Here is a 56,614-nt window from a genome sequence, read left to right on the forward strand (position 1 = left end):
GGTTGCTCCTCAGCAGAGCCTACTTCCTCTTAACATCCTGATACAAAGATATAAAACTAAAGTTAATTAATAATGAATTATCCAACTTTGTTTGGATTTTAAATGGAAAGGATATATGAAACATCATTTCTTTATAATAAGCTGCCTGATGCTGCTTTGTATTTGCAGCGCGGGATATGCCTATTCTCCGCGTGAAGTCATCAATCTGAACCGGGAATGGAAGTATATGCGCGGAGACTGCCGGGGAGCGGAGCAGACGGGATATGACGACAGCGGTTGGGAGCGTATCGGACTGCCCCATTCCTTCAGCATTCCGTACTTCATGTCGAGAGATTTCTACACAGGATACGGATGGTATCGCAAGCATGTCGCCTTTACGGAAAAGAATCTCTCGGGAAAAATCTTTATGGAGTTCGACGGCGTGTTTCAGGAGGCGGAGATATTTGTAAACGGAAAGTTCGTCGACCGCCATCGCGGGGGATATACCGGATTTTCAGTCGACATAACGGAGGCGGCGCAGGTGGGAGACAATCTGATTGCGGTGCGGGTAAACAATTTATGGCAGCCGACTCTTGCGCCGCGCGGCGGAGAACATGTATTCAGTGGGGGAATATACCGGAATGTCCGGTTGGTATTGAAGTCGTCCACCTACATCAACTGGTACGGAACGTTTGTCACGACATCCGGACTGGACACGAGCAACGGCGGATATGGGATTGTGAACGTTTCAACCGAGGTCAGGCATTCGGGAAACGATACTGACAACTTCCGTCTGGTATCCAATGTGCTGTCTCCCGACGGCCGGATTATCGCATCAGCCGAGAAAGAGATAGAGATGAAGGGCAATACGGCTCAAACCGTAAAGCAGACGACGGAAAAGATTGAGAATCCCTGCCTGTGGCATCCGTCACATCCGGTATTGTATAAGCTGGAGAGTCTGCTTTTCAAAGGCGACAAACTGATAGACCGGGATGAAACTTCGTTCGGCTTCCGCTGGTTTGAGTGGACAAAAGACCACGGCTTCTTTCTGAACGGGGAACATCTGTATTTTAAAGGAGTAAACGTACATCAAGACCAGGCCGGATGGGGCGATGCCGTAACGGACGCCGCCGCACGCCGCGATGTGGCTCTGGTTAAGGAAGCGGGATTCGACATGATTCGCGGTTCGCATTATCCGCATTCCCCGGCATTCGCGAAGGCGTGCGATGAAGAAGGCGTGCTTTTCTGGTCGGAAGCTCCCTTTTGGGCCACGGCCGGAGAAAAGAAAGACGGGTATTGGACGGCAAGCGCCTATCCCGTCCGGCAGGAAGACTGCGATGCTTTTGAAGAAAATGTCCTGCAACAATTGGAGGAGATGATACGCATCCACCGAAACCATCCTTCCATCATTGCATGGAGCATGTGTAACGAACCTTTTTTCACCACACCGGAAACGATGGACGGAGTAAGGAAACTGCTGAAGCGGATGGTAGACTATACGCATCTGCTTGATCCGACTCGACCGGCCGGCATAGGCGGAGCACAGCGTCCGTTAGGAGAAGAACGGATTGATCTGATAGGCGACATCGTGGGATATAACGGCGACGGAGCCACTATCCTCGATTTCCAGCAGCCTCCCATACCGAGCATGGTGACGGAATACGGGAGCACAAACGCCGACCGCCCGGGCGAATACATCCCGGGATGGGGAGACCTGGAGAAGAATGACGCATGGAAAGGCGTGGAGTGGCGGAGCGGACAGGCCATCTGGTGCGGGTTCGACCACGGAAGCCTCTTTGGGGAAGGAATGGCCAAACTGGGCATAATCGACTATTTCCGCATCCCGAAGCGCTCCTGGTACTGGTACCGCAACGTTTATGCCGGTGTCAACCCTCCGGTATGGAGCGTATCGGGTACCCCGGCCAAGCTGAGACTGGAAGCATCGCGATATACCGATATCAAGGCCGACGGTACAGACGATGTTCATCTGACCGTGACAGTCCTCGACGAGGAAGGCAGGGAACTGAGCAATTCACCGGATGTAAAACTTACTCTGATATCGGGTCCGGGAGAGTTTCCTACCGGCGGCAGCATCCTGTTCGAGGCGGGAAGCGACATCCGCATCATGGACGGAAAGGCGGCGATAGCCTTCCGCTCCTATTATGCAGGCGAGTCCGTCATCGAAGCCACCTCACCGGGACTGGAGCCTGCCCGCATCAAGCTGACTTTTACCGGAGCACCGGCCTACAAAGAAGGGGTCACTCCGAAGGTGGCAGACCGTCCGTATGTTCCTTTCTCCTTGCAGAAAAAGGGGAAGATACAGAGCTTCGGGCTGAACAATCCCGCATTCGCGAGCAGTGCTGCTGACGGACACTCCACAGGATATGCTGCCGACGGCAAGTTTGATACGTGGTGGGAACCCGAAAGTTCTGACCAAAATGTCTATTGGACGCTTGATACGGAACGTTCCCTGATGCTGAGTGAAGTCAGCATACGGTTCGCTTCTACAGACCGATACCAATATAAGGTGGAAGTGTCAGAAGACAACAAGAATTGGATGCTGGTCTCAGACAAGACAGGCAACAAGAATCCGGTCGGATCGGACAAGATAAAACCCGAAAAGACGGTGAAGATGCACTATCTTCGCCTCAGCTTCCCCCAGACCGGGAAATATGTAACGCCGAAGCTTGCCGAGGTGGAAATTCTGGGACAATTGGATTAAGCAGGTTTGGACAGCATCCGCCTGCGCGATGATGCGGTCAGAACAGATTTTTGACCGTAACAAGAATTTTCTCATGTCCGACGGACTGAACGGAAACAGAAAAGAGTCTTGCTCTGGGATGCCCTCAAGAGCAAGACTCTTTCCTGTTTTCAGTCAATCTGCAAGCTGATGTCCTTGCCTTCCGCAACAATCAGCAGTTCTTTCCGTTCCGCATCATACTGCCAGTCGGCCGCATCCTTTACCGAGGACACGGCAGGCATATTCCGCAATATAAAGGCATAGCGGGATGAACGGTCGGATTTCAGTCGGAGCTCACCCTTAGCTTCATCAAAAGAGACCGTGCAATCGTAATATTCCGTACCGTCGCCCTGCGGCAGATTGAAGGGCTGCGTCTGATACCGGACAATGTGGCCTTTACCCGCCAGATAGAGCCGGAAGACCTTATGGTATATGCCGACCCGAACCTGATTCGCCAGGTTCTCATCAATCTGTTCAAGAATGCGATGCAGGCCATCGGCACGGACAGAGGGCGCATCCACATCCGTGCATACAGTGCGGCCGATGAGCATGTGTTCGTTTATGTGAGCAATGACGGGCCGGTCATCCCGGAAGGTGAGGCGGAAGAGATTTTTGTTCCTTTCTTTACGACCAAGAAAGAGGGAAGCGGCATCGGCCTGTCCCTTTCCCGTCAGATTATGAAGCTGTCGGGCGGAAGCATCAGCCTGCTGCGGGCCGGAACGAACGGGTGGAACACGACGTTTGTGATGGAATTTGAGTGAAAGTGCGGCTTGTGTTTCGCGGCGCGACGGGGGATAAGAGATTTTTGGTCTTGTCCGGAAAAGATTCTAATGCCCGGAAGCCATACATTTCGTCAGTATGAAAATCAAGAGCGGCAGGTAATCGCGCAGGTCTTTGCGCAGCTGTTTCAGCGCCTGCTGCATGCGGTAGTCCACTGTCTTGGTGGGGATGTTGAGCTGTTCCGCTATCTCGCGGTAGGTTTTCTCCTTGAAACGGTGCATGATGAATACTTCCCGGTAAGATTCCGGCAGTGCGTCGACGGCCTCTTTGATTCGTCTGGAAAGTTCCTGAAACTGATAAAAGTCGGCATCTTCCATCATCTCCTGCATTTCGTTGAAGAAGCGAGTGTCTGCCATGCCCTTTATTTCGTTGCGTTTGATTTGGTTTAGCGCCCTTCGGTACACGCATTTCAGCAGATAGCTGCTTAAAGAAGAGTTTATCACATGGCTGTCGCGATGTTCCCATAACCATATCATCGTTTCTTCGGCATGGATGCAAATATAATCATTTTTTCGCTTTCGGGGAAATATAAAAACAACGCATGAATAACATCTTTATGAAATTCATGCGTTGTTTTGTCTTTATTCCAGAATGAATAATGTTATATTAAATATAAGACTCCTGCCAAACATCAGTCCGACAGGAGTCTAATATCAATATTTTATGTGATTAAAAGGGGAAGATTACATCATGCCACCCATGCCGCCCATTCCTGGAGCGCCCATTGGCATTTCAGGTTTGTCTTCTTTCTTTTCAACAATTACACATTCAGTAGTCAAGAACATACCTGCTATTGAAGCTGCATTTTCAAGAGCAACACGAGTTACTTTTGCAGGATCTACTACACCGGCAGCATGCAAATGTTCGTAAACGTCAGTACGTGCATTGTAACCGAAGTCACCTTCACCTTCACGTACTTTCTGTACCACTACAGCACCTTCCTTACCTGCGTTAGCTACAATCTGGCGAAGAGGTTCCTCAATAGCACGTTTGATGATTTCGATACCTGTTGTTTCGTCAGCATTGTCACCCTTCATGCCTTCCAATGCATCGATAGCACGGATATAAGTTACACCACCTCCAGGTACTATACCTTCTTCGATAGCGGCACGAGTTGCGCACAATGCGTCGTCAACACGGTCTTTCTTTTCCTTCATTTCCACTTCGCTGGCAGCACCTACATAAAGAACTGCTACACCACCTGACAATTTAGCTAGACGTTCCTGAAGTTTTTCCTTATCGTAGTCAGAAGTAGAGTTCTTGATTTCAGCTTTAATCTGGTTGATACGTTCCTGAATAAGTTCCTTGTTTCCTGCACCGTTTACGATAGTAGTATTTTCCTTAGAAACAGTAACCTTATCGCAAGTACCAAGCATTTCGAGAGTAGCCTGTTCAAGTTTCAAACCTTTTTCTTCGCTGATAACTACACCGCCGGTCAATACTGCGATATCTTCAAGCATAGCCTTACGACGGTCGCCGAAGCCCGGAGCCTTAACAGCACATATCTTCAACTGACCACGCAGACGGTTTACTACAAGTGTAGTCAATGCTTCGCTGTCAACATCTTCTGCTATAACCAACAAAGGACGTCCGCTCTGTACAGCAGGTTCAAGGATAGGCAAGAAATCTTTCAGGTTAGAAATCTTCTTGTCATAGATAAGAATGTATGGGTGTTCCATTACACATTCCATCTTTTCTGTATCTGTTACGAAGTAAGCTGACAAGTAACCACGGTCGAACTGCATACCTTCTACAACACCGATTGTAGTGTCAGTACCTTTAGCTTCCTCGATAGTGATAACACCGTCTTTTGAAACCTTGCGCATAGCATCTGCAATAAGCTTACCGATAACAGGATCGTTGTTTGCAGAGATTGTAGCAACCTGTTCAATCTTATCATAGTTATCACCTACAGTTTCAGCCTGTGACTTGATAGATTCCACTACCTTTGCAACAGCCTTGTCGATACCACGTTTCAAGTCCATCGGGTTTGCGCCTGCAGTAACGTTCTTCAAACCTACACCTACGATAGCCTGAGCCAATACAGTTGCAGTAGTAGTACCGTCACCGGCATCATCACCAGTCTTTGAAGCTACAGATTTCACAAGCTGTGCGCCTGTATTCTGGAATGCGTCAGCCAATTCTATTTCTTTAGCTACCGTCACACCATCTTTAGTGATGTGAGGAGCACCGAATTTCTTTTCAATGATTACATTACGTCCTTTAGGACCAAGTGTTACTTTCACTGCATTAGCAAGTTCGTCCACACCTTTTTTCAACTGATCGCGAGCGTCGATGTTGAAGAGAATATCTTTTGCCATAATTTTATTAGTTTTTTAAGTTTGTGAGATTATGAGTTTGTGAGTTTTTTAGCCTGTTAGTCAATATATTTTCCAAAACCAACTTCGGAACTTAAAAACTCAAGAACTTAAATAAATATTATTCCACTACAGCGAGTACGTCACTCTGACGCATCATCAGGTATTTTACACCTTCGTGTTCAATTTCAGTACCGGAATATTTTCCATATAAAACAGTATCATTAACTTTCAATACCATTTCTTCGTCTTTAGTACCGTTGCCTACCGCAATTACTTTACCTTGTAATGGTTTTTCTTTTGCTGTATCAGGTATGATGATACCGCCGATAGTTTTTTCTTCTGCCGGAGCAGGAAGAATCAGAACTCTGTCTGCTAATGGTTTAATAGTCATAATTGTATATTTTTTATTGTTATTGTCTTTAATATATATTGTCTTTCGACGTTAGTCACAACTACCAAAACCGTGCCAAATTTATAATCTGTCATATTGACATAATATCTCTTCATAAAGCATATATAACACTGACATATAATCAGTCGTGAAACATATTTATATTGCTAAATATCCTGTTGTTCTAAAACGGCAGGATATTTTTCCTAACTCACGATTTTAACAATCTATACCCTTCTTCTGTCTTTATCAATACACCTTCCTCAACCATAGCCGACAACGTGCGCGACAGCGACGGGCGTGCCACTCCCATTATAAAGGCCACATCCTGAATATTGGTTATTACAGCATTACGCTGCAGATAGCTTACAATTCTTGTACTCATATTCTGTAAGGCAAACTCATTCAGTTTACGACTCAGAAAGACACTCCTGTCTGATATCTGACGTAGAAAATTTCTCAGAAGAGCATCGTCAGTTTCCATCATCTTAAGAAAATCATCTTTCGACAGAGACCATATTATGACTTCATCCTCGGCCTGCAGTGTCACCGGAAATCTGTTTTCAGTACCGTAAATAAATGCAGGCGCCAGCATTTCAGGAGCCGAAAGATGTTCAATAACTATTTCCTTTCCATCGGCATTCGTCATTTTGGCAAGCAGTGTACCCTGACACAACAGCGACAATGATTTACACAAGCTATCCTGAAGAACGACAATATCGCCTTTCTTGTACGAAGAAATCTTATTGGAAGCATTCTTCAGAAATTCCGCTATCCCATCTTTGTTTACTCCTTCAAAAAGAGTGAAATCCAATATGTCATAAAATCGTCCCATATACATATATATTAATCATTTTTATCAGTCATTGTAACATCTGTTACGTAATAACTCCCGCGTAAAAATAATAACAATCCTATTAGCCACAAATTCAAATCACATTAATTATAACTGTATGAGGATATATTTTATATTGACAGGAAACGACATTTACCGGTATTAATCATCTTTAACTATAAAAATTAGTTGAGCAACTATATTTTTTAGTTACTTTGTCACAAACGAAAATCTAAAGCAAAGCCTTATGAAAAAACTGACATCAAAAGAAGAGGAAATCATGGAACTTTTCTGGGAAAAAGGTCCATTGTTCGTGAAAGAGCTCCTTTCATTTTATGACGAACCGAAACCGCATATTAACACACTGTCAACAATTGTACGCGGATTGGAAGACAAAGGGTATATAGGCCATAAGGCATACGGAAATACATTCCAGTATTATGCCACTGTGAGCCGAAATGATTTCAGCACCAGCACATTAAAAAATGTAATTAGCAAATATTTCAATAATTCCTACCTTAATGTAGTATCTTCCTTAGTTAAGGAAGAAGACATATCAATTGACGAGCTTAAAGAACTTATAAAGAAAGTTGAAGAAGAGAACAGGAAATAAGCAATGATAGAAAAAGTTTAATAATATGGGAACACTACTTATATATATACTGAAATCGGCTGTTTGTCTGGCAGTATTCTATCTGTTCTACAAACTGCTGATGAGTCGCGAAACTTTTCATCGTTTCAATCGTTTCTCTCTTCTTGGCTTGATGATTATATGTTCCATAATTCCTTTCGCAAAGATAAGTATGGATACCCCGGATGAAACTGTTCAGGTTGAAATATCTATGGACGAGTCACTGATGATGCCTGTCATGGTCGATGAAAATATAGCAACAGAAGCCAGTGATATCTCTACGATGGAATATATCACCACATTTGCAGCCATCATATACATCACCGGAATTCTGTTCTTTGCCGTAAAAGAGATTTTACAGTTCATAAAAGTGCTGAACATAACGCACAAGGGTAAAGAGGAAGATATCAGTCTGTATGTAAAAGATAATACCGGAAACATAAGACTGATAGTGACAGACGAAAAAATATCACCTTTCAGCTGGATGAACCGTATAGTTATATCACGTACCGACCTGAAAGAAAACGGGAAAGAGATATTATGTCACGAAATGGCACACATATCCAACCATCATTCCATCGACCTTATTCTGGCAGATATATGCATACTCCTGCAATGGTTCAACCCGGCATCATGGCTTATAAAATCGGAACTTCAGAACGTACATGAATTTGAAGCCGACGAAACAGTAATAAGAAACGGAATAGACGCAAAGAATTATCAATTATTATTAATAAAAAAAGCTGTCGGCTCAAGGCTCTACTCAATCGCCAACAGCTTTAATCACAGTAAACTTAAAAAACGTATCACTATGATGATGAAAAAGAAATCCAGCCCATGGGCACGCGCGAAGTATCTCTACGTACTTCCACTGGCAGCTGTAGCAGTTGCCGCCTTTGCCCATCCTGAAATCTCAAAATTAAGTGACGAGATTTCAAGTGTCAAAGTTAATGATTTTTCGGCAATTACGAAAAATCATGAGGTAGAAAACACTTATTCCAAACCTAACGGACTTATTCTGGTGAAAGGTACAGTAGTTGACGATGCCACCGGAAAAGCGATAAGGGGAGCCAGCATCCTGGAAAGAGGTACTACAAACGGAACGATCTCAGATGAGAACGGAGATTTCACATTACGAACTACAGAAAACTCCGTAATAATAATTTCATTCATCGGGAAACAGACTTATACTTTCATAGCGTCGGAAATGGAAATAAAAGGATTAAAAAATAACCCCATAAAGCTTAAGGACGATGTGCAGAATATGGACGAGATAGTTGTAGTGGGATATGAACCGGCCGAGCAACCAAAGAAAGAAGAAAAAGTTCAGCAGAAAGCCGGAAATGAGGAGGAAGTATTCATAGTAGTGGAACAGATGCCTGAATTCCCCGGTGGCATGTCCGAATGCTTAAAATATATAGCCCGCAACATCAAATATCCTACACTTGCACAGGAAGCAAAAATTGAAGGACGTGTAATAGTCAGATTCGTTGTAGGTATAGACGGATACACATCAAACTTCGAGATTCTACACAGTGTATGTCCGGCCTTAGATGCGGAAGCCATCAGAGTTTTGGCACAAATGCCTAAATGGAAACCTGGCATGCAAAGGGGTGTTGCTGTTCCTGTGAAATACACCGTTCCTGTAACCTTTAAACTTGAAAAACAAAATACGCCCCAAACGCAAACCATTAAAAGTAATCCGGTTATGCCCGGAAACGTAAGTTTCAACAAGTCATTGGAGAATGTCCTGATTGTTATAGACGAGAAAGTGGCATCACAGCAAGAATTCAGTGCCTTGAAACCTCAAAACATTGAAAGCATACATGTCATAAAAGAAGAGAACAAGGCACAGGAGATATTCCGTAAATACGGTGTATTCGACAAGAAAGAAGGAGTGATAATTATTAAGACGAAAGTATGGAACGAAGAACCCACAGTAACTCTTAGCGTTGACAAAATGGACAATAAAATAGCAAAAATAATAAAAGACAAGCTGATTAACGACTACAAAAAATAGGCTAATAAAAAACGTGCGCACATTCGATTTAAAACGTGCGTTCATTTAATCCAAAACGTGCGCACGTTTTACTTAAAACGCCTTGTCGTTTTTTTAAAAGATATGCTCCCCCTATCAGAGTTCTGAAAGAGGGAGCATTTATACTATTAAAATTCGTGCAAAAACAAATTATCAAGCCTTAACACGACCTACGTATGAACCATCGCGAGTATCAACTTCGATGATTTCATCCTGATTGATGAACAATGGAACACGTACTGTAGCACCTGTTTCTACTGTAGCAGGTTTAGTCGCGTTTGTAGCAGTATCACCCTTCAATCCCGGTTCTGTATAAGTAACCTTCAACTGAACCTTAACAGGCAATTCTGCGAAAAGGATAGTTTCAGTAGAAGCGTCAGAAACAACTTCGATAACCATCTCTTCCTTCAAGAAGTCAACACCTTCGATAAGATCGTGTGCGATAGGCACCTGTTCGTAAGTTTCCTGATTCATGAAGATATAGTCAGCACCTTCCTTATACAAGTACTGGTAAGGACGACGTTCAACACGTACATCTTCAAGTTTTTCACCAATATTGAAACGACGTTCCAAAACGTAACCGTCAACAACATCTTTCAGTTTTGTACGCATGAAAGTGTTTCCTTTACCCGGTTTTACATGAAGGAAGTCAATACAGAAATAAATCTTGCCATCCATACGGATTGCTGTTCCGATTTTAATGTCTTGAGCATTAATCATAAGTAGAAATCTTTATATAAATATGTAATAATTGATATTCAGAGTAATAATTCGGGTGCAAAATTAATCTAAATCACGAAAAAACGCAAAAAGTTTTGTGTAAAAATGACTTATATCTTTGATTATTAAAAAAAAGTCACTAATTTTGCAGCCCGAACGCATAGAATAATAACATAAATAGTATATACGAAAATGAAAAGAACATTCCAACCCTCTAACAGAAAGAGAAAAAACAAACACGGTTTCCGTGAAAGAATGGCTACTGCAAATGGTCGCCGAGTATTGGCTGCACGTCGTGCTAAAGGTCGTAAAAAATTGACTGTATCTGACGAATACAACGGAGTCAAGGCTTAAGCCGTGCTTTGGAATTAAGATTTAAGAAAAGCCGCAAGATATTGGTAACAGTATTTTGCGGCTTTTTCTGTTGTTTATTTTTCTGCCAATAAAACGAATAACCAAAAAAATCGTATCTTTGTCGAAAATATTCAACAAATTATGATAGGATTTAAAGACTTCTTTTCGTTCCGGAAAAACAAATTATTCTGGATTAATATAATTGGCATAATCGTAGTGTTAATAATCATAACATTAGGAACCTTAGTATGGCTCGATTCATATACAAGACACGGAGAAGCACATATAGTGCCTGACGTAAAAAACAAGAACATTGTGGAAGCTGAAATGATTCTAAATGAAAGCACGATGAAATGTGTTGTGGTCGATTCCAATTATGTTAAAGGAGTTCCTGAAGGTATGGTCCTCGAACAAATACCTGTAGCAGGAGCAAAAGTTAAGGAAGGCAGAACTATATATCTTACTATCACAACTACTTCTGTACCACTGGTACAACTGCCGGATATTATCGACAACAGTTCTATAAGACAAGCGGAAGCAAAACTAAAAAGTATGGGATTCAAGCTGACTGAACCTGAACTTGTTCCAGGTGAACAGGACTGGATCTACGGTATCAAATACAGGGGCAGAGACCTGAAATCAGGTGATAAGGTTCCGAACGAAGCTATGCTGACATTATGTGTTGGCGATACCCATTTAAGGGATTCGCTCGCAATGGATTCAACATATATTGATATGAATTCTATACCTCAATCGGACGAAGAGGCAAAAGTTGATGATTCATGGTTCTAACTAATTGAATGAGAATGGCTGAAGATATTTTTCTTGATGATATAGACGATACATTAGACGATATTGAACCGACCGGTAACTCAGGTGAGCTGTATGAACATTTCAAGGTAGTTGTTGACAAAGGGCAATCGCCGGTAAGAATTGACAAATATCTTTTCGAAAGGATAGTAAACGCCTCAAGAAACAGGATACAGAGTGCGGCCGACGCAGGGTTTGTGATGGCAAACGGGAAACCGGTAAAGAGCAGCTATAAGGTGAAACCTATGGATGTCCTGACAGTAATGATGGACCGTCCGAAATACGAAAATGACATTATTCCGGAAGATATTCCGTTAGATATAGTTTACGAAGATAGCGAGCTAATGGTCATAAACAAGCCAGCCGGTCTTGTAGTACACCCGGGATGCGGAAATTATCACGGAACATTGGTTAATGCCATAGCATGGCATCTGAGAGATGTACCTACGTACGATCCCAATGACCCACAAGTAGGATTGGTACACCGCATAGACAAAGATACTTCAGGATTATTGGTTATTGCAAAAACACCTGACGCAAAAACGAGTCTCGGCATGCAATTCTACAACAAGACTACAAAACGTGAATACAATGCGTTGGTATGGGGAATTGTGGAAGAAGACGAAGGTACTATTACAGGCAACATCGGACGTAACCCTAAAGACAGAATGCAGATGGCTGTCCTGTCCGACCCGAATCAGGGTAAACATGCTGTTACACACTATAAAGTCCTGGAGAGATTGGGATATGTCACACTTGTGAAGTGTGTACTCGAAACAGGAAGAACACATCAGATACGTGTACACATGAAACATATCGGACACGTACTCTTCAACGACGAAAGATATGGAGGACATGAAATTCTGAAAGGTACTCATTTCAGTAAATACAGACAGTTCGTAAACAACTGTTTCGATATATGCCCAAGACAAGCTCTGCATGCAAAGACTTTGGGATTTGTACATCCCAAAACAGGAGAAGAGATGTTCTTCACTTCGGAACTGCCTGACGATATGACAGAACTGATTAACAGATGGAGAACTTATATCAGTAATAGAGAATAAATGAGTCTATAAGTTTATAAGTTACAAGTTTGTTTGCAATAACGAATAAAGAACTTAAAAACTTAATGCTCAGGAACTAAAGAACTTAAAAACTCAAAAACTTAAAATGAAACGTACGGTAGCAATTATTGCAGGCGGTGATTCTTCTGAACACGAAGTGTCAATGAACAGCGCAAAAGGAATTTATTCATTTATAGATAAAGAGAAATATAATCTATATATAGTAGAATTAAGCAAAAAGGCTTGGGAAGCTGTCCTTCCTGACGGTACCCGTTCTAAAATAGACAAGAATGATTTCAGTTTTATGGATGGTGAAAACAAAGTGAAACCTGATTTTGCCTACATTACTATACACGGTACTCCCGGCGAAAACGGTATCCTGCAGGGATATTTCGAATTGCTTGATATACCTTACTCTACTTGCGATGTTCTTGTGTCTGCAATGACTTTCAGCAAGTTTACGCTGAACCAGTATCTTAAGGGTTTCGGAATAAGAGTCGCTGAGTCAATGCTGGTAAACAAACGCTTCGGTATTGATAATAAAGACGTTGTAGAGAAGATAGGACTTCCATGCTTTATCAAGCCTAATGCAAGCGGTTCAAGCTTCGGGGTAACCAAAGTAAAGACAGAAGATCAGATTCAACCTGCACTTGAAGCCGCATTTGCCGAATCGGACGATGTGATGATAGAAGCTTTCATGGATGGCATAGAGCTGGCGAACGGATGCTATAAGACCAGAAACAAGTCTGTAGTATTTCCAATAACAGAAGTTGTAAGCGACAATGAGTTTTTCGATTATAACGCCAAATACAAAGGTGAAGTGACAGAAATAACCCCGGCACGTCTGAGTCCCGAACTTACTGAAAGGGTAAAGAAACTTACTTCGGCTATATATGACATCCTGGGATGCAAAGGTATAGTCAGAATAGATTATATCATAACAGAAGGCGAGAAGATTAATATGCTCGAGATAAATACTACTCCGGGTATGACTGCCACAAGCTTTATTCCACAACAGGTAAGAGCTGCAGGAATAGACATAAAAGATGTAATGACAGACATCATCGAAGAAGGACTCGAGAAACATTGCTAATTAACATTCAATAACCATAAATACTGCAAGCCATGAAAATACCTGCTGAATTTGACGAAATCCGCCCATATTCTCCGGAAGAACTACCACAGATTTTCGAAGAATTATTGTCTGACAAAGATTTTCAAGAAGTAATAAAAAAAGTATTACCCGACACTCCTATTGAGGCATTGGCCAATGTACTGAGAAACTGTAAGACAAACTTAGACGTTCAGAAAAATATTTTTTATGGATTGCTGCATGGTTTAATCAACAAATACAGCGACGGATTCAGCCTTGACAGTTCCATGATTAAAGAAAAGAACAAAGGCTATACTTTTATATCAAACCATAGGGATATTGTTTTGGATTCCGGTTTCCTTTCCGTAGGACTACTGGACAACGGTTTTCCGACAACTGTAGAAATAGCTATAGGCGACAATCTTTTAATCTATCCCTGGATTAAAAAGCTTGTACGTGTAAACAAAGCATTCATCGTGCAGAGGGCATTAAGCATGAGACAAATGCTTGAGGCCTCAGCAAGGATGTCAAGATATATACATTTCGCCGTAACTGAAAAACAGGAGAATATCTGGATAGCACAACGGGAAGGAAGAGCTAAGGACTCTAATGACCGTACACAGGACAGTGTGCTGAAAATGTTGGCTATGGGTGGTAAAGGTGATGTAATAGACAGTCTGAAGGAACTAAACATAGTACCTTTGTCATTGTCGTACGAATATGACCCTTGCGACTTCCTAAAAGCACAGGAAATGCAACTTAAAAGAGACATTGCCGGTTTCAAGAAAAGTCAGCAGGACGACCTTATCAACATGCAGACAGGTATATTCGGATATAAGGGAAGAATACATTTCCAGACAGGCCCCTGCATAAACGATGAACTGGAAGAATTGCGTGGACTTCCTAAAGTGGAAATATTTACTAAAGTATCCGAAATAATAGACAGGTATATCCACCTTAACTATAGGATGTATCCGGGCAACTATATTGCCTGCGACATGCTTAACGGAAACCAGGCCATGGCCGGACATTACACAGTTGAGGACAAAGCCAAGTTTGAAGCATATTTGGATAAGAAAATCGCACTGATAAATATACCCGGCAAGGATACGGATTTCCTGAAAAAAAGCATTCTGACGATGTATGCAAATCCTGCCATCAACCATATCCATGCAATAAAGGAATGAAAGCGAGACTTTACATAGCACTCCTGTCATGCATTATCGCAATATCATCGTGTAAGGAAGATGAGTATGTATATCCAAGTGTATTTACTGAGTTCGTAGATATCAAGACTGACGCATCCGGGAAATTGGCATATATCAACATTGATGACGGCAGTACATTCCAGATAAAGGATAGAAGCGGAATTGAAGGTTTTACTCCTGATTCAACCTACCGGTCACTGTCAATATACGAAATCCTGGATGAAAGTAATGGGGCTAATTTAGTCAGGCTTTATTCGTGTCAGTTTGTGATTTCAGTCGTTCCTACCACTGAAGATAAATTCACAAAAGGAATCAAGACTGACCCATTGGATATTGACAGGATATGGCGTTCAGGCAATTATATCAACATGGTTCTGGATATCATGGCTAAAGACAAATCTCATACATTGAATTTTGTTGATAATGGTATGACAGAAAATTCAGATGGAAGCAAGACACTGAATATAACCATATATCACGACCAGCGAAATGACTATGAGGCTTTTACAAAAAAAGCTTACGCTTCAATACCATTATGGCCATATAAAGATATAATGAAGGAAGGTGACAAGGTAACAATAAACATAAACACTTATAAAGAAGGGAATACTACAAGAGAGTTTTACTATTAAACATTTTGACAATTATGATATTAAAGAGTATTTATTTCATGTTCTTTGTATGCGTCTTTCTATTCGGAATGATGGCATGCAGCACTAAGCCAAAAGATAAATTCGCAAATCTTTCTTCAGATGAATTCGAGAAGCTAATATCAGAAGACAGCAATGTCCAGAGACTTGATGTACGCACTGTTGCCGAATACAGCGAAGGACACATACCAGGCAGCATTAATATAAATATTCTCGATGACAGATTTTCAGCACTGGCTGACGAGATTCTTGATAAATCACGACCTGTGGCTGTTTATTGCAAAAGTGGACGCAGAAGCAGAAATGCGGCAAGACTCCTTGTCAAAAAAGGATATACAGTTTTCAATCTCGATAAAGGTATCCTGAACTGGATTGATTTAGGCAAGGATATAGAGAAATAAAAAGAAGGCGGTTCAAGAACATTAAAGTTTCTTTAAACCGCCTTCTTAAATTATATTATAATGACTGTAACATGCGTTTAAGTACTACAGTCGCAGAAATTTCACGATTTGCAGCCTCAGGAATAACCAAAGATGTTGGAGCCTCAATCACATCATCAGTAACAATCATATTTCTACGAACAGGCAAACAATGCATGAAATAAGCATTATTGGTCACAGCCATGTGTTTGGAATCGACAGTCCAGTTCATATCCTTTGACAAGACCTTTCCATAATCTTCAGGATTGGTAACACCCGGACATGCCCAGTTCTTAGCATATATGAAATCCGCGCCTTCGAAAGCTTTAATCTGGTTGTATTCAACTTTTGCCCCACGCACAAACTTAGGGTCAAGTTCATATCCTTCAGGATGTGTAATTACGAAATCCACATTTGCCTCATTCATAAAATCCGCAAATGAATTAGGTACAGCCTGTGGCAAAGCTTTTGGATGAGGAGCCCATGTAAGAACTACTTTCGGCCGGTCCGTTTTCTTGTATTCCTCTATAGTAATAAGGTCCGCAAACGCCTGAAGAGGATGTCCTGTAGCTGCCTCCATAGAAAATACAGGCTTACCCGAATACTGGATAAACTGATTTAGGATTTTCTCCGTATAGTCGTCTGTACGGTTTACAAACTGTGCAAAAGAACGGACACCGATAATATCACAATATGAAGCCATAACAGGAATTGCCTCCAAAAGATGTTCACTTTTATCACCGTCCATAACTACTCCACGCTCTGTTTCAAGTTTCCATGCTCCTTGATTTACATCCAGTACAATAACGTCCATCCCTAAATTTCTGGCTGCTTTTTGTGTACTAAGACGTGTACGGAGACTATTATTAAAAAATATCAGCAAACATGTTTTATGCCTGCCTAATGACTCGTATTTATATCTGTCTTTCTTTATCTCGAATGCCTCAGCCAAAGCTGTTTTCAAGTCACCCAAATCGAATACGTTTGTATATGTTTTCATAAGTTCATGTATATAAATTAGACATCGTCGGCAAAAATACAATAAAAATACAACAAAATAAGCCCTTAACGAATATTATTACACAAATAAGTAAATTTACTTCCTTATTTGTCCATTACCCTCGATTATCCATTTATATGTTGTAATTTCCTTTAATCCCATAGGACCACGTGCATGAAGCTTCTGTGTGCTTATACCAATTTCTGCCCCCAAACCAAACTGGGCACCATCAGTAAAAGAAGTTGGAGCATTCACATAAACGCATGCGGCATCAACAGCTCGCTGGAAATACTGAGCTGCCTTCTTATCCTCAGTAACGATACATTCGCTATGTTTTGAGCTGTATTTGAATATATGTCCTATAGCCTCGTCAACACTATTTACAGTCTTGATAGCCATTTTATAATCAAGAAACTCAGTTCCATAACTCTCAGGCGTGGCATGTAGCAGTAAATCGGCCGGATAAAAGCCGCTTAAGGCTTGATAGGACGGCTTGTCTGCATATATCAAAACATTATTTGAAGAGAGTGGAGAGCAAAGCTGTGGCAAATCAGAGAGTCTGTCTGCATGCACCAGCAGACAGTCAAGAGCATTGCATACACTTACTCGTCTTGTCTTGGCATTATTAATTATCCTGGCTCCTTTATCTATGTCACCGGCCAAATCAAAGTAAGTATGACAAATCCCCGCACCTGTTTCTATTACAGGGACAGTTGACTCAGAACGGACAAAGTTAATAAGATTACTGCTGCCACGAGGTATAATCAAATCAACATAGCCGTTTGCATGAAGCAGTTCGGAAGTTGTTTCTCTGTCAGTAGGCAATAGGCAAACAATATTTGTGTCAAGGCCAAACTTGGAAAGTACACCTTTTATTACATCAACTATTGCCATATTTGAGTGATAAGCATCACTACCACCCTTCAGCACACATGCACTTCCACTCTTAAGACAAAGTGAAAATACATCAAAACTTACATTAGGTCGAGCCTCATATATAACTCCAATCACGCCGAAAGGAACGCTGACCTTCGTTAGCTTTAAACCATTAGGACGGACATCCTCATAAATGATATTACCCAAAGGTGAAGGCAACGAAGCGACATTACGAATATCAGAAGCTATATCCATAATTCTCTCTGCAGTGAGTTTTAATCTGTCATATTTGGGATTCGAAGAATCCATTAACTGTAAATCAAGCTGATTAGCTTTCAATATCACGTCGGTTTTATCTATAGCTGCATCAGCTACAGAGATAAGAACTTCATTAATTTTCTTTGAATCAAGAAGAGCTAACTTACGCGAAGCAAGTTTAACAGCTTCTAAAGTTTCATTTAGCTTCATAAATCAACACTTTTAAATCTTGTATTCGCAAAAATATGATTAAAATTTGAATTATGATAATTTACAGGATAAAAAACGATATTTAAAGGAAGTAATGCTGTTAGCTACTATAAATCGTCAAAAAGCTTGCTTTTAAAAAGAAAAAAACTTAACTTTGGGAATAACAGAGATAGTTAACCATAATTATTAACCATTAAAGAACAATGACTATGGCAGAAATCAATTATGACTCATTAGTAGAAGTTTTCAAAGGTAACCTTTGGGAAGCAGAATTAGTAAAAGGCTTGTTAGAATCCGAAGGAGTTCAAGCTATGGTAAAGGACGAAACCTTATCTGCAGTTACATCACCTTACTCTGGCATGGGAGGCGCTGTATTAGTATTGGTTAATAAGGAAGAAGAAGTTTATGCCAGAAAACTTGTTTCAGAAAGGAATAGCGCTTGATTAAATATTATAATACAAAAGAAGAGAAATGAAATATTACAAAAAAAATAAAAAGCTGCCTCAAGACTTCTTGAGACAGCTTTTTTATATATAGCATTTACAGAATTATTCAGCTTTAGGGGCTTCCTCTGTTGTTGCTTCAGTTGTTTCTGCTGGAGCTTCAGTAGCAGCAGATTTCTTAGAACGACGTGTACGAGTTGTTTTCTTAACAGCAGCTTTAGCCATGTTTTCGTTGTAGTCAACCAACTCGATGAAACACATTTCAGCGTTGTCACCCAAACGGTTTCCAGTCTTGATGATACGAGTGTATCCACCTGGACGATCTGCAACCTTAACAGAGATTTCCTTGAAAAGTTCTGTTACAGCAAACTTGTCCTGCAAGTTACTAAATACTACACGGCGTGAGTTTGTTGTATCTTCCTTAGATTTAGTAATCAAAGGTTCAACGAACTTTTTCAAAGCTTTAGCCTTCGCAACAGTCGTAGTGATTCTTTTGTGCTTAATCAAAGAACAAGCCATGTTTGACAACATTGCGTTTCTATGAGAAGCAGTACGACCTAAATGGTTAAATTTTTTATTATGTCTCATTTTTTATTCTTTATCTAATTTATATTTAGAAATATCTGTTCCAAACGTAAGATTCAGACTCTCGAGCAAATCATCAAGCTCAGTGAGCGATTTCTTTCCAAAGTTTCTGAACTTAAGGAGGTCAGTCTTATTGAACTGCACAAGATCACCGAGTGTTTCAACATCAGCAGCTTTCAGACAGTTAAGTGCACGAACTGAAAGATCCATATCTACTAACTTAGTCTTAAGCAATTGTCTCATGTGCAATACTTCTTCATCGAATTCCTCATTACTGTCAGCATCTGATGCTTCAAGAGTAATCTTTTCATCAGAGAACAACATAAAGTGATGAATCAATATTTTTGCAGCTTCTTTAAGAGCATCCTTTGGATGTATGGAACCATCCGTACTAATCTCAAGTACAAGTTTTTCAAAGTCAGTCTTCTGTTCTACACGGAAGTTTTCAACTGAATACTTGACATTACGTATAGGAGTATAAATAGAATCAATAGGAATTACATTAACATCAGTGCAATATACTCGATTTTCATCGGCTGGTACATATCCACGACCTTTGTTAATTGTAATATCTATTTGCATAGTTGCTTTTGAGTCTAAATGGCAAATAACCAATTCAGGATTTAACACTTCAAATCCGGTCAAATGCTTACCGATGTCACCTGCTTTGAATTCAGTAGAATTCTCAACAGTAATGCTGACACTTTCATTTTCGTATTCGTCAACTATTTGCTTGAACCTTACTTGTTTCAGATTCAAGATAATGTTAGTCACATCTTCTTTTACACCAGGAACAGTTGCAAACTCATGTTCAACACCTTCAATACGAATTGTATTGATTGCATAACCTTCCAAAGAAGAAAGAAGAATACGGCGTAAAGCATTACCTACGGTAATACCGAAACCGGGTTCAAGCGGACGGAATTCAAACTTACCGAATTTGGAATCCGCTTCTAACATTAATACTTTATCTGGTTTTTGAAATGCTAATATCGCCATGAAATTAATTATTATTTAGAGTACAATTCAACGATTAAGTGTTCTTTTATGTTTTCAGGAATGTCAGCTCTCTGAGGCACATGTAACATCTTACCAGTTTTAGAGTTCTGATCCCATTCTAACCAAGGGTATTTGCTGTGGTTGAATCCAGTCAAAGCATTTTCAATAACTTCAAGTGACTTAGATTTTTCACGCACACCTACCAACTGTCCAGGTTTTACAGCATACGATGGAATGTTAACAACTTTACCATCAACTACAATATGCTTGTGACCTACCAACTGACGAGCTGCAGCACGAGTTGGGGCGATACCCAAACGGAACACAACATTGTCAAGACGACATTCAAGTGCCTGCAACAAAAGTTCACCAGTAATACCATTCTGACTTGCTGCTTTTTCAAACATATTACGGAACTGTTTTTCAAGTACTCCGTAAGTATATTTAGCTTTCTGTTTTTCAGCCAACATGACACCGTATTCAGAAGTTTTTCTACGGCGAGTATTTCCATGCTGTCCAGGAGGATAATTTCTTTTTGCTAAAACTTTATCTGCTCCGAAGATAGCTTCACCGAATTTACGTGCAATTCTACTTTTTGGTCCAGTATATCTAGCCATTTTTATTTGAAATTTTAATTGTTATTAATACAGGTGTCTAATATTATACTCTTCTTCTCTTAGGAGGACGACAACCGTTATGAGGCAATGGTGTTACATCAATGATTTCAGTAACTTCGATTCCGGCTCCGTGTACGGTTCTAATAGCAGACTCACGTCCGTTACCTGGACCTTTAACGTATGCTTTAACCTTTCTCAATCCGAGGTCAAATGCTACTTTTGCACAATCCTGTGCAGCCATTTGAGCTGCGTATGGAGTGTTCTTCTTAGAACCTCTAAATCCCATTTTACCTGCAGAAGACCAAGAAATAATCTGACCTTCACTATTTGCTAAAGAAACGATGATGTTATTGAATGATGAATGAACATGCAACTGTCCGTTTGCATCAACCTTCACATTTCTTTTTTTAGCTGCGACTGTTTTTTTTGCCATATTAACAATTATTATTTAGTAGCTTTTTTCTTATTTGCAACAGTTTTCTTTCTTCCCTTACGTGTACGAGCATTATTCTTAGTGCTCTGACCTCTTACAGGAAGTCCCAAACGGTGACGAACACCACGATAGCAACCAATATCCATTAATCTCTTAATGTTTAACTGGATTTCTGAACGAAGATCACCTTCTACTTTGTACTCAGCAGCGATAATTTCACGAATCTTAGCAGCCTGATCATCAGTCCAATCTTTAACTTTAATGTCACGATCAACACCTGCTTTTTCCAAAATTTTTGCTGAACTACTGCGTCCTATACCATATACGTATGTTAACGCAATCTCACCTCTTTTATTCTGAGGCAAATCTACACCAACTATTCTTATAGCCATATACTAATTATTTTTTTTGCAAAAATAATAAATTATCCTTGACGTTGTTTATACTTAGGATTTTTCTTGTTAATAACATACAAACGGCCATTACGTCTAACGATCTTACATTCTGGCGTACGTTTTTTTAATGAAGCTCTTACTTTCATATCTTATTTTTCTATTATTTATATCGGAAAACAATTCTTCCTTTTGATAAATCATACGGAGACATCTCAACTCTGACTTTATCACCTGGAAGTATTTTAATGTAATGCATTCTCATCTTACCAGAGATATGAGCAGTTATCTCATGTCCGTTCTCAAGTTCTACACGAAACATTGCATTTGACAATGCTTCAACTATTACACCATCTTGTTCTATTGCAGATTGCTTTGCCATATTAAATTACTTTTGTGCTAATACTTGTTCAATAAATTCAAATGATGATAAGATATCAGCCTTTCCAAGTCCAACTGCCACCGTATGTTCAAAATGTGCGGCGAAACTGTTGTCTCTTGTTCTGACTGACCAATTATCTTTCTCAAGATAAATCTTTCTATCACCGAGAGTTATCATTGGTTCAATAGCCAGGCACATACCTTTCTTCAAAAGCGTGCCACTGCCTCGTCTTCCATAATTTGGAACGGCTGGATCTTCATGCATATCCTTTCCTATCCCATGTCCGACGAATTCCCTCACTACACCATACTTATAAGATTCACAATGACTTTGGACTGCATATCCGATATCACCCAATCTCTTGCCATGAACGGCATTTTCTATTCCTTTATACAATGCTTCTTTAGTGACTTTCAATAATTGGGCAACTTCAGGACTCACTTCTCCAACACAAAAAGTATAAGCAGAATCTCCACAAAAGCCATTAAGTAAAGTTCCACAATCAACAGAAACTATATCACCATCTCTAAGAGGTTCATCATTAGGAATTCCATGTACAACCTGACTATTGACAGAAGTACAAATGGAAGCAGGAAAGGGAGAACCATAGGGATTAGGAAATCCTTTAAAGGTTGGCAAAGCGCCATTATCACGTATGAACTCTTCAGCTACCTTATCGAGTTGCTTAGTTGTAACTCCAGGCTTGATTAGTTTGGCAACTTCTGCCAGAGTTCTTCCTACAAGAAGATTACTCTGACGAAGTAGCTCTATCTCATCATCTGTTTTAAGAATTATCATAGAGTAATTAGTAAGCAGCAACGTTACCAGAACGTCCTCTAATTCTTCCGGAACTCAACAAGCCATCGTAATGTCTCATTAACAAATGGCTTTCAACCTGTTGAAGAGTATCAAGAACAACTCCAACCAAGATTAACAATGAAGTTCCTCCAAAGAACTGAGCGAATTCAGCCTGAATACCAAAATAACCAGCAAAAGCAGGAAGAACAGCTATTATTGCAAGGAAGATTGAACCGGGCAATGTAATTCTTGTCATTATTGTATCCAGATAATCAGAAGTCTGTTTACCAGGTTTAATGCCAGGAATAAAGCCATTATTTCTCTTCATATCTTCAGCCATTTGGTTAGGATTAATTGTTATTGCTGTATAAAAATAAGTAAAGACAATAATCAAAACTGCAAAGATCAAGTTATATGCAAAACTTGTATGGTCAATCAAAGATCTCATAATACCACTTGCATTTTCTGTATTAGAAAATCCAATAAAAGTTATTGGGATGAACATAATGGCCTGTGCAAAGATGATAGGCATTACGTTTGCTGCATTAACTTTCAAAGGTATATACTGTCTTGCGCCACCATATTGCTTATTACCTACAATACGTTTTGCATACTGAACAGGAACTTTACGAACACCTTGTACCAACATAATAGCAGCAGCAATAACTGCAAGTAAAGCAACAATCTCTATGATAAACATAATAACACCACCTGTTTCAGCCAAAGTAAGACGAGATACTAACTCGGCTCCAAAAGCCTGAGGCAAACGTGCTATAATACCAACCATGATTATCAAAGAAATACCATTACCGATACCTTTGTCTGTAATACGTTCACCCAACCAAAGGACAAACATACTACCAGCTGCCAATATTATTGTGGATGTAATTATAAAGAAAGTCCAATCTAATGAAGCATTAAGAGCTGGTCCAGCTTGGAACTTTAAGTTGATCAAGTATGATGGAGCTTGGAATATAAGAATAATCAAAGTTAATATACGGGTATATTGGTTGATTTTTCTACGTCCACTTTCACCTTCACGCTGCAATTTCTGGAAATATGGAACTGCAATAGCCAACAACTGAATCACGATGGATGCTGAGATGTATGGCATAATACCCAATGCGAAAATAGACGCATTAGAAAAAGCACCACCAGAAAACATATTCAACAAAGCAAGAAGACCTTCACTAGTCTGCTCATGCAATTTAGTCAACATTTGAGGATTTATACCTGGCAAAACCACGTATGAACCTAAACGGTAAATTGCGACAAACAATATGGTAATGAGGATCCGTTTTCTCAGATCCTCAATATTCCATATATTTTTTAATGTTTCAATAGATTTTCTCATTTAATCAGAGTTTTACTGCATTACCACCAACGGCTTCGATTGCAGCTACCGCACTTTTTGAGAAAGCATTTGCTTCAACATCAAGCTTAGTAGTTAAACTACCGTTACCAAGAACTTTCACTAACTGTTTTGAAGAAATATAACCAGCTTCAATAAATTCGTTGATACCTACTTTTGTCAAATTCTTAGCATCAGCTAAAGCCTGTATAGTATCAAGGTTGATAGCTTTGTATTCAACACGGTTAATATTCTTAAAACCAAATTTTGGAACACGACGCTGAAGAGGCATCTGACCACCTTCAAATCCGATCTTCTTTGAATAACCAGATCTTGACTTTGCTCCTTTATGTCCTCTTGTAGAAGTTCCACCCAAACCAGAACCCGGTCCACGACCTATTCTTTTTCTAGTTTTTAAAGAACCTTTAGCAGGACTCAAACTATTTAAATTCATATTGTAAAATCTTTATTATTAACAATATATTACTTAACGATTTGAACTAGGTGCTTAACCTTTTCAATCATACCAAGGATTGATGGAGTTTCTTCGTGTTCAACCACACGATTCATTTTGCGAAGACCAAGAGCATCCAATGTTCTTTTCTGGTCAGCAGGAGCACCAATTCTACTCTTTACTTGTTTAATCTTAATAGTTGACATGTTTTCCTCCTTATCCTCTAAATACTTTATCCAAACTTACACCTCTGTTCTGAGCAACCATTCTTGCATCTCTCATTTCACCCAAAGCCTTGATTGTAGCTTTAACCAAATTATGAGGGTTTGAAGAACCTTTAGATTTTGCCAAAACGTCAGTTACACCTACACTTTCCAATACGGCACGCATTGCACCACCTGCTACAACTCCAGTACCAGTAGAAGCTGGTTTGATGAATACTTCAGCACCACCGAATTTAGCAGACTGTTCGTGAGGAACAGTACCTTTCAATACTGGAACGCGAGTAAGGTTTTTCTTTGCAGCTTCAACACCTTTAGCAATCGCTGCTGTAACTTCACCTGCTTTACCAAGACCCCAGCCGATGATACCATCTTCATTTCCTACTACAACAATAGCAGAGAAGCTGAAAGTTCTACCACCTTTTGTAACTTTAGTAACGCGGTTGATAGCAACCAGTCTATCTTTTAATTCTATATCGTTAGTGATCTTAACTCTATTATTAACTGCCATAATTCATTAAAATTTAAGTCCACCGTTACGAGCAGCATCAGCTACTTCTTTTACTCTCCCATGATACAAGTAACCATTACGGTCGAATACGACAGTCGTAATTCCAGCTTCCTGAGCTTTCTTAGCGATCAATTCACCAACTTTAGCTGCCTGTTCTTTCTTAGGACATGCCTCCATACCAAGAGAAGAAGCTGCCGCAAGTGTTTTACCATTCAAATCGTCAATAACTTGAACGTAAATCTGCTTGTTACTTCTAAATACACTCATACGCGGACGTTCAGGAGTACCTGAAATTTTATTGCGTACTCTATATTTGATCTTAACTCGTCTTTCTATTTTTGTTGTCATAATTATACGTATTTAAGTGAATTATTTAGCACCAGCTGACTTACCAGACTTTCTACGGATTTCTTCGCCAACAAACTTAATACCTTTTCCTTTATAAGGTTCAGGCTTACGGAAAGAACGTATTTTTGAACAAACCTGACCGAGCAGCTGTTTGTCACAAGATTCCAAAATTATAAGTGGGTTCTTATTTCTTTCAGACTTAGTTTCAACTTTTACTTCAGGTGGCAACTGCAAAAATATATTGTGAGTATAACCTAATGCAAAATCGATTATATTTCCATTATTTGAAGCACGATAACCTACACCGACAAGTTCCAACTCTTTCTTGTAACCTTGCGAAACACCAACAACCATGTTGTTGATCAAAGCGCGATACAAACCGTGGAAAGCATGACGCTGTTTCAGGTTATCAAGCATAGCGTTTTCATTTTCTGTCAATACAACGTGACCATCAGCAATTTCAACATTGATAGAAGGATCAACAAACTGACTCAATTCTCCTTTAGGTCCTTTAACGCTAACTACATTATCCTTAAGAGTTACTGTAACTCCTGAAGGTATAGAAATAGGCAATTTACCAATTCTTGACATAGTTTATCCTCCTAATTAATATACATAACAAAGAACTTCACCACCTATTTTCAATTCAGCAGCTTCCTTGTTAGTCATTACACCTTTGGAAGTAGATATAATTGCAATACCTAATCCATTAATTACTCTCGGCATGTCTTTGTATCCAGTGTATTTACGCATACCTGGAGTTGAAACTCTAATTAGTTTCTTGATTGCGTTAACCTTGTTAACTGCATCATACTTCAAAGCCACTTTGATAGTTCCCTGAGGACCATCTTCTACAAATTTGTAGTTCAGAATGTAACCTTTGTCAAACAAGATTTTAGTAATCTCTTTTTTCAAATTTGATGCAGGCACTTCTACTACTCTGTGCTTAGCACTAATTGCATTTCTCAATCTAGTGAGATAATCTGCTATTGGATCTGTCATAAAATAAAATTGTTAAATTAATCAGGACTACCCTGACAATATTTAATAATAAAAAATCTTACCAGCTAGCTTTCTTAACACCCGGGATTAAACCGTTAGATGCCATTTCACGGAACTGAATACGTGAAATTCCGAACTGGCGCATATAACCTTTAGGACGGCCAGTAAGTTTGCAACGGTTATGCAAACGAATCGGATTAGAGTTTTTAGGAAGATCTTGCAATTTCTGAGCAGCTTCAAAAGCTTCAGCAGGATCACCTGTGTTAACGATTTTCTTGAGTGCAGCACGCTTCTCAGCATATTTTGCAACAAGTTTAGCTCTTTTTACTTCACGAGCTTTCATTGATTCTTTTGCCATAGCTTATCAATCTTTTTTAGCGTTTTTAAACGGTAAACCGAATTCTTTCAAAAGAGCATATCCTTCTTCATCAGTCTTGGCAGAAGTCACAAATGTGATGTTCATACCTAAGATTTTAGTGATGCTATCGATATTGATTTCAGGGAAGATAATCTGCTCCTGAATACCAAGTGTATAGTTACCTCTACCATCAAACTTGCTTTCGATACCTTTAAAGTCACGGATACGTGGCAATGCTACACGAACAAGTTTTTCAAGGAATTCATACATTCTCTCACGACGCAAAGTTACCATAACACCGATTGGCATTTTTTTACGTAACTTGAAGTTAGCGATATCCTTACGAGATACTGTTGCAACAGCTTTCTGACCTGTGATAGCTGTCAATTCATTAATTGCAACGTCTATGATCTTCTTGTCAGCTACAGCCATTCCCAAGCCCTGATTGATAACAATCTTCTTGAGAACCGGAATCTGCATAGTTGAAGAATACTGGAATTGATTCTTCAATGCTGGAGCTATACGCTCAGCATATTCTTTCTTAAGGCTTGCAGTATTACTCATTTATTAGATCTCCTCTCCTGATTTTTTTGCATAACGAACAAATGTTCTTCCGTCAGAACTTTCTCTTCTTCCAATACGTGTTGGTTTACCTGTTTTAGGATCAATAGGGTTCAGGTTTGAAATGTGAATAGGAGCTTCCTGTTTCACAATACCACCCTGAGGGTTCTTAGCATTAGGCTTAGTACTCTTAGATACCATATTGATACCTTCTACCAAAGCGCGTCCTTCTTTTACAAGAACTTTCAACACACGTCCAGTCTTACCTTTATCTTCACCAGAGTTAACGTAAACTGTATCGCCTTTTTTAATATGTAATTTACTCATTACTTAAATCTTTTACAAAATTAAAGTACTTCAGGTGCCAAAGAAACAACTTTCATGTTAGCATTACGCAATTCTCTTGCAACCGGACCAAAGATACGACTTCCTCTAATTTCGCCAGCGTTGTTAAGCAATACGCAAGCATTATCATCAAAACGAATATAAGAACCGTCAGCACGACGAATTTCTTTCTTAGTACGTACGATCAGGGCTTTTGATACGGCACCTTTTTTAACATCACTTGAAGGGATTACACTCTTTATTGAAACTACAATAACATCCCCAACAGAGGCATAACGTCTTTTTGTACCACCCAAAACGCGGATACAAAGAGCTTCTTTAGCACCACTGTTGTCACACACTGTAAGTCTTGATTCTGTCTGTATCATGATTACTTAGCTCTTTCAATAATTTCAACTAATCTCCATCTCTTTGTTTTGCTCAATGGACGAGTTTCCATGATACGAACTGTATCACCTGGAAGACATTCGTTCTTCTCGTCGTGAGCATGGTATTTCTTCGTTTTGCTAACGAACTTACCATAAATAGGGTGTTTTTCCTTAAACTTAGCAGCAACAGTAATGGTCTTATCCATTTTGTTGCTTATAACAACACCAGTTCTTTCTTTTCTTAAATTTCTAACTTCCATGTGGACCATTATTATTTGTTAAGTTCTCTCTGACGCAACTCTGTCTTCATTCTTGCGATAGTTCTACGCAATTGTTTAATCTGAGCAGGATTAGCCAATGGAGAGATTGAATGATTCAAAACCATCTGTTTGTAATTAGCTTCCTCAGTCTGTAATCTTTCAGCTAATTCGCTAGTTGCTATTTCTCTTATTTCTGCAATCTTCATAACTCAATTAAGCATTTTGACTTGCGTCGTAATCACGTCTAACAATAAACTTAGTAGTAACTGGAAGTTTCTGAGCTGCAAGGCGCAGAGCTTCTTTAGCTATATCAAAAGGAACTCCTTCAACTTCAATCAGGATACGACCTGGAGTTACTGGAGCAACAAATCCTTCTGGAGAACCTTTACCTTTACCCATACGTACATCGGCAGGTTTACGAGTAATAGGTTTATCAGGGAATATGCGAATCCAAATCTGTCCCTGACGCTGCATATATCTTGTTACAGCAATACGAGCTGCTTCAATCTGACGTCCAGTGATCCATTTTGTCTGCAATGATTTGATACCGAATGTACCAAAAGCCAACTGATGTCCTCTCTGGGCATTACCTTTAGCGCTACCTTTCTGCTGTCTTCTGAATTTTGTCTTTTTCGGTTGTAACATAATTCCTAAAATTCAAATTCGTTAGCGATTGTTGTTTCTTTTTTTGCGGAAATTCTTTCCACCATTATTAGAACCGTTGTTACGGCCTGTCTCCTTAGTCTGAGTAAAGTTAGGTGCCAACTCACGTTTTCCATAAACTTCACCACGGCAAATCCATACTTTAATACCAAGAAGACCTACTTTTGTCAAAGCTTCAGCATGACAATAATCAATGTCTGCACGGAAAGTATGAAGTGGAGTACGTCCTTCTTTATACATTTCTGAACGAGCCATTTCAGCACCATTCAAACGTCCGGAAATAAGGATTTTGATACCTTCAGCGCCCATACGCATTGTGTTGGCAATAGCAGTTTTAATAGCGCGTCTGTAAGCTATCTTACCTTCAACCTGACGTGCAATGTTATTTGCAACAATCACAGCGTCTAACTCAGGTCTTTTAACTTCGAAGATATTAATCTGAATATCTTTGTCAGTGATCTTCTTCAACTCTTCTTTCAACTTATCAACTTCCTGACCACCTTTACCTATGATAATACCTGGACGAGCAGTGCATACAGTGATTGTCACCAATTTCAGAGTACGTTCAATTACAATTCTTGAAACGCTTGCCTTAGCAAGTCTGGCATTCAAGTACTTACGGATTTTGCTGTCTTCCAGCAAAGCGTCACCATAATTTTTGCCACCGTACCAATTTGAATCCCATCCTCTGATAATTCCTAAACGGTTGCTTATCGGATTAACTTTCTGTCCCATCTACTCTTAATTTTGATTATCATTAGTATTTTTAGAATCAACGAACAAAGTTACATGATTAGAGCGTTTGCGGATTCTGTAACCTCTACCCTGTGGAGCTGGTCTCATACGTTTAAGAGTAGCGCCACCATCAACATAAATCTTAGTTACAAACAATTCACCGCTTTCAGCCTTACGTTCGTTTTTCTGTTCCCAGTTAGCAATAGCAGAGCGTAACAATTTTTCCACTCTTGCAGAAGCTTCTTTTGAAGAAAACTTCAGTACACCAAGTGCTCTATTCACTTCCATACCGCGAATCATGTCAGCCACGAGACGCATTTTTCTTGGAGATGTAGGAACATTCTGCAACTTGGCAAAATACATGGTTTTAAGGGCTTCTTTTCTTTTTTCAGCCGATATTTTTTTTCTTGCTCCCATTATTATTTACTTTATTATTTTTCAAACAAGTTTCCTGTTATTTTTTCTTGTTACCGGCATGTCCACGGAAAGTACGAGTAGGAGCAAATTCTCCCAACTTGTGTCCTACCATGTTTTCTGTAACATAAACAGGAATAAATTTGTTACCGTTATGAACTGCAATTGTATGCCCAACAAAATCAGGCGAAATCATTGAAGCTCTGGCCCAAGTCTTAACAACTGATTTCTTGCCGCTTTCATTCATAGCAAGCACCTTCTTTTCCAGTTTTACATTAATATATGGACCTTTTTTTAATGAACGACTCATAATTTACTCAATTAATCAGTTATTACTTTCTTCTCTCAATAATATATTTAGAAGACTGTTTCTTAGGTGCTCTAGTCTTCAAGCCCTTAGCATACAAGCCTGTACGTGATCTTGGGTGACCTCCAGACTGACGTCCTTCACCACCACCCATTGGGTGATCAACAGGGTTCATAACAACACCACGGTTGTGTGGACGACGACCCAACCAGCGAGAACGTCCTGCTTTACCAGAAGATTCAAGAGCATGGTCTGAGTTACCTACACTACCGATAGTAGCTTTACAAGCACTCAAGATTTGTCTTACTTCACCTGAAGGCAATTTGATTACACAATATTTTCCTTCACGAGAAGTCAACTGAGCAAAATTACCAGCCGATCTAACTAATGCTGCACCTTGTCCTGGGCGTAATTCAATATTGTGAATAACTGTACCTACAGGGATGTTTTCAAGCGGAAGTGCATTACCAATCTCAGGCGCTGCAGTCGCTCCAGACATCAAAGTGCTGCCAACCTGCAATCCATTAGGAGCAATAATATATCTCTTTTCTCCATCAGCATAATACAACAAAGCGATACGAGCCGAACGGTTTGGATCGTACTCTATTGTTTTAACAACTGCTGGAACACCGTCTTTATTTCTCTTGAAGTCGATGAAACGGAATTTTCTCTTATGACCGCCGCCGATATAGCGCATTGTCATTTTACCAACGTGGTTACGACCACCAGTAGAACGCTTTCCACATACAAGAGATTTTTCTGGTACCGATGCAGTAATTTCTTCAAAAGTACCAATAATTTTGTGTCTCTGCCCCGGTGTTGTGGGCTTAAATTTACGTACTGCCATCTTATTTATTAAATATTGCTATAAAAATCAATAGTATCGCCTTCTTTCAATGTCACTATTGCTTTTTTGTAAGCATTAGTACGACCTTTGATCAGGCCAGATTTAGTATAACGACTTTTGTTCTTACCTGCATAACGAATAGTGTTTACACTAAGAACTGTTACGTTATACAAAGCTTCGATTTCACTCTTAATCTCTAATTTGTTAGCATCAGGACGTACAATAAAACCGAAACGATTGAACTTTTCAGTTATAGCAGTCATCTTTTCTGTAACTAACGGTTTAATAATAATTCCCATTTTACTAAGCCTCCTTTAATTATTTAACTAAGGTTTCCTCGATAGCTTTCAATGCACTCTCAGTCACAACAAGAGTTTCTGCATTCAATACAGAGTAAGTATTTAACGCAGAAGCAATTGCTAAATTTGTACGCTCTATGTTACGAGCAGACAAATATACGTTTTTATTCGCTTCCGGCAAAACCATAAGTAGCTTTTTGCCAGCCACTTTCAGATTATTCACAACATTTATAAATTCTTTAGTCTTTGGAGCTTCAAAAGAGAAGTCTTCTACAACTACAATGTTGTTAGTCTGAGCCTTATAAGCTAAAGCAGATTTACGTGCCAAAGCCTTAACCTTCTTATTCAATTTGAACCAATAGTCTCTTGGTTTAGGACCAAAAACGCGAGCACCGCCAACCAATAGTGGAGAGTTGATATCACCGCGACGTGCACCGCCACCACCTTTCTGACGACCCAATTTACGAGTAGAACCGCTAATTTCGCTTCTTTCTTTTGATTTATGAGTTCCCTGGCGCTGGTTAGCCATGTACTGCTTAACATCAAGATAGATAGCGTGATCATTTGGTGTAATACCGAAGATAGCGTCATTAAGAGCTACTTTTCTACCAGTATCTTCACCTTTAATATTTAATACGTTAACTTCCATTATTTCTCAATTATTACGATTGAACCTTTGTAACCTGGAACAGAACCCTTGATAAGAAGAAGATTGTGTTCAGGGATTACTTTTAATACCTGTAAGTTGTGAGTAGTCACTCTATCACCACCCATTTGTCCGCCCATACGCATGCCTTTGAATACTTTTGCAGGGTAAGAACAAGCACCGATAGAACCCGGTTTACGAGCGCGGTTGTGCTGACCGTGAGTAGTCTGTCCAACACCACCAAAACCGTGACGTTTTACAACACCCTGGAAACCTTTACCCTTAGAAGTACCAATAACGTCAACATAAGCTGAATCATTGAACAATTCTACAGTAATAGTGTCTCCTAAATTCAATTCCTGTGAGAAATCTTTGAACTCGGCCAAGTGTCTCTTTGGAGTTACTCCAGCCTTCTTAAAGTGTCCCATCAATGGTTTTGTAGTGTGTTTTTCCTTCTTGTCCTGGAAACCTACCTGCACTGCGGCATAACCATCTTTTTCTACACTCTTAATCTGAGTAACTACACAAGGACCAGCTTCGATAACAGTGCATGGTACATTCTTACCATCAGCACTGAATACGGATGTCATTCCGATTTTCTTTCCTAATAATCCTGGCATTTCAGTTAAATTTTAATTGATTAAACTTTAATTTCTACTTCTACTCCACTTGGTAACTCTAACTTCATCAAAGCATCTACAGTTTTAGCTGTTGAGCTATAGATGTCGATAAGTCTCTTATAAGAAGACAATTCAAACTGTTCGCGTGACTTCTTGTTTACGAAAGTCGAACGGTTTACAGTAAAGATTCTCTTGTGAGTTGGCAATGGAATTGGACCGCTAACAATAGCACCAGTTGCTTTCACAGTTCTTACAATCTTTTCAGCAGACTTGTCAACCAAGTTGTGATCGTAAGATTTCAGTTTAATTCTGATTTTCTGACTCATTGTAAAATTTTTAATTAATTATTATTGATAAGATGAAGCATGAGGGCTAAGAGTCATTCGCTAACCCTCATAGGCTTCAAGATATTATTTTATTTATACTAAATCAACGCGACCTTTAACTTCTTCAAGAACAGTCTTAGCGATTGAGCTTGATACCTGTGCATGGTGATCGTATGACATTGATGATGTAGCACGACCTGAAGTGATTGTACGCAAAGCAGTAACATAACCGAACATTTCAGCCAGTGGTACCATAGCTTTTACAATACGTGCTCCTGAACGGCTTGATTCCATACCTTCAACCTGACCACGACGTTTGTTCAAGTCACCGATAACATCACCCATGTTTTCTTCAGGAGTTACAACTTCAAGCTTCATGATAGGCTCCATCAAAACCGGACCTGCCTTAGCACAAGCATTCTTGTAAGCCTGGATTGCACAGATTTCGAAAGACAACTGGTCTGAGTCAACCGGGTGGAAAGAACCATCTTTCAACACTACTTTCAAAGAATCAAGAGGGAAGCCAGCCAACACACCATTCTTCATTGCAGTCTGGAAACCTTTCTGTACTGAAGGGATAAATTCCTTAGGCACATTACCACCTTTAACCTCATCGATGAACTGAAGTCCACCTTCTTTGTAATCTTCGTCAACTGGGCCGATAGTTACGATGATATCAGCAAACTTACCACGACCACCAGACTGTTTCTTATAAACTTCACGAAGCTCTACAGTCTTAGTAATAGCTTCCTTGTAGTTAACCTGAGGACGACCCTGGTTACATTCAACCTTAAATTCACGTTTCAAACGGTCGATAATGATATCCAAGTGAAGCTCACCCATACCTGAGATAACTGTCTGACCAGTCTGTTCGTCAGTTCTTACAGTAAATGTTGGGTCTTCTTCAGCAAGCTTAGCCAAACCGTTAGAAAGTTTGTCAAGGTCTTTCTGAGTCTTAGGTTCAACAGCGATACCGATAACTGGTTCAGGGAAGTCCATAGACTCAAGAACGATTGGAGCAGTTTCGTCGCACAAAGTATCACCTGTACGGATATCTTTGAAACCAACACCTGCACCTATATCACCAGCGCTGATTACTTCAACTGGGTTCTGCTTGTTTGAGTGCATCTGGAACAGACGAGATACACGTTCTTTCTTGCCTGAACGAGAGTTGAAGATATATGAACCGGCTTCAATCTTACCTGAGTAAACGCGGAAGAAAGTCAAACGACCAACGTATGGGTCAGTTGCAATCTTAAACGCCAAAGCAGAAGTCTTTTCATCTTCATCTGGTTTACGATCTTCTTCAGCTCCTGTAGTTGGGTTTGTACCAATGATATTAGGAGTATCAAGTGGTGAAGGCAAGAATGCGCAAACATAGTCAAGAAGAGTCTGTACACCTTTATTCTTGAATGAAGAACCGCAGAACATAGGAACGATATCCATTTTCAATGTTCCGGCACGGAGGGCACGTAAGATTTCTTCTTCTGTGATAGTAGAAGGATCATCGAAATACTTTTCCATAAGAGCTTCGTCAAACTCAGCTACTTTTTCAAGCATTTTATCTCTCCATTCCTGAGCTTCATCAACAAGGTTAGCAGGGATTTCTTCTATATCATAGTCAGCACCCATTGTTTCATCGTGCCACAAGATAGCTTTCATCTTAATAAGGTCAACTACACCCTTGAAGTTTTCTTCTGCACCGATAGGAATAACCACAGGACAAGGATTAGCTCCCAAAACGTCCTTCATCTGACGAACTACTTCGAAGAAGTCAGCTCCAGAACGGTCCATTTTGTTTACATAACCAATACGTGGTACATTATATTTATCAGCCTGACGCCATACAGTTTCCGACTGTGGTTCAACACCACCTACAGCACAATACGCAGCAACAGCACCGTCAAGCACACGCAAAGAACGTTCTACCTCAGCAGTAAAGTCAACGTGTCCCGGAGTGTCAATAAGGTTGATTTTGTAAGTATTACCAGCGTATTTCCAACGAGTTGTAGTAGCCGCAGAAGTAATAGTAATACCACGTTCCTGCTCCTGCTCCATCCAGTCCATTGTTGCGGCACCGTCGTGTACTTCACCGATTTTGTGAGTAAGACCAGTGTAGAACAATATACGTTCTGAAGTTGTTGTTTTACCGGCATCGATGTGAGCCATGATACCGATATTACGGGTCAAGTGCAAATCTTGTTTAGCCATTTTAATTACTACTTATTAAATTATTACTTGATTAAAATCTGAAATGTGCAAATGCACGGTTAGCTTCAGCCATACGATGCATATCTTCTTTACGTTTGAATGCACCACCCTGTTCGTTATAAGCGTCAAGGATTTCAGCAGCCAATTTATCTGCCATACATTTTCCACCACGTTTACGAGCGAACAAAATCAGATTTTTCATTGAGATTGACTCTTTACGTTCAGGACGGATTTCAGTAGGAACCTGGAAAGTCGCGCCACCGATACGGCGAGATTTAACTTCGAGTTGTGGAGTCACATTATCAAGAGCCTTTTTCCATACATCAAGAGCAGAAGTCTCATCTGCAGGCAATTTAGTGCCAACTACATTAAGTGCACCATAAAAGATTTCATAAGAAGTATTCTTCTTTCCATCATACATCAGATGGTTAACGAATTTAGAAACCTTCTGATCGTTAAATACTGGATCCGGAAGGACCACACGTTTTTTTGGTTTTGCTTTTCTCATTTCTGTTTGACAATTTATGTTTAGTTTGGGGCTGCACCTCTGTTCGCTTCAACATCTCCTCCGAGACATTTACTCAACCTTAAAGCTTTTCCAACAAACCAAAACGAAATTAATAAAGTCTTTACTTAAAAGGATTGTACTCAGCTAATATTATTTTTTACCCTTAGCTGCTGGAGCCTGTCCTGGTTTTGGACGTTTTGCACCGTATTTAGAACGTCTCTGTGTACGACCGGCTACACCTGCAGTATCCAATGTACCGCGAACAATGTGATAACGTACACCTGGAAGATCCTTAACACGACCGCCACGTACCAATACGATTGAGTGTTCCTGCAAGTTGTGTCCTTCTCCTGGGATATAAGAGTTTACTTCCTTAGAGTTTGTCAGACGCACACGAGCAACTTTACGCATTGCTGAGTTAGGTTTTTTCGGAGTTGTAGTATAAACACGAACGCAAACGCCACGTCTCTGAGGACATGAATCAAGCGCCGGTGACTTACTTTTCTCAACCAAAACCGTTCTTCCTTTTCTTACTAATTGTTGAATAGTAGGCATTTTGTTTGATTTTTAAATTTATATTATTGTTTATTCAAATTCCAATCCTAAAGCGAAACTACATATTTCGGGTTGCAAAGGTACGAATAAGTTTTTAATACACAAATAGTTTTAATAATAAAAAAGGCCTGATTTGCAGAAAACACCGCAAATCAGACCGTATTAAACATTTTTTATTCTTTTTTAAGCCTCTCCTTTAAAATCAGTGATAGGCGGGACGAAAGTTTTGCCACCATTTTCATTGGCATTGCGTTCTTCAGGCATTCTTACAGTTCCGAAATTATGTTCATACTTAATCATGTTATCCTGAAGTGCATACATCAGTCTCTTTGCGTTTTCAGGAGTCATGACTATCCTCGACTGCACGCCGGCCTTTTGTACTCCCGGAAGTACAGATACAAAGTCGATTACAAATTCCGATGTCGAATGCGTAATGATGGCCAGATTGGCATAAGTACCTTTTGCCACTTCTTCTTTCAGTTCTATCTGTAACTGGTTATTTCTGTTTTCGTTTTCCATGATAAATTATAATTTAATGAATTATTTGCTGTCAAATATATGTTTATTTCAGCACCTCAACAGCTTTGCGCATACGTTTCAGTGTCTCTTCTTTACCTAAAACAGCTGATATGTCAAACATGTGAGGTCCCTTACCCTCTCCTACCAGAGTCAGACGGAAAGCATTCATGATGTTGCCTGTATGATAGCCTTTATCCTCAATCCATTTCATAACCACTTCTTCCTGATGAGTCAATGAGAAATCCTCAAGCGACTCGAGCAACTCAGCAAGTTCTGTCATACACTTTGCGGAATCTTCTTTCCAGCGTTTCTTTACAGTCTTTTCATCATACTCTTCAGGAGCGACGAAGAAAAACTTACAAGTATCCCAAAGTTCCTTTACAAAACTTACACGACCTTTCATCAGCCCAACAACAGTTACTACCGTATCCATAGGAACGTCTATACCGTGTTCCTTTATTATAGGCATAAACAGTTCTGCCAGCTCCTTGTCGTCCTTCATGAGGATATACTCATGATTGAACCAGCGTGCCTTCTCATAGTCAAACTTTGCTCCTGCCTTGCTGCAACGGTGCAAGTCGAAGAGTTTTACAAGTTCGTCAAGCGACATGATTTCCTGGTCGTTACCCGGATTCCATCCCAGCAAAGCAAGGAAGTTGATAACAGCCTCAGGCAAATATCCGGACTCACGGTAACCTGAAGAGACCTCACCGGTCTTAGGATCATGCCATTCCAAAGGGAATACTGGGAAACCAAGACGGTCACCGTCACGCTTGCTCAGTTTACCATTTCCGTCCGGTTTAAGAAGAAGAGGCAGGTGAGCAAACTGAGGCATAGTATCAGCCCAACCGAAAGCTCTGTACAGAAGTACATGCAGCGGAGCGGATGGCAACCATTCTTCACCACGGATTACGTGAGTGACTTCCATCAGGTGGTCGTCCACGATGTTAGCCAAATGGTATGTAGGGAGTTCGTCAGCCGATTTATATAACACTTTGTCGTCAAGGATAGAAGAATTTATCACCACATCACCACGGATAATGTCATTTACATGTACATCCTCATTAGGCTCAATCTTGAAACGCACTACATACTGCTTTCCTTCAGCTATCAGGGCATCGACATCTTCCTTACTCATGGAAAGGGAGTTACGCATTGACAGACGCGTAGAGGCATCATACTGGAAATTAGGAATTTCCTTTCTCTTGGCATCCAGCTCTTCAGGAGTATCGAATGCTATATACGCCTTCCCGTTGTCAAGCAACACTTGCACATATTCCTTATATATATCACGACGTTCCGACTGACGGTAAGGACCATAGTTTCCGCCAAAACTTACGCCTTCATCAAAATTAATACCCAACCATTTGAATGATTCGATGATATACTCTTCCGCACCGGGAACGAAACGGTTTGAGTCAGTATCCTCTATACGGAAAATAAGGTCTCCGCCATGCTGACGGGCAAAGAGATAATTATACAAGGCAGTACGCACACCGCCGATATGCAACGCACCTGTAGGACTTGGCGCGAAACGAACTCTTACTTTTCTTTCTGACATATTGATTTTCAACTAAAAATGTTCCGCAAAAGTAATCTAATTTTCCCGTTTTTTGCTTATTTTGCGCTCAAAAATATACTTTGATTATGAAAACTTTCCGCAAAGACAATACATTCTCATACAAAGAAGTGTTATTTAAATGTGCAATATTCATTGTCACCGTTTCAGTAATTGTGTATTTCATGCCTCGTGAAGGCAAGTTCAACTATCAGTTTGAACTAAACAAACCATGGAAATACGGTCTTCTGCAGGCTTCGTTCGATTTTCCTATATATAAAGGTGAGGAACAGGTAAAACTGGAACAGGACAGTATCTTGAAATTCTACACTCCTTATTATCAGCTAAACACCGAGACTGGACGCGAAATGCTACAGAAGCTGAATAAAGACTGCAACGAAAAGGCAATGATTATCAAGGATTATCCAAACTACCGCAGACATATTGAAAATATTCTTAAAGAGATATACGAGGCTGGAATAATAGCTCCGTCCGACCTCGACGAGCTGAATCGTGAAGGCGCCAGAACGATACAGGCAATAAGCCGCAACACAGCTGTACAGAGGGATGTAAACGAACTGTACACCATTAAGCAGGCATACGAAAAGCTTATTCACAGCGACACCCTTCATTACAGCAAGCTCATTCTGCAGCAATGCAACCTGAACGAGTATATCACTCCAAATCTGACATACGATTCGGAGAAATCCATGACTGCCCGTCAGGATCTGCTGTCCAACGTTTCATGGGCCACAGGCTTCGTGATGAACGGACAGAAAATCATCGACCGTGGAGAAATAATAGACCAGAAGACATTCGACATCCTCAGCTCCATGCAGAAAGAATGGAACAAGCGCAGCGAAACTGTAGCCGAGAAAAGACTTACCCTGTTCGGGCAGATACTGTTTGTTTCAATCATGATAGCGCTCTTCATGATATATCTGGAAATTTTCCGACGCGATTTCTATAAGGTAAGGGGTAAGCTATACCTGCTGTTCAGTATCATAATATTCTTCCCTGTAGTATCTTTCCTGATGGTCGAAAACGCTTTCCTTAATGTCTATATAGTACCATTCGCCATGATACCTATGCTCATAAAGATATTTCTCGACTCGCGTACAGCGTTCATGGCACATATCATAACCATACTGCTCACATCCATTGCCCTAAGAACTCCTCACGAGTTCATACTGCTGCAGACAGTAGCAGGTATGGCTGCCATTTATACACTCCGCGAGCTCTCGCAGCGCTCACAGTTGCTCAACAGTGCTTTTGTAGTTACTATATCTTACTCATTATTATATCTTGCCCTCGACCTTGTCCACGTAAGCGAGATAGCCCAACTGAGCACATACGTATATATGAACTTCGTCATCAACGGCATTCTTTTGCTTTTCACCTACCCCTTACTGTTTATATTGGAAAAGACATTCGGATTTACGTCAAATGTCACTTTAGTAGAGCTGTCCAATATCAACACCAAGCTTATGCGCGAGATGTCCGAGGTTGCTCCGGGCACATTCCAGCATTCATTGCAACTTGCCAATCTTACAGCGGCTGCGGCCAACCGTATCGGTGCCAACAGCCAGTTGGTACGTACAGGGGCGATGTATCATGATATAGGGAAGATGATGAACCCCGCATTCTTCACCGAAAACCAGTCAGGAGTAAATCCTCACGACCAGCTCAGTTACAAACAGAGTGCACAGATTGTAATAAGCCATGTCACAGACGGTCTGAAGCTTGCCGACAAGCATAATCTTCCGGCCGTAATAAAGGAATTCATAAGTACCCACCACGGATGCGGACTGACAAAATACTTCTACATCTCATATCAGAACGAACACCCCGGCGAAGAGGTCGACAAAAAAGCCTTCCAATATCCCGGTCCAAATCCATTCACCAAGGAACAAGCCATACTGATGATGGCCGATTCTGTGGAAGCAGCCTCAAGAAGTCTGCCTGAATATACAGAAGAAAGTATTTCCGCACTGGTTGACAAGATTATCGACTCACAGGTCCAGGACGGATATTTCAAGGAATGTCCTATTACATTCAAGGATATTGCTATCGTGAAAAGTGTATTCAAGGAAAAGCTGAAAACCATGCATCATACACGTATCAGCTATCCTGAACTCAAGAAATAAATAACTATGCTTGTTATCTGTCCATAACGATCAGCTCAAGTTTTCCCGCATTAGTCCGTGTCTTCAGCCAGTCTGTCATTCGCTTCCTGTCGTTTGCAGACGGCTTCTTCACGCATTGCAGTATGGCGAAAGTCACAGTATCATGTTTCAGGCTGTCCAGTTCCAGACGTATGCTGCGTGACAGTACCACCGATTTCACATCTCCAAACAAAGCCTTCATCTCGCCTGCCAGCTTTGTGTCAGCCTGTCCGTCGCGCGTATATACATCAAGCTGCGCCCTGAGGGAGTCTATCTCCCTTTGCTGTGCTACGAGCTTGGTTTCCGTGTTCTTGTAGAAATCCTCCATCACCATCGACTTGATATTGCTTATATCCATGTCAGCATTGTTCACACCCTGGAAAACCAGCAGTTTGGTTTCATCAAGGTTATATTTAGCGAGCTTTCGTTCGGCAGTCGCAATCTCTTCTTCGCTCACCTCATTGCCTATCATAACAACCTTGATTTCACGTTTGTTATACGAAACCTCCCTGCTCAAAATCTGTGAATTGGGGAACTGCAGCTCTTCAGTAATATACTCATTAGCCGCACTCATATAGAATGTTTCCTTCACTATACCGTAAGTAAGATATATGGCAGGACACATCGTCACCAAAGCGATTGCGATGATATATTTGCGGACAAGCTTTTCGCGATTTTTATCCACGAACTCCTTATGTTTGAATTTCATGAATCTCACACCCACGAAAGTGGCAAGACTGATAAACACAGAGTTGATAAAATACAGATAGAATGCCCCGAGGAAATAAAGAAGGTTTCCGGTAGCCAGTCCGAATCCGGCAGTACACAAAGGCGGCATCAGTGCGGTAGCGATAGCCACACCCGGAATAACATTACCTTTTTCCTTTGTGGCCACAGCCACTATACCCGCCAGACCACCCACAAGAGCGATGAATACATCATATATAGTTGGAGAGGTACGTGCCAGAAGTTCCGACTGCACCTCGTCCAGCGGAGTAAACGCAAAATACACCGTAGCGGTAGTGACACTGAACAACGTAGCTATGAAATAACTCTTCAGCGAGCGTTTCATCAGTTCGAAGTCATTAATCCCGACAGCAAGCCCCACTCCCATGATAGGTCCCATAAGTGGAGAAATCAGCATTGCACCGATAATTACGGCAGTCGAATTTACATTCAGGCCCAAAGAAGCGATAAAAGTGGCAAACACAAGAATCCACAGATTGGCACCTCTGAACTCCACACCATTACGGATACTCTCCACGGTAAGCTTCTCGTCTTCCATGCTCTTATTCAAGTCCAGATAATCATCGTAAAACTTTCTTATCAGGTACTTCTTTCTGTTGTTCAGCTCCATAGTTATTTCTTTATAAAACGGTTAATTACAGGGATACTCCTCAAAGGTAAGTCTTTTTTTATGATATACGCAACAAATACCGCAAGCAATAATGTTCTGAAAGCAAGACGCAATATAGTATTTTCAGGATAAATATATATTGAAGCCACATACAGCAATGCCGCAAATATCAGATATACAGTCATCTCCCTAACAGGATAATCCACCGGATACTTCTTTTGTCCGATGAAATACGACAGCAGAGTGATTACACCATATCCAGCGACAGAAGCCCATGCAGATGCCACATAACCATAATGCGGCACCAGCCATACATTAAGCACAAGTATCACCACACATCCAATAAGCGAGAAATAAGCTCCCCAGCGTGTCTCGTCGATAAGTTTATACCAGAAAGAGAGATTGAAATAAATACCTTTCAGAATCTCAGCACCCATCACGATTGCAACCACGCTCAATCCTTCCCAATAGTCAGGCGCAACCATATATTTCAGGATATCCATATAGAACATTACAGCCAAGAAAGCCAACAGGGAGAATATAAAGAAATACTTCATAGCACCGGCATACGATGATTTGCCGTCCTCCTTATTGCTGTTTCCAAACACAAATGGCTCGTATGCATATCTGAATGCCTGTGTAAACATCGCCATAATCATTGCCACCTTGCTTGTGGCGCTATATATACCTAATTGTACAAGTCCCTCCTGACGGTCTTCGTACAGAAACGGATATATCATTTTGTCCACAGTCTGATTCAATATACCCACAATCCCGAATATAAGTATCGGGAACGAATAGTTCAGCATACGTTTCTGAAGATTGAAGTCCGGCTTGAATGACAGCAGCTTCAATTCCGGTATGAAAAACAGCACCTGCGCCGCCGACATTATCAGATTCGAAACAAAAATATACCCCACCAGATAATCCGGGTCGTAAAACCACGACACCAATGAAGGAGCATGCACATTCAACCACGGGCACAAAAGCAGAAAGAAAAGATTCAGAACTATGTTGCCCACAATATTGAAAAGCTTGATTGTAGCAAACTTTACCGGCCTTTTCCTGTACCTCAACCATGCGAAAGGAATACAGAGAAACGAGTCGAGCGCTACCACCACCATCATCATCCCCACATAATCCTTATGGTCAGGATATTCAAGGAATGACGAAACAGGTCCGAGGAATATCATTCCAAGAACGACAAAAAGCGTGGAAAGCCCTCCTACAAAAAGAGCTGTATTCGAGAATACTTTTACAGGATCTTCCTCCGACTTGTTCGCAAAGCGGAAGAATCCGGTTTCCATACCGAAGGTAAGAAATACGAGTATAAGTGCCGTATAGGCATATACATTCGACACTACCCCATACCCTCCAGATTCCGCCGAGAGTACTGCCGTATATAGCGGGACGAGCAGATAATTAAGGAAACGTCCTACTATACTGCTCAGTCCGTAAATTGCTGTATCTTTAACTAATGACACGTTGGGAATTAATAATTAAGAATTAATAATTAATAATGTAAAAGCTAATCAAAAAGAGTTTTCTCCTGTTGCCATCTGTTTCTTCCCAGATGCTTGTATGCCAGATCTGTCACCTCGCGTCCTCGCGGAGTACGCTTCAAAAAACCTTCCTTTATCAGGAAAGGCTCGTACACCTCTTCCAGCGTACCCGGATCTTCTCCAAGAGCCGTAGCTATGGTAGTAAGTCCCACAGGACCGCCCTTGAATTTATCTATTATGGTACACAGAATCTTGTTGTCTATCTCGTCCAGGCCATAACGGTCTATGTTCAGAGCTTCGAGAGCATATCTGGCTATTTTCAGGTCAATATGTCCGTCCCCCTTCACCTGAGCGAAATCGCGTACCCTTCGCAGCAATGCATTTGCGATACGAGGCGTACCTCTGCTTCTTGAGGCAATCTCTCCGGCAGCCTCCACATCGCACGTCACCCCCAGAATACCCGCCGAACGCAATACTATACGCGACAGTACATTCTCGTCGTAATACTCTAAATGCAGGTTGATACCGAAACGGGCCCTGAGCGGAGCGGTAAGCAGACCGCTGCGCGTAGTAGCCCCAACAAGAGTGAAAGGATTCAGGTCAAGCTGAATGCTCCGTGCCGACGGTCCCTTGTCTATCATTATATCTATACGATAGTCCTCCATAGCCGAATACAGGAACTCCTCCACCACCGGACTCAGACGATGGATTTCGTCTATAAACAACACATCGTTTGGCTCCAGACTTGTCAGAATTCCTGCCAGATCGCCCGGTTTGTCAAGTACCGGTCCCGACGTAACCTTAAACCCTACTCCAAGTTCATTGGCGATAATATTGCTCAGAGTGGTCTTTCCCAATCCCGGAGGTCCGTGCAGCAGGACATGGTCCAGAGCCTCAGCCCTTAGCTTCGCCGCCTTCACGAATATACGCAGGTTATCCACCACCTTGTCCTGTCCGCTGAAATCCTCGAACTGTAGCGGACGCAGCGCATTTTCGAAATCGCGTTCCTTACCTGTTGGCTTATAATCTCTTATATCGAATTGTTCTTCCATAAATCTTTGTAAAACACACACAAAAGTACAAAAGAAAACAACTACAATACTATTAATATGTAAAAAATTCTACAGTAGTCTTTGAAGTTTGCTGATTTTTTCATACTTTTATACAACTAAAAAACAATAAAAAATCTATACTATGAAAAGAAACACATTACTTTCACTTTGCATGATTCTTTCCGCATGCAGTAATCCGTCAATCGTTCTCGAAGAAAACACCCAGACAGACGAAGTTTCCTTAAATATCGACGTCCGCAGTTCGGAAAACACTTCCGTCGATCAATATTATCCCCTTAGAGTATTTGTGTTCAACGAGAATGGCGAATTTGTATCCCATCAGGAAATCACAAATAACAATACCGCTTCTGCCATGCTTAAAGCCGGCAAGTACAATATTAGTGCATTCAGCGGTTTGAACGATGTCTCGTATTCCTACCCATCCATACCAACCTACAACGATATTATCGGTATAAAAAACTCATATAGCGGCACTCATGCTCTGATGTCCGGACATTACGAAATCGAGTTGTCACAGTCAAGCAATGTGATTATCCCCATCAGATATTGCGTGTCAGCCCTCAGATTCTCATATTCCGACGTACCTTCCGATGCCGGTTCAGTATCATTAAGTGTATCTCCATTAAGCGAAGTATACACATTTTCCGGATCATATACAGATGCCACATCGCAAATCAAGCTCGAGTGTACATACAACAACGGTATTTGGGAAGCCGGTCCCGTATATGTCTTTCCTTCAGGAAGCAACAGTATCCTGCTATCCGTAACCATTGACAGACCCGACGGTCCCGAAACATACAGCTACACATACGATAAAGCCATTCTCCCTGCCGTTCCATACAGTTTCAAAGGCAAATACAACGAAGGATTCAGACTTGACGCCAGCTTCGAGATTGAAGGATGGCTTCCTGGCGTTGACATAGAATACGATCTTATTGACAATAGCGCGTCCGATAATGAAGGTGCAGACGACAACCAGGATTCCTCTGATACAGAAATCCCTACCCTATATTCTGACTATCTTCCCGAACCTAACTCATTCTGGGGTTCATTCTATGTATGGACAACAAAAGAAATCAGTACAACAGAGATAGAAGCATTAATCATCTCTCCCGAGCAGTGGCCTAATATATTAGCCGCCGAAGCCCCGGATATACTTGCGGAATATTCACAGGACGGTATATCAGGTTGGAGAACCTTTACAGATGAAGAAGCAAGAACCTTCTTCAAGACTTTTTCTTCCTACGACGACAAATTGGGCGAGCTAAACAAATTACTCTCCGACCATGGTCATAACTATTTTTATTGCTACGGCGGGGAAAGATATTTATGCAAAAATGCCGAATATTCTTTCTGCTTAACCGGTGCTTTAAAAATAACAAAAGTCGGCGAGAAAGCGAGATATTATTTACGTCCAGTCAAGACCGTCAGGATTAAGCTCAAATAATATCCTGTCCATAAGAAAAAATAATGATGAGCTCGTTTCAAAATAATTTTGAAACGAGCTCATCATTATTTTTCCAATTAAATTAACTGTTCTTGACTTAATCTTTCATACCTGAAAAGAACCATTCAACATCCCCCATACTGAAAGAAATAGTTATAGAACCATTATTAGCTGTTCCCTGTACAGAATATGTACTTTCAGATGTAAGATACAGTAAACCGCTACCCTTATCCTCGATAGCTAAATTTATAGGATTTGTATTTACATCAAAAGTTTCACACGAACAACTAAAAGATACAACATCCTTTGCTCTACGAGTCAATGTAACGTATGCTCTTGCGGGTTCATCTGTATATCCCATAGGCTTTAATGTTCCTACATAATCCCCTTCAAGCAAACTACCATTATCGCCTACCGCGTTTTCTTCATCTTTATCGCAGCTAACCATACTAATGCCCATAATAAGCATTATAAACATCATCGAAAAGTACTTTAACGTCTTCATATTATAAATGTTTTATTAATTATGTGACAAAAATAAGCAATAAAATTTTACGATATTTGTATATACGTAAATATATTTTCACATAGATGTATTTATTTACATATAAAACAAAGTAAATAGATATTTTTCTCTAATTTTGTACTTATAAGAATTAAAAAATCATTATTAGCATAATTAATATGAGACTAATATTTTCATCATTTCTTATTATTATCATCTTGTTTTTTTCCGGATGCAAGAGTGATGAGAGCAATGATTATATTGTTCTCTCAACAGAAAGTGTAAATTATACCCACAATGGCGGTAGTAAAGAAATAATTATTGAATGCAGCGCAAGTTGGACCCTATACTCTGATTTACCCGATTGGGTCACTATTGATTCTAAATCCGGTTACTCAGGAAAATCTATTATCAACATCACTACTTCAGAAAACACATCAGACACTGCAAGACAATGCTATCTGCAGTTCATAAGTGGTAGTGAATCTACATTACTGAAACTAACACAATCTCCAATTGCAAAACTGGAATTCGCTGAGAATAAAGACATAAGTCTGAACTATACGGACACAGTTATTACTATCAAGATTATTCAGAACATAACTTATTCCATAAAATTATATTCAGAAAATAATGATTGGATAGAAATAGAAAATGACAAACAAAGCATAACCGGCAAATCCGCAAAAGATTATTTAAACAATAATATTAAGATAAATATATCTAAGAACAAAACTAACTTTGAAAGATCAGATAAACTTATAATATATAATAAAGTTTACAACCTTTCTGACACGCTAAAAATAATTCAGAAAGGTAGTATATATGATTATTATACAGACGGTGATTACGTTAAGTTACAAGAGGCAGATAAAGATGGAGTTAATTTGGTTATCATGGGTGAAGCCTTTAGTATAGACGAACTGGAAAAAGGCGGCAGATATGAACATGTAATGACCCAGGCCATGGAATATTTTTTCTCTATAGAGCCTTATAAAAGTTACCGCAAATATTTTAATGTTTATATGGTTATCGCTGAGTCTGAGTCGTCGAAGATAGAAAGTGGCAAGACTAAGTTTAAAATAGAGTTTGGCTCTGGTACAGCAATAAGTTGCGATGATAAAGAAATCTTTGAATATGCAAGCAAGATAGAGGAACTGCAAGAAAATAAACCTTTGACGGTAATTGTTCCTATAAATACCAATAGATATGCCGGTACTGCATACCTATACGGTGATGGGAACTCTATTGCATTATGTCCTTTAAGCGATGAACTTCCTCCTAACGATTTTGAAGGCATTATTCACCACGAGGCAGGAGGTCATGCTTTTGGTTTTCTTTGCGATGAATATGTTTATTATGATAAGGAGATACCTGAAAGCAGAAAGAATGATATTAAAGAATGGCAGAAACTTGGGTTCCAAATGAATTTGGATTTCACAGATGATCCGTCAGCTATTCTATGGAAAGATTTTATAGGCATAGACAAATATAATAATGTAGGAGCCTACGAAGGAGGTTATGAATACAGATATGGAGTATGGCGTCCTGAGGAGAATAGCTGTATGAATAATAATATACCATATTATAACGTTCAGAGTAGGTGGTGTATTGTAAAACGTATCATGGATATTTCCGGTATAAACTTTTCCATCAATAATTTTATTGAAAATGATAATCCGGAATATGATATATCAAACAGCAGATCTTCATCCATGAGATTTTTACCGCCTTTAGGAGAACCGGTATTGATTAAGTAAAAACATAATTTTTTAATTAACTGTAATGGCTAACAATTTAAATTATTTTTAACATGAAAAAGTTTTGTTTGTTTTCTGGCATTATTGCTTTTGCCAGTATTTTGGCACTTAATTCATGTGCTAAAGCAGAGATTAATGGAAATGAGCCTGACAACGAGGAACCAGGCATAGAACAAAAAGACTATTTTGTATCTTTTAGTGCTGAAATCAATGCTCCATCAAGGGCAACCGACACAAAGTTCGATGTTCAGGATAATATTGGTGTATTTGCTGTTAAATCAAATGGGAATGACAACAAGGGAATTTTACTAAGTTCCGGAAACTATGCAGATAACGTAAAATACACATATAATGGTTCAAAATTCACATCTTCAAATGGAATTGAGATTGAAGAAGACGGGACTAAGTATTATTATCATGCTGTTTATCCTTATACATCGAATGCAAGTGACAATTTTATGTTTAGTGTCAAACAAGATCAAACAGGAGATAATTATACCCTCAGTGATTTGTGCACAGCGCACTCATCAGCAACTTCGTCAAAGCTTGTTGACTTGAAATTCAGCCATAGACTGTCAAAGCTGATTATTAATTTAGAAGGCAGCAACTGGCCAAGCGGAGACTATACATTGAAGCTTAACAACGTTTACACAAACGCCTCAGTCGATCTTAACGCAATGGACTTCACATACGGCGACAGAACGGGAGAAATTATTATGACCGAAAACGGAAATATGAGTTATAAAGCTGTTCTTCCTCCGCAGACATTGTCAAAAGATAACTTTGCCACATTAACTATTGGTAGTAAGAACTACACAATTACGCTAAACAATTCTCTTGGCATGAAATCAGGTATGCAATATGAGGTATCATTAACATACAACAACAATGCTGTTATTGTAGAATTTACAGGCGACATTGATCCATGGGGTGAGGAAGACGACAGATTTGAAGATGTTGTGCCAGACGATATACGCGAAGATCTTGATGACTGGATTCCTATATATTCAGGAGTTAATCCTCCAATAGTGGAAGGTTCATATTTTATTGATCCATTCGAGACTGTTCATTGCGAGGATGAAGGTGTTGGAGGATACGACCCGGGTCATATAGTTAACTCCATGATTATCAAATTCAGTAACCAGAACACCTCTAACAATACAGTTGATTATAATGAAAAGACAGAAGGAGGTAATGCGACAGGAGAAGGCAACGGTGCCTTTATCAGCGGTTCAGGGAATGACTTCACCGCTTTCTTCAATGTCACAGGCGCTACTGACGGCATAAGCACAAGGACAGCCGTGGTTATTTCCGGAACCAAGTCAAGCAGCGGTATATCAAATCTGTATTACGCATTTGTAATGGTAGAGAAAGGTTATGATCCTGACAATGACCTGATGCAAGAAGGTGTATTCAGGGTTTTCAAAGATCAGGATGGACTCTCTGTAAATACATCATGGACAAGAAGCAGAAATGCTAATATAGAAGTAAACAGCAAAAATTACTATTCTGTATTTAGCAATATGAAATAACCAGAACTATTATAATACTGTTAGTTATGAAAATTAGCAAGATTCTAAGTCTTATATCTGTCGTTGGTCTCTGTTCATGTTCCGAAATAGACCAGGCTGAGCGCTCACCGGAGTATATAAGCTTCAGCCCGGTTGTCACCGGAACAAGAGCTACAGATACCAGTTTTGACAGGAACGACAAGATAAGTGTATCCGCAGTGATAGACAATGGTTACAACACTCCTGGCAGTATTGGCAGCAACCCTTATGCACATAACATACCTTACTCATACAACGGCAGTAAATTCACAGCTATGAGCGAAGGAATTGAACTGAAAGATAAAAACGACAAACTGTTTTATTATGCAGTTTATCCATACAGTTCAAATATGGGAACAGAATATATATTCGAGTGCAGACAGGATCAGACAAATTACACTGACTATACGCTCAGCGATTTAATGGTTGCCTATAATGATGAATCGACAAGCAGTCAGTCCGTCAACCTGAAGTTCTTTCATATTCTATCGAAAGCAGTTGTTAACTTAGAATATTCAGGTATAGAAGTAAACAAAGTAACATTAACGGACGTGAATTATATCGCGAGACTAAACATTGAGGAAAACACCATTTCTACGTTGAGTACTAAAGGAGATGTTGTGATGTGTTCAAACGGCAATAAATCTTTTAAAGCAGTAGTACCACATCAAACGATAAAGGAAGGCGCAGCTTTTGCAATAATAGAAACAACTAACGGAAATTACCGTGTTACAGCTTCAAACGATATAGAATTAGGTCTTGGGGAACTAAAGAACATCTATGTCAGTCTTGAAGCCACTAAGGGTGGAAATTATATTTCATGCAGAGCATATACAAAATAATATTACAATATTATTTATACTAGCGCATTAGACATCTATTGAAAATAAGTCCCGACTCGGAGAGACTCATTATGACTCGAATCCGATTCGGGACTTACAGTATAAGTATAAAAAAGCCCGGACGTAAAATTAATTATGGCCGGACTTTACATAGAATAAAAATTCAATATAGCATAGCTATATCAGATTTTATCAACGTAAGCAAAGATGAAATTTCGTCTTTTGTAAATCTTGAGGCATAAGCCTTCATTACATAAACAGAAACAATATTATCCTTATTGTTCTTAACAGTATCAACAAGAAAATCCTTGAACCTTGTCTTTACTTCTTCAAGCGACAAACCTGAAGTTGTAATTTCCTCTACTATTTTCTCATTCGAGAGCAGAAAATCCTGAATAGCATCATTCGACGGCGTACCTGTAGTAAGGACCTTGCCTCCCATATAGACCTGAACATTTCCCTCTCCACCAACAATCGGCAGTGTCAGAGGAAACATATCCTTATCAGAATACTTATATACAAGCTTGTAAATTTTAAGGCTGTTGTCCGGAAAATGCAAAGTGAATTTTTTATCCTTCACTACAGTTTCAGCAAAAATTTCATTGGTAAACGGATCTGTAAGGTAAACATTTTTGTCGTTGTAATGGTCTCCCGCCATTATTCCCTCTATCATAAAAGTATTAGAAGAGTCCATATCAGCAATCTTTTAATTATCAAACATATATTTATTACTGATGCAAAAATAAACAATAAAACGAATATATGCAATAATACATGATTTAATGTGCGAGATAATGAAAAAAGGTGTGATGCCGCGCATCACACCTTCAAGAGAAATATTAATATCCAAAGTCACAGTTATTCCTCAGCAATCATAATCACTACCCTGTTCCAGTCATTATTGCTGAAAGGCTGGATAACCGCACCGTGAGATGAAACCTTCATTCTGTCTCTACTGATGTTATATTTGTTTGCCAATACGTCTGCAACTGCCTGTGCACGTTCCTTAGCAAGTCTTTCGTTAATTTCCGCGCTACCGGTAGCCTTGTCCGCATATCCGGAGATGTCCACCTTCGATTCAGGGAATTCTTTCATATAGTTTGCAATAACCTCGATGTTCACCATCTGATTGTCAGCCACAACACTCTGTGCCAGTCCGAACTGTACCATTGATTTCATTGCAGGTTTTGCAACGGCTTCCACCTCCGGACATGGTTCCGGTTCCGGACACTTGTGGTTGGCAATCTGTTCGCGCAACTCGTTTATCTTATTATTGAGCGCCTGCACTTCCTTTTCGCTATAAGTCTTAGGATAATAAACCGGTTCGCAATCAGGACATCCTATATTGAAACCTGTACCGAATTTATAAGTGATACCCAGCAACACATTATAATACGTATCAATGCCATGGTCATCCTTCATGTTCCATTTGTCAGACACACCATTAGCCAAGAGTTCAACATTAAAAGCGAACGCGTCATTCAGTCTTAAGCTTCCTTGCAGACCAACACGTCCCATAAAGCTGGCAAGATTGTTTTCGAATCTCTGGTTATATCCAATACCTGCGATAAGCGAAGCGTTGAACAATCTGTCAGGATTCTTACCAGCAAACAGTGTACTCAAGTTCAATAGTCCATCAACGTTTGCAGAGCCGAAATAGAATCCGTAAGCAGGAAGATCCTTTCCGTTACCGCCACGGCCTACCCATCCTCCTACAGAGAGACGAGCTCCGATAGTTGGATTGAAATATTTACCCACCGAGATAGCTCCTGCCGGAGAAACCAGCTTTCCGAAATTAGCATCACCCAACGAGTATCCCATACCCATTTGTCCCTGGATAAACCAATTATTTTCCGTTGTCTGTGCCATTGCACCCATTCCGAATAGTGACATCAGAACAGTAAAAATCGCATGTCTAGTTTTCATAAACAAAAATCTTTAATATAAGTAATTTGTTATTAGATGTAAATATACAACTAATATTTTAAATCATCAATATTTTTTACAAAAAAAACAAAGTTAAAGTTCAAATTGTTTAAGAAAAAGCAAATTTGCAAGCATCAGTCCAATAAATTCCTGATATTCTTGTCCAAACCGGCAACCAGTTCGTCATATACCTCAGGAGCAAATCTTGATCTGAATTCAGTGATGATATAAACACTTACAATATTATTGCTATTGAATTTCACCTGCTCCGCAAGGAATGTCTTGAACTCATTCACCACTTCTTCCTTGGTTTTACCGGAATTTATAGCAGTTTCATAAAAACCGTCCAGCGCCAGAAGGAAGTCCTGCAGACGGTCGTTCACAGGTGTCCCGGCAGTTACAACCTTCTCGCCCATATAGATATTCACCTTTCCATCACCCGAAGCAAGCGGAACCACAATAGGGAACATATCATTCTGATCCCTAATCACCTTAACTTTATACAAGTTAAGTGTGTCAGGAATATCGAATCCAAATTCCGTACCATCAATCACTGTGCTGTCCACCAGCCTATATTCAGGCAGCATAGTATAGAGGTAGGCTTTACACCCGTCATAGTCATTATTAGTCATCTCCCCACTGATATATTTCTCGTTGCCGTTACAGGCTATAAACAGCGATACTATTAATACCGAACTAAAAAGGAGTGTAACAATATTTCTCATAATTAAAACAATTATAAAGTATTAATCAAAAAAAAGGTCACCCACCATCGTATAGGGGTGACCTTTATGTAGAATTTATTTCGCAATCAAGAATTAGAAGCGAATACCAAGTTTCAACATCGGCATGTCAAACAATTTGATGTTGTGGTGACTTGCGTTGTACCTGTCAAAACCTTTAGGGCAAATCTGTATTATGTCATAGCGGTAAGCAAGAGGCTGGAACTGGAATCCAAGAACCAAGCCTGGAGCTATGCTATATTCGATACCGGCCACACCGGCAGCCTTGATACCGAACATCTGACCAGCACGGCTACCAGAGAGATAAACCTGAGTAGGTAGTCCTGCAGCATCTTCATCATCAAGGTCTTCATCCTTATAAGTATCACCAGTATAAGGTTCAGCAGTTTCAATTCTCGCCATCTGGAAACCTACGGCAGCTCCCAAATACGGATGGATGCGTGCGTTGGCAGTCTTAAAATAGTGGTTTGAACCGAGAGATACGTACCAGTTATTAGTCATCTGAGCGTTGATGAACTTCTGTGCCGGTATAATCATATCCTCTACAGTAGTCTCCGCTTCAATATAGTCTTTTTTTGGAGTAAGGTTGATATCCATACTGAACTGCATGTTGATATCCCAACAGTCAGAGAGGAAGTATTTACCTTCGAAACCTACTATATTAGTAAGCTTATTATTGTTTAAACCACTAATGTTTAAGTATTTGCTCAAATCTCCAGAAGTAAGTCCATTTACAGTTTCTCCATCGCCTGTTCCGGGAACACCGCCATTAGGCAATCCTACGGCACCACCCTTGTTAGTAAAGTCTGGAAGCAGATAAGAAGTATTCTCGTTATAGAAGGTACTTCTTGAACCTCCGAAGAACATAGAAACCTGCCACTGACCCTTCTGAGGAGCATACAACACACCACCATCATTACTGCTGTAAGTCTGCGCCATAGAAGGCGCAGCCATACATGCAGCTAATAATATTGTGGATAGTTTTTTAATCATTAGTTACTAATTTAATAGTTCAATAATTATTCAGCTGAATTAGCCATGATTTCAAGGCCTTTAGCAAGATTAGCAGTTGCAGTTGCTAATTCTTCCTGAGCTTTTTCTAACTTAGCCATTGCAGAATCTACTTTCTTCTTAGCTTCGTCAACAGCATCGTAAATACCGTCTTCAGCTTTCTTCAAAGTTACTTCTGCTTCAGCCAAAGCCTTCTGTGCATCTGAAACTGCATATTCAGCTGTCTTTACTGCTTCTTTAAGAGCTTCCTCAAACGATTCAGTATCAGGGTTGTAGCTAATACCACCATCCAATCCAAGATACTTATTAACATTAGTTACAATAACGCTCAATACATTAGACAAAGCTTCTTTACGTGCTTTATAAACAGCAATTGTATTATTGAAAGCAGTTACCTTGTCAGCGAACACCTTGAATTCGTTATTTGCAGCTGTAATAGCAGCGTTCTTTTCAGAAATAACTTTTGCGACACTAGCTTTAGCACCATTAAGTGCAGTGATAGCAGCTTCAAAGTCAGCAATGATAGCCTTGTAGTTCTTAGCTTCTTCCTCTGTTTCAGGATTGATAGACCAGAAATAACGACCTATAGCACCACATTTATTATAATAATCTTCAACTGCATATACTTCTTCCATTGTAGGAATTACACGCATGTAACCTTCACCTTGAACCAAAAGTTCATTACCAAACGCAGCCATTGAAGCAGATTCCAAAGCAGCACGAACACCGTCAACAGTATTAACAGACATTACTATTTTGCCACCTTCAGCAGCGGACTTAGTAAATTCTTTTGCAAAGTCATCTTTAGCAGGTACTGCGGTGCCAAATTTTTGACTGATGATTTCTGTCAAGTAAGCACCACCATAAATAGGATCAGCAACCCATTCTGCTACTGAATGTTTTACATCCTGTAGTGAACCATTAATAGTTACTTTTATTATCAAATCAACAGTATTAATATCTACTATACCTGCATTAGCATAATAAGTAGCCAAAGCGTTAGCAATTGCAATCTTAGCAGCGCTCGCAACTTCTGACGATGCACCTCCTCCGAACGCATTGTCATAATTATTTTTAACAACATTATCCAAAGCTGTGAATTCAGCAGTTGCATTATATTTTTGAGCAGCCTCGTATTTTGCCATAGCATCTTTCCATGCCTTCACAGCATTATCGTAAGCTTCCTTATTAGCTTCAACTGTTTCTGAATGATTCTTAAGGAGTTCCTCAAGCATTGCTATCTTTTCTGTTGTATAGCGAGCCAATTGAGTATTAACACCTTTAATTTCATTTTCAATTTCAGGAGTTACAACATCTTTACCGGTTGTTGCATCAAATATCTTGTCTGATGATTTTATTTCAAATGCCGCACGTCCGTAAGGCTTAGAATCATCAAATTTATATGTATATTTAAACGCTGGAGCTGTAGCATTTTTCTTAGCGTCATTAGCTGCTTTAACTTTTGCTTCAGCCTGCAAGTATTCGTCTGAATTCTGCAACTTAGTCCTTTCAACCTCAACATTGCTAGACAAACGTTTTACTACTTCAATTGAATCTTCCAAAACAGCAATTTCCTTTCTCCAGTCTGCTGTTTCAACATCAGTAGCCAAGAAGTTATTCAATTTTTCAAGCGCTTCAATCTGTGCATCCAAATCAGCCTGTGCATATTTAACATCCAACTGCAATTTTGGAATCCAGAATTCAGCTCCTTGTTCAGCAT

The 56,614-nt window shown here is 40.0% G+C and carries 67 protein-coding genes and 1 pseudogene (1 of these 68 cut by a window edge); 17 read left to right on the forward strand and 51 right to left on the reverse strand.

From position 1 onward, the window contains the following. Positions 1-148 precede the first annotated feature (148 nt). Both H6A27_RS08520 and H6A27_RS08525 read left to right on the forward strand, forming a co-directional pair. Positions 149-2,701: a glycoside hydrolase family 2 protein gene (locus H6A27_RS08520; RefSeq protein WP_239469643.1), complete on the forward strand. Its 2,553-nt coding sequence runs from the start codon at positions 149-151 to the stop codon at positions 2,699-2,701. A 404-nt stretch (positions 2,702-3,105) separates the two neighbouring features. Then, a pseudogene (locus H6A27_RS08525) lies at positions 3,106-3,480 on the forward strand (sensor histidine kinase); the annotation flags it as partial. A 66-nt stretch (positions 3,481-3,546) separates the two neighbouring features. On the opposite strand, the gene H6A27_RS08530 reads toward H6A27_RS08525, so the two are convergent. From H6A27_RS08530 to H6A27_RS08545, 4 genes are all read right to left on the reverse strand, one after another. Next, positions 3,547-3,975, reverse strand: a complete 429-nt coding sequence (locus H6A27_RS08530; RefSeq protein WP_204404581.1) for a sigma-70 family RNA polymerase sigma factor — start codon at positions 3,973-3,975, stop codon at positions 3,547-3,549. Between the two features lie 207 nt (positions 3,976-4,182). Further along, positions 4,183-5,820, reverse strand: coding sequence for a chaperonin GroEL (gene groL / locus H6A27_RS08535; protein WP_204508404.1), 1,638 nt, complete (start codon positions 5,818-5,820; stop codon positions 4,183-4,185). A gap of 118 nt (positions 5,821-5,938) precedes the next feature. Continuing rightward, positions 5,939-6,211: a co-chaperone GroES gene (locus H6A27_RS08540; protein WP_154043459.1), complete on the reverse strand. Its 273-nt coding sequence runs from the start codon at positions 6,209-6,211 to the stop codon at positions 5,939-5,941. Positions 6,212-6,422: 211 nt separating this feature from the next. Continuing rightward, positions 6,423-7,046, reverse strand: a complete 624-nt coding sequence (locus tag H6A27_RS08545) for a Crp/Fnr family transcriptional regulator (RefSeq protein WP_204508406.1) — start codon at positions 7,044-7,046, stop codon at positions 6,423-6,425. 247 nt (positions 7,047-7,293) lie between these two features. Here H6A27_RS08545 and H6A27_RS08550 point away from each other — a divergent pair, with 247 nt between their 5' ends. Beyond that, a complete protein-coding gene (locus tag H6A27_RS08550; protein WP_154043462.1) occupies positions 7,294-7,659 on the forward strand; it encodes a BlaI/MecI/CopY family transcriptional regulator in 366 nt (121 codons plus the stop codon). A gap of 25 nt (positions 7,660-7,684) precedes the next feature. Further along, the gene (locus tag H6A27_RS08555; RefSeq protein ID WP_204508407.1) at positions 7,685-9,697 is read left to right on the forward strand and encodes a M56 family metallopeptidase; all 2,013 of its coding nucleotides are present in this window, start codon (positions 7,685-7,687) and stop codon (positions 9,695-9,697) included. A gap of 171 nt (positions 9,698-9,868) precedes the next feature. On the opposite strand, the gene efp is transcribed toward H6A27_RS08555, so the two are convergent. Continuing rightward, positions 9,869-10,435 carry an elongation factor P gene (gene efp, locus H6A27_RS08560; protein WP_204404571.1) on the reverse strand — a complete coding sequence of 189 codons (567 nt, stop codon included), beginning with the start codon at positions 10,433-10,435 and terminating at the stop codon, positions 9,869-9,871. 192 nt (positions 10,436-10,627) lie between these two features. Here efp and rpmH point away from each other — a divergent pair, with 192 nt between their 5' ends. The 7 genes from rpmH to H6A27_RS08595 all read left to right on the forward strand — a co-directional run bounded on the left by rpmH (position 10,628) and on the right by H6A27_RS08595 (position 16,015). Further along, positions 10,628-10,789, forward strand: coding sequence for a 50S ribosomal protein L34 (rpmH, locus tag H6A27_RS08565; protein WP_004292199.1), 162 nt, complete (start codon positions 10,628-10,630; stop codon positions 10,787-10,789). A gap of 141 nt (positions 10,790-10,930) precedes the next feature. Then, the gene (locus H6A27_RS08570) at positions 10,931-11,581 is read left to right on the forward strand and encodes a PASTA domain-containing protein (RefSeq protein ID WP_204404569.1); all 651 of its coding nucleotides are present in this window, start codon (positions 10,931-10,933) and stop codon (positions 11,579-11,581) included. A gap of 14 nt (positions 11,582-11,595) precedes the next feature. After that, positions 11,596-12,663 carry an RluA family pseudouridine synthase gene (locus H6A27_RS08575; protein ID WP_204404567.1) on the forward strand — a complete coding sequence of 356 codons (1,068 nt, stop codon included), beginning with the start codon at positions 11,596-11,598 and terminating at the stop codon, positions 12,661-12,663. Positions 12,664-12,769: 106 nt separating this feature from the next. After that, complete coding sequence (locus H6A27_RS08580) at positions 12,770-13,756, forward strand: D-alanine--D-alanine ligase (RefSeq protein WP_204404565.1); 987 nt, start codon at positions 12,770-12,772, stop codon at positions 13,754-13,756. Between the two features lie 32 nt (positions 13,757-13,788). Further along, positions 13,789-14,943 carry a 1-acyl-sn-glycerol-3-phosphate acyltransferase gene (locus tag H6A27_RS08585; protein ID WP_204404563.1) on the forward strand — a complete coding sequence of 385 codons (1,155 nt, stop codon included), beginning with the start codon at positions 13,789-13,791 and terminating at the stop codon, positions 14,941-14,943. After that, a complete protein-coding gene (locus tag H6A27_RS08590; protein ID WP_204404561.1) occupies positions 14,940-15,596 on the forward strand; it encodes a NigD1/NigD2 family lipoprotein in 657 nt (218 codons plus the stop codon). Before H6A27_RS08585 ends, H6A27_RS08590 begins: the two co-directional genes overlap by 4 nt. A 17-nt stretch (positions 15,597-15,613) precedes the next feature. Further along, on the forward strand, positions 15,614-16,015 hold the full coding sequence (locus H6A27_RS08595) for a rhodanese-like domain-containing protein (protein WP_204404587.1): 402 nt from the start codon (positions 15,614-15,616) through the stop codon (positions 16,013-16,015). A gap of 55 nt (positions 16,016-16,070) precedes the next feature. On the opposite strand, the gene H6A27_RS08600 is transcribed toward H6A27_RS08595, so the two are convergent. Beyond that, complete coding sequence (locus tag H6A27_RS08600; protein WP_204508409.1) at positions 16,071-17,033, reverse strand: Rossmann-fold NAD(P)-binding domain-containing protein; 963 nt, start codon at positions 17,031-17,033, stop codon at positions 16,071-16,073. 96 nt (positions 17,034-17,129) lie between these two features. Beyond that, positions 17,130-18,377, reverse strand: coding sequence for a glutamate-5-semialdehyde dehydrogenase (locus H6A27_RS08605; protein ID WP_204508411.1), 1,248 nt, complete (start codon positions 18,375-18,377; stop codon positions 17,130-17,132). A gap of 209 nt (positions 18,378-18,586) precedes the next feature. Here H6A27_RS08605 and H6A27_RS08610 point away from each other — a divergent pair, with 209 nt between their 5' ends. Beyond that, a complete protein-coding gene (locus H6A27_RS08610; RefSeq protein ID WP_204404555.1) occupies positions 18,587-18,820 on the forward strand; it encodes a DUF2007-related protein in 234 nt (77 codons plus the stop codon). A 105-nt stretch (positions 18,821-18,925) separates the two neighbouring features. Here the strand turns inward: H6A27_RS08610 and rplQ are convergent, their stop codons facing one another. The 35 genes from rplQ to gltX all read right to left on the reverse strand — a co-directional run bounded on the left by rplQ (position 18,926) and on the right by gltX (position 39,016). Continuing rightward, on the reverse strand, positions 18,926-19,408 hold the full coding sequence (gene rplQ, locus H6A27_RS08615) for a 50S ribosomal protein L17 (protein WP_204404554.1): 483 nt from the start codon (positions 19,406-19,408) through the stop codon (positions 18,926-18,928). Between the two features lie 3 nt (positions 19,409-19,411). Continuing rightward, the gene (locus H6A27_RS08620; RefSeq protein ID WP_204404551.1) at positions 19,412-20,404 is read right to left on the reverse strand and encodes a DNA-directed RNA polymerase subunit alpha; all 993 of its coding nucleotides are present in this window, start codon (positions 20,402-20,404) and stop codon (positions 19,412-19,414) included. Positions 20,405-20,415: 11 nt separating this feature from the next. After that, the gene (gene rpsD / locus H6A27_RS08625) at positions 20,416-21,021 is read right to left on the reverse strand and encodes a 30S ribosomal protein S4 (RefSeq protein ID WP_204404549.1); all 606 of its coding nucleotides are present in this window, start codon (positions 21,019-21,021) and stop codon (positions 20,416-20,418) included. A 43-nt stretch (positions 21,022-21,064) separates the two neighbouring features. Continuing rightward, entirely contained in the window at positions 21,065-21,454 is a 390-nt protein-coding gene (gene rpsK, locus H6A27_RS08630) for a 30S ribosomal protein S11 (RefSeq protein ID WP_005844897.1), read from the reverse strand. Between the two features lie 11 nt (positions 21,455-21,465). Next, a complete protein-coding gene (gene rpsM / locus H6A27_RS08635) occupies positions 21,466-21,846 on the reverse strand; it encodes a 30S ribosomal protein S13 (protein WP_204404547.1) in 381 nt (126 codons plus the stop codon). A 32-nt stretch (positions 21,847-21,878) separates the two neighbouring features. Next, positions 21,879-21,995, reverse strand: coding sequence for a type B 50S ribosomal protein L36 (gene ykgO, locus H6A27_RS08640; RefSeq protein WP_002558051.1), 117 nt, complete (start codon positions 21,993-21,995; stop codon positions 21,879-21,881). Positions 21,996-22,009: 14 nt separating this feature from the next. Then, on the reverse strand, positions 22,010-22,228 hold the full coding sequence (gene infA / locus H6A27_RS08645; RefSeq protein WP_002558052.1) for a translation initiation factor IF-1: 219 nt from the start codon (positions 22,226-22,228) through the stop codon (positions 22,010-22,012). A gap of 6 nt (positions 22,229-22,234) precedes the next feature. Then, positions 22,235-23,026, reverse strand: a complete 792-nt coding sequence (gene map, locus H6A27_RS08650) for a type I methionyl aminopeptidase (RefSeq protein WP_204404545.1) — start codon at positions 23,024-23,026, stop codon at positions 22,235-22,237. A gap of 7 nt (positions 23,027-23,033) precedes the next feature. Further along, positions 23,034-24,380 (reverse strand): preprotein translocase subunit SecY, encoded by a 1,347-nt coding sequence (gene secY, locus H6A27_RS08655; protein WP_204404543.1) that lies wholly within the window; start codon positions 24,378-24,380, stop codon positions 23,034-23,036. A 4-nt stretch (positions 24,381-24,384) separates the two neighbouring features. Next, positions 24,385-24,831, reverse strand: coding sequence for a 50S ribosomal protein L15 (gene rplO / locus H6A27_RS08660; RefSeq protein WP_204404541.1), 447 nt, complete (start codon positions 24,829-24,831; stop codon positions 24,385-24,387). Positions 24,832-24,860: 29 nt separating this feature from the next. Beyond that, on the reverse strand, positions 24,861-25,037 hold the full coding sequence (gene rpmD / locus H6A27_RS08665; protein ID WP_204404539.1) for a 50S ribosomal protein L30: 177 nt from the start codon (positions 25,035-25,037) through the stop codon (positions 24,861-24,863). Between the two features lie 10 nt (positions 25,038-25,047). Further along, positions 25,048-25,563: a 30S ribosomal protein S5 gene (gene rpsE / locus H6A27_RS08670; protein ID WP_204390357.1), complete on the reverse strand. Its 516-nt coding sequence runs from the start codon at positions 25,561-25,563 to the stop codon at positions 25,048-25,050. A gap of 6 nt (positions 25,564-25,569) precedes the next feature. Continuing rightward, positions 25,570-25,911, reverse strand: coding sequence for a 50S ribosomal protein L18 (gene rplR, locus H6A27_RS08675; RefSeq protein WP_204404537.1), 342 nt, complete (start codon positions 25,909-25,911; stop codon positions 25,570-25,572). 21 nt (positions 25,912-25,932) lie between these two features. Further along, the gene (gene rplF / locus H6A27_RS08680) at positions 25,933-26,502 is read right to left on the reverse strand and encodes a 50S ribosomal protein L6 (RefSeq protein WP_204404535.1); all 570 of its coding nucleotides are present in this window, start codon (positions 26,500-26,502) and stop codon (positions 25,933-25,935) included. Between the two features lie 15 nt (positions 26,503-26,517). Beyond that, positions 26,518-26,913 carry a 30S ribosomal protein S8 gene (gene rpsH / locus H6A27_RS08685; RefSeq protein ID WP_154043484.1) on the reverse strand — a complete coding sequence of 132 codons (396 nt, stop codon included), beginning with the start codon at positions 26,911-26,913 and terminating at the stop codon, positions 26,518-26,520. Between the two features lie 58 nt (positions 26,914-26,971). Beyond that, positions 26,972-27,271 (reverse strand): 30S ribosomal protein S14, encoded by a 300-nt coding sequence (gene rpsN, locus H6A27_RS08690; protein WP_204404533.1) that lies wholly within the window; start codon positions 27,269-27,271, stop codon positions 26,972-26,974. A 6-nt stretch (positions 27,272-27,277) separates the two neighbouring features. Next, complete coding sequence (gene rplE / locus H6A27_RS08695; protein ID WP_204390358.1) at positions 27,278-27,835, reverse strand: 50S ribosomal protein L5; 558 nt, start codon at positions 27,833-27,835, stop codon at positions 27,278-27,280. 3 nt (positions 27,836-27,838) lie between these two features. Next, complete coding sequence (gene rplX / locus H6A27_RS08700; protein WP_204508413.1) at positions 27,839-28,159, reverse strand: 50S ribosomal protein L24; 321 nt, start codon at positions 28,157-28,159, stop codon at positions 27,839-27,841. 20 nt (positions 28,160-28,179) lie between these two features. Then, a complete protein-coding gene (gene rplN, locus H6A27_RS08705; RefSeq protein WP_154043488.1) occupies positions 28,180-28,545 on the reverse strand; it encodes a 50S ribosomal protein L14 in 366 nt (121 codons plus the stop codon). A gap of 2 nt (positions 28,546-28,547) precedes the next feature. Continuing rightward, positions 28,548-28,805 (reverse strand): 30S ribosomal protein S17, encoded by a 258-nt coding sequence (gene rpsQ / locus H6A27_RS08710; protein WP_154043489.1) that lies wholly within the window; start codon positions 28,803-28,805, stop codon positions 28,548-28,550. Between the two features lie 11 nt (positions 28,806-28,816). Next, positions 28,817-29,011 carry a 50S ribosomal protein L29 gene (gene rpmC, locus H6A27_RS08715; RefSeq protein ID WP_204404531.1) on the reverse strand — a complete coding sequence of 65 codons (195 nt, stop codon included), beginning with the start codon at positions 29,009-29,011 and terminating at the stop codon, positions 28,817-28,819. A 7-nt stretch (positions 29,012-29,018) separates the two neighbouring features. Then, positions 29,019-29,450, reverse strand: a complete 432-nt coding sequence (gene rplP / locus H6A27_RS08720) for a 50S ribosomal protein L16 (RefSeq protein ID WP_154043491.1) — start codon at positions 29,448-29,450, stop codon at positions 29,019-29,021. Between the two features lie 21 nt (positions 29,451-29,471). Then, complete coding sequence (gene rpsC, locus H6A27_RS08725) at positions 29,472-30,203, reverse strand: 30S ribosomal protein S3 (RefSeq protein ID WP_204404529.1); 732 nt, start codon at positions 30,201-30,203, stop codon at positions 29,472-29,474. Between the two features lie 6 nt (positions 30,204-30,209). Then, a complete protein-coding gene (gene rplV, locus H6A27_RS08730) occupies positions 30,210-30,620 on the reverse strand; it encodes a 50S ribosomal protein L22 (protein WP_154043493.1) in 411 nt (136 codons plus the stop codon). A 37-nt stretch (positions 30,621-30,657) separates the two neighbouring features. Continuing rightward, positions 30,658-30,927 carry a 30S ribosomal protein S19 gene (gene rpsS / locus H6A27_RS08735; RefSeq protein WP_013618002.1) on the reverse strand — a complete coding sequence of 90 codons (270 nt, stop codon included), beginning with the start codon at positions 30,925-30,927 and terminating at the stop codon, positions 30,658-30,660. A 22-nt stretch (positions 30,928-30,949) separates the two neighbouring features. After that, entirely contained in the window at positions 30,950-31,771 is an 822-nt protein-coding gene (gene rplB / locus H6A27_RS08740) for a 50S ribosomal protein L2 (RefSeq protein ID WP_204404527.1), read from the reverse strand. A gap of 8 nt (positions 31,772-31,779) precedes the next feature. Then, positions 31,780-32,070 (reverse strand): 50S ribosomal protein L23, encoded by a 291-nt coding sequence (rplW, locus tag H6A27_RS08745; protein ID WP_204404526.1) that lies wholly within the window; start codon positions 32,068-32,070, stop codon positions 31,780-31,782. Between the two features lie 19 nt (positions 32,071-32,089). Beyond that, complete coding sequence (rplD, locus tag H6A27_RS08750; protein WP_204404524.1) at positions 32,090-32,719, reverse strand: 50S ribosomal protein L4; 630 nt, start codon at positions 32,717-32,719, stop codon at positions 32,090-32,092. Continuing rightward, entirely contained in the window at positions 32,719-33,336 is a 618-nt protein-coding gene (gene rplC, locus H6A27_RS08755; RefSeq protein ID WP_154043497.1) for a 50S ribosomal protein L3, read from the reverse strand. Before rplC ends, rplD begins: the two co-directional genes overlap by 1 nt. Before the next feature lie 20 nt (positions 33,337-33,356). Then, entirely contained in the window at positions 33,357-33,662 is a 306-nt protein-coding gene (gene rpsJ, locus H6A27_RS08760; protein WP_002558075.1) for a 30S ribosomal protein S10, read from the reverse strand. A 93-nt stretch (positions 33,663-33,755) separates the two neighbouring features. Continuing rightward, positions 33,756-35,873 carry an elongation factor G gene (gene fusA / locus H6A27_RS08765; RefSeq protein ID WP_204404522.1) on the reverse strand — a complete coding sequence of 706 codons (2,118 nt, stop codon included), beginning with the start codon at positions 35,871-35,873 and terminating at the stop codon, positions 33,756-33,758. A 31-nt stretch (positions 35,874-35,904) separates the two neighbouring features. Beyond that, complete coding sequence (rpsG, locus tag H6A27_RS08770) at positions 35,905-36,381, reverse strand: 30S ribosomal protein S7 (RefSeq protein WP_204404520.1); 477 nt, start codon at positions 36,379-36,381, stop codon at positions 35,905-35,907. Between the two features lie 150 nt (positions 36,382-36,531). Beyond that, on the reverse strand, positions 36,532-36,936 hold the full coding sequence (gene rpsL / locus H6A27_RS08775; RefSeq protein ID WP_154043500.1) for a 30S ribosomal protein S12: 405 nt from the start codon (positions 36,934-36,936) through the stop codon (positions 36,532-36,534). 183 nt (positions 36,937-37,119) lie between these two features. Next, complete coding sequence (locus H6A27_RS08780) at positions 37,120-37,455, reverse strand: DUF3467 domain-containing protein (RefSeq protein WP_204404518.1); 336 nt, start codon at positions 37,453-37,455, stop codon at positions 37,120-37,122. Between the two features lie 43 nt (positions 37,456-37,498). Beyond that, the gene (gene gltX / locus H6A27_RS08785; protein WP_204508415.1) at positions 37,499-39,016 is read right to left on the reverse strand and encodes a glutamate--tRNA ligase; all 1,518 of its coding nucleotides are present in this window, start codon (positions 39,014-39,016) and stop codon (positions 37,499-37,501) included. Positions 39,017-39,102: 86 nt separating this feature from the next. Here gltX and H6A27_RS08790 point away from each other — a divergent pair, with 86 nt between their 5' ends. Continuing rightward, positions 39,103-41,160, forward strand: coding sequence for an HD family phosphohydrolase (locus H6A27_RS08790; protein ID WP_204508416.1), 2,058 nt, complete (start codon positions 39,103-39,105; stop codon positions 41,158-41,160). Between the two features lie 13 nt (positions 41,161-41,173). Here H6A27_RS08790 and H6A27_RS08795 read toward each other — a convergent pair whose 3' ends face one another. From H6A27_RS08795 to ruvB, 3 genes are read right to left on the reverse strand one after another with little or no spacing between them, the layout of a single operon-like run. Then, the gene (locus H6A27_RS08795) at positions 41,174-42,535 is read right to left on the reverse strand and encodes a TIGR00341 family protein (protein WP_204508418.1); all 1,362 of its coding nucleotides are present in this window, start codon (positions 42,533-42,535) and stop codon (positions 41,174-41,176) included. 2 nt (positions 42,536-42,537) lie between these two features. After that, the gene (locus tag H6A27_RS08800) at positions 42,538-44,019 is read right to left on the reverse strand and encodes an oligosaccharide flippase family protein (protein ID WP_338083598.1); all 1,482 of its coding nucleotides are present in this window, start codon (positions 44,017-44,019) and stop codon (positions 42,538-42,540) included. 44 nt (positions 44,020-44,063) lie between these two features. Next, positions 44,064-45,089, reverse strand: a complete 1,026-nt coding sequence (gene ruvB / locus H6A27_RS08805; protein WP_204404509.1) for a Holliday junction branch migration DNA helicase RuvB — start codon at positions 45,087-45,089, stop codon at positions 44,064-44,066. Between the two features lie 142 nt (positions 45,090-45,231). Here ruvB and H6A27_RS08810 point away from each other — a divergent pair, with 142 nt between their 5' ends. Then, positions 45,232-46,557, forward strand: coding sequence for a FimB/Mfa2 family fimbrial subunit (locus H6A27_RS08810; RefSeq protein ID WP_204508420.1), 1,326 nt, complete (start codon positions 45,232-45,234; stop codon positions 46,555-46,557). A gap of 97 nt (positions 46,558-46,654) precedes the next feature. Here the strand turns inward: H6A27_RS08810 and H6A27_RS08815 are convergent, their stop codons facing one another. After that, entirely contained in the window at positions 46,655-47,062 is a 408-nt protein-coding gene (locus H6A27_RS08815; RefSeq protein WP_204405017.1) for a hypothetical protein, read from the reverse strand. 179 nt (positions 47,063-47,241) lie between these two features. Here H6A27_RS08815 and H6A27_RS08820 point away from each other — a divergent pair, with 179 nt between their 5' ends. From H6A27_RS08820 to H6A27_RS08830, 3 genes are read left to right on the forward strand one after another with little or no spacing between them, the layout of a single operon-like run. Continuing rightward, positions 47,242-48,822, forward strand: coding sequence for a M64 family metallopeptidase (locus H6A27_RS08820; protein ID WP_204508421.1), 1,581 nt, complete (start codon positions 47,242-47,244; stop codon positions 48,820-48,822). A gap of 53 nt (positions 48,823-48,875) precedes the next feature. Beyond that, positions 48,876-50,354 carry a fimbrillin family protein gene (locus H6A27_RS08825; RefSeq protein WP_204508423.1) on the forward strand — a complete coding sequence of 493 codons (1,479 nt, stop codon included), beginning with the start codon at positions 48,876-48,878 and terminating at the stop codon, positions 50,352-50,354. A gap of 26 nt (positions 50,355-50,380) precedes the next feature. Then, positions 50,381-51,214 (forward strand): fimbrillin family protein, encoded by an 834-nt coding sequence (locus H6A27_RS08830; protein ID WP_204508425.1) that lies wholly within the window; start codon positions 50,381-50,383, stop codon positions 51,212-51,214. A 163-nt stretch (positions 51,215-51,377) separates the two neighbouring features. On the opposite strand, the gene H6A27_RS08835 is transcribed toward H6A27_RS08830, so the two are convergent. The 5 genes from H6A27_RS08835 to H6A27_RS08855 form a co-directional block, all read right to left on the reverse strand. Further along, complete coding sequence (locus H6A27_RS08835; RefSeq protein ID WP_204508427.1) at positions 51,378-51,908, reverse strand: hypothetical protein; 531 nt, start codon at positions 51,906-51,908, stop codon at positions 51,378-51,380. Between the two features lie 164 nt (positions 51,909-52,072). Then, positions 52,073-53,140 (reverse strand): OmpA family protein, encoded by a 1,068-nt coding sequence (locus tag H6A27_RS08840; protein WP_204508428.1) that lies wholly within the window; start codon positions 53,138-53,140, stop codon positions 52,073-52,075. A 134-nt stretch (positions 53,141-53,274) separates the two neighbouring features. Further along, positions 53,275-53,865: a DUF4369 domain-containing protein gene (locus tag H6A27_RS08845; protein WP_204508430.1), complete on the reverse strand. Its 591-nt coding sequence runs from the start codon at positions 53,863-53,865 to the stop codon at positions 53,275-53,277. A 93-nt stretch (positions 53,866-53,958) separates the two neighbouring features. Further along, entirely contained in the window at positions 53,959-54,876 is a 918-nt protein-coding gene (locus tag H6A27_RS08850; protein WP_204508432.1) for a BT1926 family outer membrane beta-barrel protein, read from the reverse strand. Positions 54,877-54,902: 26 nt separating this feature from the next. After that, positions 54,903-56,614: the 3' portion of a coiled-coil domain-containing protein gene (locus tag H6A27_RS08855; protein ID WP_204508434.1), read on the reverse strand. It continues 583 nt past the right edge of the window; the window shows 1,712 of its 2,295 coding nt (coding positions 584-2,295); the start codon falls outside the window, past its right edge; it ends in the stop codon at positions 54,903-54,905.

Origin of the sequence: Bacteroides caecigallinarum, from assembly GCF_016902295.1 — a bacterium.
In the GTDB taxonomy this organism is placed as follows: domain Bacteria; phylum Bacteroidota; class Bacteroidia; order Bacteroidales; family Bacteroidaceae; genus Phocaeicola; species Phocaeicola caecigallinarum_A.

Excerpts from the sequence above, each read along its gene's own strand:
- ykgO (WP_002558051.1), bottom strand. The coding sequence starts at position 21,995 with ATGAAAGTAAGAGCTTCATTAAAAAAACGTACGCCAGAATGTAAGATC.
- gltX (WP_204508415.1), bottom strand. The coding sequence starts at position 39,016 with ATGTCAGAAAGAAAAGTAAGAGTTCGTTTCGCGCCAAGTCCTACAGGT.
- rpsN (WP_204404533.1), bottom strand. The coding sequence starts at position 27,271 with ATGGCAAAAGAATCAATGAAAGCTCGTGAAGTAAAAAGAGCTAAACTT.
- ruvB (WP_204404509.1), bottom strand. The coding sequence starts at position 45,089 with ATGGAAGAACAATTCGATATAAGAGATTATAAGCCAACAGGTAAGGAA.
- rplW (WP_204404526.1), bottom strand. The coding sequence starts at position 32,070 with ATGGGAATTATTATTAAACCGTTAGTTACAGAAAAGATGACTGCTATA.
- rplV (WP_154043493.1), bottom strand. The coding sequence starts at position 30,620 with ATGGGAGCAAGAAAAAAAATATCGGCTGAAAAAAGAAAAGAAGCCCTT.
- H6A27_RS08550 (WP_154043462.1), top strand. The coding sequence starts at position 7,294 with ATGAAAAAACTGACATCAAAAGAAGAGGAAATCATGGAACTTTTCTGG.
- H6A27_RS08585 (WP_204404563.1), top strand. The coding sequence starts at position 13,789 with ATGAAAATACCTGCTGAATTTGACGAAATCCGCCCATATTCTCCGGAA.
- H6A27_RS08835 (WP_204508427.1), bottom strand. The coding sequence starts at position 51,908 with ATGGACTCTTCTAATACTTTTATGATAGAGGGAATAATGGCGGGAGAC.
- rpsQ (WP_154043489.1), bottom strand. The coding sequence starts at position 28,805 with ATGGAAGTTAGAAATTTAAGAAAAGAAAGAACTGGTGTTGTTATAAGC.
- H6A27_RS08780 (WP_204404518.1), bottom strand. The coding sequence starts at position 37,455 with ATGGAAAACGAAAACAGAAATAACCAGTTACAGATAGAACTGAAAGAA.
- rpsS (WP_013618002.1), bottom strand. The coding sequence starts at position 30,927 with ATGAGTCGTTCATTAAAAAAAGGTCCATATATTAATGTAAAACTGGAA.
- H6A27_RS08520 (WP_239469643.1), top strand. The coding sequence starts at position 149 with ATGCTGCTTTGTATTTGCAGCGCGGGATATGCCTATTCTCCGCGTGAA.
- secY (WP_204404543.1), bottom strand. The coding sequence starts at position 24,380 with ATGAGAAAATCTATTGAAACATTAAAAAATATATGGAATATTGAGGAT.
- infA (WP_002558052.1), bottom strand. The coding sequence starts at position 22,228 with ATGGCAAAGCAATCTGCAATAGAACAAGATGGTGTAATAGTTGAAGCA.
- rpsL (WP_154043500.1), bottom strand. The coding sequence starts at position 36,936 with ATGCCTACTATTCAACAATTAGTAAGAAAAGGAAGAACGGTTTTGGTT.
- fusA (WP_204404522.1), bottom strand. The coding sequence starts at position 35,873 with ATGGCTAAACAAGATTTGCACTTGACCCGTAATATCGGTATCATGGCT.
- H6A27_RS08810 (WP_204508420.1), top strand. The coding sequence starts at position 45,232 with ATGAAAAGAAACACATTACTTTCACTTTGCATGATTCTTTCCGCATGC.
- H6A27_RS08845 (WP_204508430.1), bottom strand. The coding sequence starts at position 53,865 with ATGAGAAATATTGTTACACTCCTTTTTAGTTCGGTATTAATAGTATCG.
- groL (WP_204508404.1), bottom strand. The coding sequence starts at position 5,820 with ATGGCAAAAGATATTCTCTTCAACATCGACGCTCGCGATCAGTTGAAA.
- H6A27_RS08820 (WP_204508421.1), top strand. The coding sequence starts at position 47,242 with ATGAGACTAATATTTTCATCATTTCTTATTATTATCATCTTGTTTTTT.
- rplD (WP_204404524.1), bottom strand. The coding sequence starts at position 32,719 with ATGGAAGTTAACGTATTAAATATTAAAGGTGAAGATACTGGTAGAAAA.
- rplO (WP_204404541.1), bottom strand. The coding sequence starts at position 24,831 with ATGAATTTAAATAGTTTGAGTCCTGCTAAAGGTTCTTTAAAAACTAGA.
- H6A27_RS08815 (WP_204405017.1), bottom strand. The coding sequence starts at position 47,062 with ATGAAGACGTTAAAGTACTTTTCGATGATGTTTATAATGCTTATTATG.
- rplR (WP_204404537.1), bottom strand. The coding sequence starts at position 25,911 with ATGACAACAAAAATAGAAAGACGAGTTAAGATCAAATATAGAGTACGC.
- H6A27_RS08620 (WP_204404551.1), bottom strand. The coding sequence starts at position 20,404 with ATGGCGATATTAGCATTTCAAAAACCAGATAAAGTATTAATGTTAGAA.
- H6A27_RS08575 (WP_204404567.1), top strand. The coding sequence starts at position 11,596 with ATGGCTGAAGATATTTTTCTTGATGATATAGACGATACATTAGACGAT.
- rpsM (WP_204404547.1), bottom strand. The coding sequence starts at position 21,846 with ATGGCTATAAGAATAGTTGGTGTAGATTTGCCTCAGAATAAAAGAGGT.
- efp (WP_204404571.1), bottom strand. The coding sequence starts at position 10,435 with ATGATTAATGCTCAAGACATTAAAATCGGAACAGCAATCCGTATGGAT.
- H6A27_RS08580 (WP_204404565.1), top strand. The coding sequence starts at position 12,770 with ATGAAACGTACGGTAGCAATTATTGCAGGCGGTGATTCTTCTGAACAC.
- rplX (WP_204508413.1), bottom strand. The coding sequence starts at position 28,159 with ATGAGTAAATTACATATTAAAAAAGGCGATACAGTTTACGTTAACTCT.
- H6A27_RS08590 (WP_204404561.1), top strand. The coding sequence starts at position 14,940 with ATGAAAGCGAGACTTTACATAGCACTCCTGTCATGCATTATCGCAATA.
- rpmC (WP_204404531.1), bottom strand. The coding sequence starts at position 29,011 with ATGAAGATTGCAGAAATAAGAGAAATAGCAACTAGCGAATTAGCTGAA.
- rpsJ (WP_002558075.1), bottom strand. The coding sequence starts at position 33,662 with ATGAGTCAGAAAATCAGAATTAAACTGAAATCTTACGATCACAACTTG.
- H6A27_RS08605 (WP_204508411.1), bottom strand. The coding sequence starts at position 18,377 with ATGAAGCTAAATGAAACTTTAGAAGCTGTTAAACTTGCTTCGCGTAAG.
- rpsD (WP_204404549.1), bottom strand. The coding sequence starts at position 21,021 with ATGGCTAGATATACTGGACCAAAAAGTAGAATTGCACGTAAATTCGGT.
- rpsG (WP_204404520.1), bottom strand. The coding sequence starts at position 36,381 with ATGAGAAAAGCAAAACCAAAAAAACGTGTGGTCCTTCCGGATCCAGTA.
- rpmH (WP_004292199.1), top strand. The coding sequence starts at position 10,628 with ATGAAAAGAACATTCCAACCCTCTAACAGAAAGAGAAAAAACAAACAC.
- H6A27_RS08545 (WP_204508406.1), bottom strand. The coding sequence starts at position 7,046 with ATGGGACGATTTTATGACATATTGGATTTCACTCTTTTTGAAGGAGTA.
- rplC (WP_154043497.1), bottom strand. The coding sequence starts at position 33,336 with ATGCCAGGATTATTAGGAAAGAAAATCGGAATGACATCCGTATTCAGT.
- rplQ (WP_204404554.1), bottom strand. The coding sequence starts at position 19,408 with ATGAGACATAATAAAAAATTTAACCATTTAGGTCGTACTGCTTCTCAT.
- rplN (WP_154043488.1), bottom strand. The coding sequence starts at position 28,545 with ATGATACAGACAGAATCAAGACTTACAGTGTGTGACAACAGTGGTGCT.
- rpsK (WP_005844897.1), bottom strand. The coding sequence starts at position 21,454 with ATGGCAAAAAAAACAGTCGCAGCTAAAAAAAGAAATGTGAAGGTTGAT.
- H6A27_RS08540 (WP_154043459.1), bottom strand. The coding sequence starts at position 6,211 with ATGACTATTAAACCATTAGCAGACAGAGTTCTGATTCTTCCTGCTCCG.
- rpmD (WP_204404539.1), bottom strand. The coding sequence starts at position 25,037 with ATGTCAACTATTAAGATTAAACAAGTAAAGAGTAGAATTGGTGCTCCT.
- rpsE (WP_204390357.1), bottom strand. The coding sequence starts at position 25,563 with ATGGCAGTTAATAATAGAGTTAAGATCACTAACGATATAGAATTAAAA.
- H6A27_RS08570 (WP_204404569.1), top strand. The coding sequence starts at position 10,931 with ATGATAGGATTTAAAGACTTCTTTTCGTTCCGGAAAAACAAATTATTC.
- rplP (WP_154043491.1), bottom strand. The coding sequence starts at position 29,450 with ATGTTACAACCGAAAAAGACAAAATTCAGAAGACAGCAGAAAGGTAGC.
- H6A27_RS08610 (WP_204404555.1), top strand. The coding sequence starts at position 18,587 with ATGGCAGAAATCAATTATGACTCATTAGTAGAAGTTTTCAAAGGTAAC.
- map (WP_204404545.1), bottom strand. The coding sequence starts at position 23,026 with ATGATAATTCTTAAAACAGATGATGAGATAGAGCTACTTCGTCAGAGT.
- rpsH (WP_154043484.1), bottom strand. The coding sequence starts at position 26,913 with ATGACAGATCCAATAGCAGATTATCTCACTAGATTGAGAAATGCAATT.
- H6A27_RS08825 (WP_204508423.1), top strand. The coding sequence starts at position 48,876 with ATGAAAAAGTTTTGTTTGTTTTCTGGCATTATTGCTTTTGCCAGTATT.
- H6A27_RS08850 (WP_204508432.1), bottom strand. The coding sequence starts at position 54,876 with ATGATTAAAAAACTATCCACAATATTATTAGCTGCATGTATGGCTGCG.
- H6A27_RS08600 (WP_204508409.1), bottom strand. The coding sequence starts at position 17,033 with ATGAAAACATATACAAACGTATTCGATTTGGGTGACTTGAAAACAGCT.
- rplE (WP_204390358.1), bottom strand. The coding sequence starts at position 27,835 with ATGAGTAATACTGCAAGCCTTAAGAAAGAATATGCTGAGCGTATAGCT.
- H6A27_RS08530 (WP_204404581.1), bottom strand. The coding sequence starts at position 3,975 with ATGATATGGTTATGGGAACATCGCGACAGCCATGTGATAAACTCTTCT.
- H6A27_RS08795 (WP_204508418.1), bottom strand. The coding sequence starts at position 42,535 with ATGGAGCTGAACAACAGAAAGAAGTACCTGATAAGAAAGTTTTACGAT.
- rplB (WP_204404527.1), bottom strand. The coding sequence starts at position 31,771 with ATGGCAGTACGTAAATTTAAGCCCACAACACCGGGGCAGAGACACAAA.
- rpsC (WP_204404529.1), bottom strand. The coding sequence starts at position 30,203 with ATGGGACAGAAAGTTAATCCGATAAGCAACCGTTTAGGAATTATCAGA.
- H6A27_RS08840 (WP_204508428.1), bottom strand. The coding sequence starts at position 53,140 with ATGAAAACTAGACATGCGATTTTTACTGTTCTGATGTCACTATTCGGA.
- H6A27_RS08555 (WP_204508407.1), top strand. The coding sequence starts at position 7,685 with ATGGGAACACTACTTATATATATACTGAAATCGGCTGTTTGTCTGGCA.
- H6A27_RS08830 (WP_204508425.1), top strand. The coding sequence starts at position 50,381 with ATGAAAATTAGCAAGATTCTAAGTCTTATATCTGTCGTTGGTCTCTGT.
- rplF (WP_204404535.1), bottom strand. The coding sequence starts at position 26,502 with ATGTCAAGAATTGGTAAATTGCCTATTTCTATACCTTCAGGAGTTACA.
- H6A27_RS08790 (WP_204508416.1), top strand. The coding sequence starts at position 39,103 with ATGAAAACTTTCCGCAAAGACAATACATTCTCATACAAAGAAGTGTTA.